The sequence below is a fragment of the Sphaerobacter sp. genome (genome assembly GCF_019683595.1).
In the GTDB taxonomy this organism is placed as follows: domain Bacteria; phylum Chloroflexota; class Chloroflexia; order Thermomicrobiales; family Thermomicrobiaceae; genus Sphaerobacter.
On the sequence record NZ_JADGHZ010000010.1, the window covers coordinates 1 to 45,024 of the forward strand.

Consider the following 45,024-nt stretch of genomic DNA (forward strand, 5'->3'; position numbering starts at 1 on the left):
CCGGTGCAGCACCGCCGCCGCCACGATGGCCGCCACCGGCACCCCGATCACCCCCGCGACGCCCGCCATCGCCCCCTCGCGCAGGCCGAGGCCGCCCGGCAGCGGGGAAGCCAGCCCGACCAGGAGCGGCAAATTGGCCAGGAGCAACAGCTCGACCGGGCCAAGCGTTAACCCGACCGCCCGAGCGCCGAGCCACACCGCGGCGACGTTCATTCCCCAGTAGGTCGCGGTCAGTACCAGCACCGGCGCCCAGCGGCCGCGGTCGGCGGCCAGCATCCGCCCGCTCGCCACCACGCGCTCAACGAAGCGCCCGGCGTAGCGCCGCGCGATCAGGACGGCCACCCCAACGCCGCCCAGCGCGACCGCCCCGCCCGCAAGCACCGCCGGCCACGACGGGCCGTCCAACGCACCGATCCAGGCGAGTGCGGACGGACCCGCCAGCGCCAGCCCCACCACCGCGCCGAGTGCCAGCGCCGCCGCGTCCAGCACCTGCTCCGCGGCCAGCGTCGGCAGCGAGCGGCCGAACCCGACGTCGTGGAGCTGGCGCGCCAGCACCCCTTTGACCGGCGAGCCGGCGTACCCGGGAACCGCGTAGTTCACCAGCGAAGCGGTCACGGTCATCTCCACCGCGTGCGGTAGCGGCACGTCGGCCGCGACGGCGCGCAGCATCGTCTGCCAACGGCGGGCATGAACCACCGGGAGCGCCACCCCGACTCCCAACAGCACCAGCAGCGGCCCCGGCCGGGCATCGCCGATGGCCCGCGCGACGGCCCTCGCCTGGCCGCTAGCCAGCAACGCCACGACCGCCACGGCGAACGGGCCCCACACCAGCAGGAGCGATCGCCAGCGTGGGCGCGGCCCTCCGGCTGCCCGCGTCGCCTCACCGCTCATGCCTCCCGCTCCCGCACCACCGAGCGCCCTGCCCGTCGCGCCAGCACCGGGCTCAGCATGTCGCTCAGCCGCGCCGCCAGTGCGTCGATGCTCCCCGTTGCCAGGAACGCGGCGCGCGCACCCGCGCCGAGCGTCCGCCGCCGCTCCGGGTCGCGCAGCGCACGGATCGCGTCCGCCAGCGCCGACGGGTCGCCGGCCGGCACGAGCAGCGCGGACACGTCGTGCTGCAGCACCTCGCGGATCGCCGGGCCATCCCGTGTCACGATCGCGGCACCCATCGCCATCGCCTGGAACACCTTATTCGGCACCACCCGTGCAGCCTTGTCGGTGTCGCCGAAGATTCCCAGGACAACGTCCGCGGCCGCTATGCGCTCGGGCAGCTCGGTGAACGGCACCCAGTCGCGGAATTCGATCGAATCCAGCCCCAGACGCTCGGCCATCGCCCGCGTCTCGGCCACAAGCTGCCCCACACCGATCATCTCGAACCGCACGTCTTCACCGCGCAGGAGCGCCGCGGCTTCGACGATCGTCGAGACGCCGTGCAGCGGCGTGTACTTGCCGTAGAACAGCACGCGGAGCGGACCACTAGGTGGCGTGACGATCTCGCGGGGGTGGAAGAGCCGATCATCGGCGCCCACCGGCACCACCGCGATGCGCGCCGGGGACACACCGAACCGGTCGACCAGATAGTCCCCGTTCTGCGGCGTATCGACGAGGATCAGGTCGGCGAACCTCAGCGCGGCCCAATCCAGCGCCGCGATGGCTCGCGCCGCGAGAGTCCCGGCCCGCACCAGCCCGCGATCCTCGACCAACGTGTCAGTCAACGTCACCAACGGGTTGAAAACCACGGGGCGCCCGCGGAGCCGCGCCAGCGGCCCCAGCGCTAGCATGTCCCCCTGCCCGATGTATCCGAAGATCACCGCGTCGGCGTCTGGCAGCCGCCGGATGAGCCGCAGCGCGAGCCGCGCGTAGGCCCACAAGAGCCTCGCTCCGAGCCGGGCCAGCGAGCCGGGTCGGAGGAACCCGCCGGTCTTGTCGCGTGTCCGCTCGAAGACCGGGACGTGGATCTCCTCCACATCGTACCCCGCCCGGCGCAGCGCCGCGATCGTCAGCGCGTTGCGTGGGTAGTCTCGCTCGTAAGTGCCGACGCAGAGCAGCCGCGCCGCAGGCTGGCTCATCGCGCCCCTTCCCCTCCAGCGGCCCCCGCGATTATACGGCCCTCGCGGAGCCCGGTCAGGAGCGCCCCGCGGAGGACGCTGAGCCAGCGGCCGGCGTCAGTCCCGCGCGTCGTTGAGCGCGGCGGCGAAGGCGTCCACGAACGCCTCGACCTCCGGCACGCCCATCGGCGTCGAGAGGCAGCCGAAGAGCGCCGGGGTGATGAAGATGCCGCGCCCCATGAGCGCCTCGTGGACGCGCCCGACGAAGGCGCGCTCCTCCGCCGTGAGGATACTGTTCCGGTAGTCCGCCAGCGGTCGTTGGTGCAGGTGGATGTGGAACAGCGAGCCGTGCCCGGTCGTCTGCCCCGGCACGCCCGCCTCCCGCAGCACCTCGTCGATGCCCGCCCGCAACTGCTGCCCCAGACTAGCAAGCCGGTCGAACTCGGCCGGTGTCAGCTTGCGCATCGCCGTCAAGCCAGCGACCATCGTCACGGGGTTGGCGTTGAACGTCCCCCCGTGCGGCGCCCGCGGCGGTCCGCCCGTCGGGTCGAAGACCGCCATCACCTCGGCGGATCCTCCCACCGCGCCAACCGGGAAGCCACCGCCGATGATCTTCCCCATGGCCGTCAGGTCGGGAGTGACCCCGAGCACCGACTGCATCCCGCCGTAGTCCGCACGCAGCGAGATGACCTCGTCGAAGATCAGCACGATGCCGTAGGCGCGGGTGATCTCCCGCAGCCGCTGGAGGAATGCCGGTTCCGCTGGGTGCAGCCCGAGGCTGCGCGGGTTCGGGTCGATCAGCACCGCAGCCAGCTCGTCCCGGTGCCGCTCGATCAGCCGCTCGGTCCCATCGATGTCGTTGAAGGGGAGAATCACCACCGAGTCTAACACCGCCTGCGGCGTACCGGCGGTATAGGGCGTTGCGACCGGCAACCCGTCGTCCCCATGCTCTCCGCTGGACTGCGTGCTCACCTCCGCGAAATCGTACGAACCGTGGTAGCAGCCGTCGAACTTCGCGATCCGCGGCCGTCCGGTATAAGCCCGTGCCGCCTTGATCGCCATCATCACCGCCTCGGTACCCGAGTTGGTGAAGCGCACCTGCTGCAGCGACGGCACGCGCTCCGTGAGCAGCTCGGCGAGGGCGATCTCGTGTTCCGTCGGCATCGCGAAGGCGACACCGTCCGCGAGCTGGCGGATAACCGCCTCGTTGATGTCCGGGTCGGCGTGCCCGTGGATGAGCGCGGTGTAGTTGTTGACGAAGTCGAGCCGTTCCTCACCGTCGGCGTCGACGATCACCGCGCCGCGGCCGCGCGCCGCGTAGGGCGGGTAAGGTGCACTGTAGACGGTCGTGCGGGTGTTGCCTCCAGGGAGTACCCGGCGGGCTCGCTCGAACAGATCCGCCGCAGCCGATCCCGGCTCCCGGTAGACGTTTCCGCCTCGCTGGCTGCCGCTGCTCATGGCGACCTCCCCTGCGACTGATGCCACGCTCACGGTCCTGCGTGCGCGCCATGCTACGCCGGAGCGGCGTCTCGGTCAACGAGCCCATCCCTGACGACCGCATCGTAACGTGTGGGACCAAGGGCTCACGGGTCGCGCACCTGCCCACCCGTCATCGGGGTAGCCCATCGAGGGCCGGCACGGGAACTGCAGGGAGTGCACTGCATGACCGACACCGACGCTTCCCGCTGCGCGATCACCAGCGGAAAGCACGAAGCGGGGGCGCGACGTGCGCGCCCCCGCTCTGGTGTCTGACGTTGCCGTCGGGTCGGCGACTAGTAGTCCATGCCGCCCGGCATGGCCGGCGCCTTCTGCTCCTCCGGCTTGTCCGTGATCAGCGCCTCGGTGGTCAGGATCATCGAGGCGATCGAGGCCGCGTTCTCCACCGCGGAGCGCGTCACCTTGACCGGGTCGATGATGCCCCACTCGAGCATATCGCCGTAGTCGTTGCGGATCACGTCGTAGCCGATGGTCGGAGAGTTCTTCTCCTGCTGCAGCCGGCGGACGTTCTGGACGACGACCGAGCCGTCGAGCCCGGCGTTCGCCACGATGCCGCGCAGCGGCTCCTCCAGCGCCCGCTTGACGATCTTGACGCCGGTGAGGACGTCACCCTCGGCCTGGACATCATCCAGCGCCTCGGCCGCCTTGAGCAGCGCCACACCGCCACCCGGGACGATGCCTTCCTCGACCGCGGCGCGGGTCGCGCTCAGCGCGTCCTCGACCCGGTGCTTCTTCTCCTTCAGCTCGGTCTCGGTCGCAGCACCGACCTTGATGACCGCCACGCCGCCGGCCAGCTTCGCCAGCCGCTCCTGCAGCTTCTCGCGGTCGAAGTCGCTGGTGGTCTGCTCGATCTGAGCCTTGATCTGCTCGATGCGGCCCTTGATGTCCTCTTCCTTGCCGTGGCCCTCGACGATGGTGGTCTCGTCCTTGGTGGCCACGACGCGGCGAGCGCGGCCGAGATCCTGGACCGTGGTGCTATCGAGCCGCCGGCCGACCTCCTCGGAGATCACCTGGCCGCCGGTCAGGATCGCGATGTCGCGCAGCATCTCCTTGCGGCGATCACCGAAGCCCGGCGCCTTCACCGCGAGGCAGTTGATGGTGCCGCGCAGCTTGTTAACGACCAGGGTCGCCAGCGCCTCACCGTCGACGTCCTCGGCGATGATCATGAAGTTCTTGGTGACCTGCAGCGCCTGCTCCAGCACCGGCAGGATGTCGGAGACGGCGGAGATCTTCTTGTCGGTGATGAGGATGTACGGATCCTCGAGGACCGCCTCCATCCGCTCGGTGTTGGTCACGAAGTAGGGGGAGATGTAGCCGCGGTCGATCTGCATACCCTCGGTGTACTCGGTCTCGAAGGCCAGACCGCGGGACTCCTCGACGGTGATGACGCCGTCCTTGCCGACCTTCTCCATCACGTCGGCGATCAGGTTACCGATCTCCTGATCAGCCGCGGAGATCGACGCGACCTGGGCGATGTCCTCCTTGCCGCGGACTTCCTTCGCCATGTCCTTCAGGGTCTCGACGACCTTGTCGGCCGCCAGGTCGATACCCTGCTTGAGCATCATGGCGTTGGCACCGGCGGCGACGTTCCGCAGACCCTCGTGGACGATGGCCTGCGCCAGCACGGTCGCGGTGGTCGTCCCGTCACCGGCCACGTCGTTGGTCTTGGTGGCCGCTTCCTTCAGGAGCTGGGCACCCATGTTGGCGAAGGGATCGTCCAGCTCGATCTCCTTGGCGACGGTGACGCCGTCGTGGGTAACGGTCGGCGCGCCGAACTTCTTATCGAGCGCGACGTTGCGGCCCTTCGGACCAAGCGTGGTCTTGACGGCATTGGCCAGCGTGTCGATCCCCTCTTTCAGGGACTGACGCGCCTGCTCGTTAAACTCGAGAATCTTGGCCACGTCTCATACCCTCCCTCGCGGATTTCCGCGAAAGCTACTCACGCCGATCGGGCAGCCGCTACTCGACGACCGCCAGGATGTCCTTCTCGCTGAGGATCAGCAGCTCCTCGTCGTCGACCTTCAGCTCCGTGCCCGCGTACTTCGCGAACAGCACGTGGTCGCCAACCTTGACGTCCATCGGAATGCGCTTCTCGCCGTCCTCATCGAACCGGCCCGGACCCACCGCCAGCACCTCACCGCGCTGCGGCTTCTCCTTGGCCGTATCCGGAAGGACGATCCCGCTCTTGGTCACTTCCTCACGCTGCACCGGGCGCACCAACACCCGGTCCCCGAGCGGCCGGACCTGCGTTTTCACACTCGCCATCCTCGAGGTACCTCCCTCTGACGAACGCGGCGGGTCACGCCGCCGCCCTTCTCCTGCGTCTCCAGTTTAGCACTCTCGGCTCGTGAGTGCTAACTGAGCGTATCTTAGCCAAGACGTGTGAAACCTGCAAGGGGCACTGTGCCGAGTCTGCCGACCCGCACGTCGCTTCCTCAGCAATGCATCACCCCGCCCGGCCTGTTCGTCCACCTGCACCCCCGAAACCTGGGCGCTGGCATCCCGTCGCCGCTCGGTGATCCCGACCAGGCGGAGGGTACGCGCGGGAACCCGATGCGGCATAATCGACGCGTTCCAGTCCCTGTGCCGGTGCCCGGGCGCAGAGGACGCCGGCTGAGCGTTGAACCTGGAGGAGGATCGAGCGTGACGTACCACTTCGCAGCCCGTGTCACCAGCATGCAGCCCTCACCGACGATCGCCGTCTCGGACCGCGTCCGAGCGCTCCGTCAGGAGGGTCACGATGTCCTCGACCTGGGCGGCGGTGACCCAGACTTTGCCACCCCCGAACACATCTGCCGCGCCGCCGCCGAGGCCATGGCCCGCGGCGAGACGCACTACGTCGCCAGCGCCGGCATCCTCCCGCTGCGCCAGGCCATCGCCCGCAAGCTCCGCGACGAAAACGGGATCGACGTCGACCCCAGCCAGATCATCGTCACGCCGGGCGGGAAGTCCGCACTCTTCTCCGCCATCCTGGCCCTGGTCGGACCCGGCGACGATGTGGTCATGTTCGACCCCGGCTGGGTCTCGTATGAACCGATGACCACCATCGCCGGCGCCGGAATCGCCCGCATTCCGCTCGATCCGGCCGACAACTACCGCATCACCCGCGAGGTTATCGAGCCGCACCTCACGCCCAACGCGCGGGTGCTCATCGTCAACAGCCCCAACAACCCGACCGGGCGCGTCCTCACCCGTGAGGAGCTGGAGGTGGTGGCCGCCATCGCGCAGGAGCGCGACCTGATCGTCATCTCGGACGAGATCTACGAGAAGATCGTCTACGACCACCACCAGCACATCAGCATCGCGACGCTGCCCGGGATGGCCGAGCGCACCATCACCGTCAACGGCTTCTCCAAGGCCTACGCGATGACCGGCTGGCGACTCGGCTACCTGGCCGCGCCCGCGCCGATCATCAAGCAGGTGGCCAAGATCCACAGCCACTCGGTCACCTGCGCCACGTCGTTCGCCCAATACGGCGCGGTGGCTGCCCTCGAAGGACCGCAGGGCTTCATCGACACCATGGTCGAGGCCTGGGACCGCCGTCGCCGCCTGATCTCCTCCGGCCTGAGCGCGATCAAGGGCGTGCACTGCCCGCTGCCGGAGGGCGCCTTCTACGCCTTTGCCGACGTGAGCGGCACCGGGATGACCGGCCAGGAGGTGGCGCGCCTGCTCATCGACGAGGCGCGGGTCGGCGTCACCCCCGGCGATGCCTTCGGCGAGGTCAGCGCGAAGCACATCCGCCTCAGCTTCGCCAACTCCGACGACATCATCGAGCGCTCCCTGGAGCGCATCACGCGCGTCCTGGGCGGCTAACCAGGCCACCCACCAGCCGCGCGACCGGGCAACCACGATAGAAGCGGGCGTCGTGTTGACGCCCGCTTCGTCGTCCCCGGGGGTTGCCAAACTAATATCATTAGTTTATGATTGAAGCGTATTAGTTCCAGAGCGCGGACGAGACGTCCCGCCGATCCCCCGGAAGGGAACGCACATGAAGGTCACGACCCACGGCGACTACCTCATCCAGGTGACCCGCTGGCCGGTCCTGTTCCCGGTCAACGTCTATCTGGTCCGCGAGGACGACGGGTTTACGCTGATCGACACCGGCGCCAACGGCAGTGGGCCGGGCATCCTGGCCGCCGCAGCCGCGCATGGTGAAACCATTCGCCGCATCGTGCTCACGCACGCCCACTCCGACCACGTGGGCGCGCTCGACCAGCTCCGCGGCGCGCTGCCCGCTGCCGAGGTGCTCATGACCGATCGCAGCGCCCGGCTGCTCCAGGGTGAAAGGACGCTCGAAATCGACGGTGAAGTCGTAGCCATCCCCGGCCGGTGGCCGCGCCGCGTAACCCGGCCGACGCGCACCATCGCGCCAGGAGACCGGATCGGCTCGCTCCAGGTCATCGCCGCGCCCGGCCACGCACCAGATCAGGTTGCATTCCTTGACACACGGGACCGCACGCTCATCGCCGGGGACGCTTTCCAAACGCGGGGCGATGTCGCCGTCTCGGGTACGATCGTCCCCACGTTCCCGTTCCCCTCGATCTTTACCTGGGACAAGGATGCGGCCCTCGACTCTGCGCGGCTGCTGCGGTCGCTCGAGCCGTCGCGGCTGGCGACCGGTCACGGTCCCGTGTTGGAGGATCCGCTCCCCGCGATGGACCGCGCCATCGCCGTAGCCCAGCGCAAGCTGGCGGATAGGGTTGCGCATGGCGCCTAGACCGGGACTGAGCCGCGACCTCATCGTGAAGACCGCCGCCGATCTCCTGGACGAGGCGGATGGGCGGGAGGTGACGCTCGGCCAGATCGCCGCGGCGCTGGGGGTGCGCACGCCGTCCCTCTACAACCACATCGACGGCCAGGACGATCTGCTACGTGGGCTGGCCGTGTTCGCCGTGCGGGAGCTCGGCGCCCGCATCTCGCGCGCGGCGATCGGCCGCACCGGGGAGGACGCCATCCTCGCCATCGGACACGCCTACCGGCAGTTCGCGCACGAGCGTCCCCGGCTCTACCAAGCCTCGCTGCGTGCGCCGGACCCGGATCATCAGGCGCTCATTGATGCCAGCGAGGAGATCCTGGATGTCCTGAGGCTGGTGCTCAAGCCGTACCAGCTCTCCCCCGAGGATCAGATCCACGCCATCCGCGGTCTGAGGAGCCTGATGCACGGCTTCGTCTCACTGGAGTTGGCTGGTGGCTTCGGCCTTCCCGTCGACATCGACGAAAGCTACCGCCGCCTCCTCACGGGGTTCATCCGCGGACTCCAACGCGAAGGGGGCGCCTAGTGCGTGGTGCGTGTTCCGTGTTCCGTCGTCCGTGCGCAGTGGCGGGGACACGCTCGACCGGTCCGCCGTCAGACCGACAACCCGCCTCCACGCAAAACCCAAGACGCATCACGCAACCCGGATCACGGATCACGCATCACGCAACACGCACCACGACTCACAGCCCGCTCATGCGCACCACTTCGACACCGCGCTCTTCCAGCGCCTGGACGTAGCGGTTGATGCCGACGAGGTCGCTGGCGATGTGGCCGGAAACGATGAGGTTCCCACCACCCTCGCGGCGCAGGCGCTCCGCCTCCTCGGGAGCGATGTGGATGTAGAGGACCGTCCGCACGCCGTGGTCGAAGTAGGCGCGGGCAACGGCGTACCCGCCGTTCGTCCCCGCCCCGTGCACCACCGCGATCTTGCCCAGGGGCTGATCCACCGCGCCGACCGGGACCATGATCCGCGTCGCCGCGCCGGCAAACTCCGGCAGCGTCATGAGCGCGTCGATCGCGTCCTGCACCCGCGCCTCGTCCCCCAACGGCTCGACCGCCTCCTGGATGGTCTTGACCATGATCCGTCGTCCGACCTCGTCCAGCGGCAGGTGGATATTGAGGAACGGCATCTGGAGGAGACGCGCGACCGACGGCGTGTGGTCGTGGTTGGCGCTCTGCGCGCGGAGCAGTGAGCGGGTGAGCAGCCCCTGGATGGCGTCGCGGGCCGCGGTGGCCGGGACGCCATACTCCACCATCAGCTCAACATGGCGTGTGAGAACCTCGGGAAAATTGAGCGTTGCGCTGCCACCGGCCGGGTGGTGGGCGATCACCCCGTCGCAGCCCAACTCCCGCGCCAGGAGCAGCTCCGCCGGGCCGATATCGATGCCCATCATCACGCGCTTGAGGCCCGATCCCTCGACGTAGACCGCGCTGTCGGCGGGCAACGTCCGCATCTCCGCCATCTCGAGCGCGATATCGACCAGTTCTGCGGTGCTCAACCCGGCCATGCACGCCTCCGCTCACTTCACCCCAATGGACACGCCGCGCCGAAGCCTCAGCTGCGCGCGCCATTCTACGCAGGTGCAGCGACAGGGGCAATTGATCGAGCCGGATCGAGCAGGAGAGCGTCTGAGCCGGGCGACGCGCTCAGGCCTGCATCGCCTCGCGTGCCTGAACCTTGTGCCACTCGGGCCTGCCATCGTCCATGGACGACCGGTTCAAGGGCTCGCGCGTCTGCCGGAAGGGCGGCGTTTCATGCCAGCGCTCCCAGTCGTCGCGGGAGCGCCAGGTGCCGACCACAACCCGCTTGTTCGGCTCGTCCTCGGGGATGAGCAACTGGGTATCAACCCATCCCGGCTGTTGCTTCGCGGCACGCAACCGCTCCTCGAACGCTCGGTCCCACTCCTGCTCCTGGCCGGGCTTGAGGGTTGTCTCGGTGATGACGGTCATCATGGTCCACCTACCTCCATCGCCAGACCGTTCGGACCGTTCCCGGCCGCTGCCGGGTGTCTCGGTGACGCCAGCACGATCGGTACCACTCCGAGCACGCCGTGCGACACCGGCCGACGGGAAGGTTGAGCCGGGCACGCGTGTTGGCTATGATCGGGCCATGTGGTTCGGCGCGGTGCCGAACAAGCGGCGATGACCCGCGTTGTCAGGGTCCTGGAAGGAAAGCCACCGTGCAGTCTCGCGACGAGATTCGCCTTACGACACTGGCGAGCTGCGCTGGTTGAGCGTCCAAGATGGGCCCAGAGGCCCTGGCGCAGGTGCTGCGTCCGCTCACTCAGCTCAGTGACCCCAACCTGATCGTCGGGCTCCAGACCAGCGATGACGCGGCTGTCTATCGCCTGAGCGACGACCTTGCCTTGATCCAGACGGTCGATTTCTTCACGCCTGTGGTCGACGACCCGTACATCTACGGCGCTATCGCCGCGGCCAACTCCATGAGCGACGTGTACGCTATGGGGGGTACGCCGCTGTTTGCCCTGAACATCGCCGGCTTCCCCGACAACGTGCCGCTCGACGTGCTGCAGCGCATCTTCCAGGGGGGCGCCGACAAGGCTGCCGAGGCCGGGATAGTCATCGCCGGAGGACACACCGTCACCGACAACGAGCCGAAGTACGGCCTGGTCGTCACCGGCACGATCCGTCCCGATCGGGTTGTGACCAAGGCCGGCGCCCGACCAGGCGACGTGCTCTATCTCACCAAGCCGCTCGGCACCGGCGTCATCACCACCGCGCTCAAGGCCCAGGCGGCGGACCCGGCCGACGTGGACGAGGCCGTGGCGTCGATGCTCAAGCTCAACCGCGCCGCCGCGGCCCTGATGCAGCAGGTCGGGGTCAACGCCTGCACCGACATCACCGGCTTCGGAATGCTCGGCCACGCCACCGAGGTTGCGCAGAAGAGCGGCGTGCGCCTCGTCCTGTCGGCGGGGCAAATGCCGTGGCTCCCCGGCGCCGAGCGCTACGCCGCGGAGGGACGCCTCCCCGGCGGGGCGCGGCGCAACCGCGCCTTCTACGGCGAGGGACCGGAGAGCATCCTCGAGATTGCCCCTGGCATCCCGGAGACGACGCTGGACCTCCTGTTCGACCCCGAGACCTCGGGAGGCCTGCTCATCGCGGTCCCGGGCGACCGGGCGCAGGCGCTGGAGCAGGCGTTCGCCGCGGCTGGTGAACCGCTCTGGCGGGTGGGCTCGGTCGAGGAGGGGCACGGGCTCCTCCTGCTGCCCTGAGTGGGATGGAGGGGCGTGTGCGGCGGCGGGAACGGCCCCGGCATCGCGGAGAGCGCGAGCGCACCGAGCCGACATTCCGCGACCTGCTGGACGAGATCGGCGTCCGGCCGAGCAAGGCGCTCGGCCAGAACTTCCTGCACGACACTCGGATCGTCCAGCGCATCGCGGACGTCGCCGAGCTCGGTCCCGACGACCTCGTCGTCGAGGTCGGTCCCGGCCTCGGCATCCTCACCCGCGAGCTGGCGCGCCGCGCGGGCACGGTGATCGCCGTCGAGCTCGACACGCGCCTCGCCGCCCACCTGCGTGCGTCGCTTGAGGCGGAAAACGTGCGCATCGTCGAGGGCGACATCCTCGACCTGAATCTCGGAGACCTCGTCGGAGGGCGACCCTACCACGTGGTCGCCAACCTCCCATACTCCGTCGCAGCGGCCGTCATCGAGCACGTGCTGGAGAGCGATCACCGCCCCGGCCGCATGGTCGTCATGGTGCAGCGCGAGGTGGCCGAGCGGATCGTTGCTCGCCCGCCGGAGATAAGCGTCCTCGCCGTTGCCGTGCAGTTCTATGCGGAGCCCCGCATCGCCTTCCGCGTCGGTCCGGGAGCCTTCGTGCCACGCCCGCGCGTCGACTCTGCCGTGCTGCGCCTGGATCTGAAGCCGGACCCGCCGCTCTCCGGCGCCGACCGGGCAGCCTTCTTCACCCTCGTCCGCGCCGGGTTCTCTCAGCGACGAAAGCGGCTCGCGAACGCCCTGGCCGATGCGCTGGGCGTACCGAAGAGCGTGGTCGAGGAGCGACTGGCGGCCGCGGGCATCGACCCCGATCGCCGTGCCGAAACGCTCTCGGTGGAGGAGTGGCTTGCCGTGCAGCGCAGCTTCGGAGCGCAGCCGAGTGACGTCGATTGAGCTGGCCGCCCCTGTCCGCCTGCGCGCACCGGCCAAGGTGAACCTCGGGCTGGAGGTCCTCACCCGGCGCCCTGACGGCTACCACGACGTCGTCACGATCCTGCAGAGCGTGAGCCTCTTCGACACCATCGACCTGCTCCCCGCCCCGGCGCTCCGCTACACGCCGCTGGAGGGGCTGGAGCGAGAGTCGGACCTGCTCTGGCGCGCAGTCCGGCTGGCCGAGACAACATTCGGCGTACGCCTTCTGGCCGAGATCCGGCTGCAGAAGCACATCCCGCTCGCGGCGGGCCTAGGTGGCGGCAGCAGCGACGCCGGCACCCTCCTCGGCGCCCTCGCCTTCCTCGCCGGCATCCCGATCGACGAGATGGAACGCGCCGCCGCGGCGCTGGGCAGCGACGTCCCCTTCTTCGTCCGCGGCGGGACGGCCCTGGCCACCGGGACCGGCACCGACCTGACCCCCCTCGACGCGACGCCCAATGCCTGGTTCGTCATCGTCGTCCCAGACCTCGTCATCCCGGCGAAGACGGCCGCCCTCTACCGCGCGCTGACGCCGGACCAATTCACCGACGGCACCGCCACGCGGCGCCTGGCCGCCGCGCTGGCACGTGGCGAGACCCTCGACACCAGACTCATGCGCAACGCCTTCACCCCCGTCCTCCGTCAATGGGACGCGGTCAGCCGAGCAATCGACGCCCTCCATGCGGCGGGCGCGCCGGTCGTTCTGCCGAGCGGCGCCGGGCCGTCGGTCTTCACCGTTGTTCCGACCCAGGCCGCCGCGATCGCCATGGCCGACCGCCTTCCGACCGGGACCGGGCGAGTCCACATTTGCACCACGGTCGCCAGAGACCCCAACGAGGAAATCCTGCGCGCAGTTCGGGGGTGAATCGGTGTCTCCGCGCAGGATCCGGCGCTACTCTCCTCGAGTACGAGATTGACGATCACCACGTCAGCGCATATGCTACGTGGACCGACTGTGGGTCAAGTGGAGCGGTAGACATCAGTGCAACACCACGCGCTTGACTTCGCCACCCTTGTGGTGGGGCAGGTCGTCGAGGGTATTGCGCTCGCCTTTCGCGTAGAACGGCGACACAAGAGAGGCGGCGAGCCTTTCCTGGAGTTCCGGCTGCGCGACAAACAGCTCCGTGAGGTACGGGCCGTCAAGTGGGACGTGGTGGACGGCGAGGAATACACCTGTCCGACGTTGCTCTACGTGGCCGCAACCGTCAAGGAATATCAGGGCAAGCGCGAACTGCACGTCACCGAGTGCGAAGTGTGCAACGGCGACATCGCCCCCTACCTCCCCGGCCCCTACCGGAACGATAATCTGGCGGAGTTCTGGGATCTCGTGGATACCCTCCGCGACCGTAGTCTGACCGCGCTGCTCGAGCGCGCGGTTGAAACGTTTTCCGATTTCCTGACGTCACCCGCCAGCGCCAAGTACCACGGCGCCTACCGCGAGGGGCTGCTGGAGCACAGCGTCAACGTCGCGCGCATCTGCGACGCGGCCGCCTCGCTGTATGCCGGCGCCGTCGATCGCGACCTGCTCATCGCCGGGGCATTGCTCCACGACATCGGCAAGGCCGGTCTGCACCCGGTCCACGCGCCGGACCAGGTGCACCCGGATGAACGGCTTTTCGGTCACGTACTCCGCGGGGTTCGCATGGTCGAGGACCTCCTCGCGATGGCGGATGACATCGACGACGAGCGGCAGGCAGGTCTCCTGCACCTCATCGCGAGCCACCACGGTCAACCGGAGTGGGGCGCCGCCGTGCGCCCGGCCACGATTGAAGCCTGGATCCTACACCACGCCGATCAATTGGATGCCTGCGTTACCGGCGCCCGTGATCTGCTCCGCGCCGCGAACCCGGACGACGGATGGGTCTGGTTCCCGATGCGGGAGTCTCTGCTGCGGGTGCCAGCCACGAATGCATCATCCCACCCGGACGGGCCCGAGAGATGGGATCCGTTTCTCAACTCTCGGGACGACCCTGAGGACGTTCCGTTCTGAAATACACCGATTCCCACGCCGCCTGCTGCTCGTCGGAGACGCGGACGAACGTGCCCGTGGCGCTGACGAGCACCGCGCCCTCACGGTCCCTGATCTCGCCGCGAGTCTCGACCATGCGGCCCCGGTCGCGGACCACTTCCGCGATGACCTCCACCGGCTGCTCGACCGGCACGGGCCGACGGAATCGCATCTCCATCCGCGCCGTCACCGCCAACCGGCCGTCGGCCAGCACGGCCCAGCTCATCGCCTCGTCCAGGACAGTCGACAGGATGCCGCCGTGGGTCATGCCGAGGTAGCCCTCGTGCTCGCGCGCCGGGGTGAACGTGCCCCGCACACCCGCCTCTCCATGCCGGTAGAAGGCAAGCCGCAGACCGATGGGGTTCTTCTCCCCGCAACCGAAGCATCCATGATCGACCACCGTATTGACCCGCTCGGACTGCACCACTCCTCCTCTGCTGCGCTCACTTGCTGCGCTCACTGGATCGCCGCCGGCCCGTTGATCCCGTCTCCTTGCGGGGAAGCGAACCGGCCCAGAGCGGGCGATGCCCAACGCCCGCGCTGCGGCGATTCTACCCAGGCATCCCGAATCGGCGCTCCGATCCCGGTTCGAGCCGGGAAGAACTCATGACGGCCCTGTAATCCCCGGGCCACCGGTAGTACGATTGCCGCGCCGGCGGCACGCACCCACGTGCCGCTCATGCTGATCCGACGAATTGACAGGTGTGCGACATGCTTCTTAGAATTGGCCGCCGGGGAGGTTCCATCTGGTGCAAGCACGGGCCTTGAATGGGCGCTACCGCCTCGACGAACGCATCGGCGAGGGCGGGATGGCGGTCGTCTACCGCGGCTACGACCTGGTCCTCAACCGGGTGGTGGCCGTCAAGGTGCTGCGCGACCAGTACATCTCCGACAGCAACTTCCTGCGGCGGTTCGAGCGCGAAGCGCAATCGGCAGCGCGTCTCTCTCATCCCCACATCGCCAACGTGTACGACGTCGGGCAGGACGGTCATACCCGCTACATCGTCATGGAGTACGTCGACGGCCCCAACCTCAAGGAACTCATCCGCCGCCAGGGGCCTTTCTCCGTCGACGGCGCCGCCTTCATCATTCGCCAGGTGGCCGAAGCGCTCGACTATGCCCATGCCCACGGCCTCGTCCACCGCGACATCAAACCCCAAAACATCCTCGTCGACCAGGACGGCCACGTGAAGGTGGTCGATTTCGGCATCGCCAAGGGCTTGAGCGACGCCAACTTGACCGAGGACGGCACCGGCATGGGCACCGTCCACTACGTGTCGCCCGAACAGGCGCGCGGCGCGCAGGCGACGCCGGCTTCCGATGTCTACGCCACCGGCGTCGTCCTCTACGAGATGCTCACCAAGCGCCTCCCGTTCGAAGCCGACACCCCGGTCGGCGTCGCGATGCAACACGTGAGCGCCAGCCCGCCACCACCGCGCCAGTTCAACCCGGCGATCCCGCCGGAAGTCGAAGCGATTGTCCTCCGCGCGCTCGCCAAGAACCCCGCCGACCGCTACCCGAGCGCCGGGGCGCTGGCCGACGCGCTCGACCACTGGGAACGGGCAGGCACGGCTGACAGTGAGGCGACCCGCGTGATCGCCACGGCACCCGCCGCGGTCGACAGGCCGCCCCGCCGGGCCGCAACGGCTGTCCCTCCAGGCCGGACGGGTCGCGGCGCGCCGCCCCCGCCGCCTGCGCGGAATCAGGCATTCCGCGACGATGTGGGATGCGTGACCTGGCTGATCGGCTCGGCCATCCTGATCGGCCTCGTCGGGCTCGTGGTCCTGGTCTTCAACGTCGGCGATTTCGGTTTCTTCGAACCATCCAACCAGCCGACCCCGACCGCGACCATGCCCGCCGCTGTCGCCAGCCCGACGACCGGATCAACGCCGACCAGCACTGCCACGGCGACCACCCCGGCCACGCCGAGTCCGACAGGAACGCCGGGCACGCCCACACCGACCCCCTCACCGACGCCGGAGATGGCCACCGTGCCATGGTTGATCGGCTCCACCGTCGACCAGGTGGAGGAGACGGTCAACGGCTTGGGATTCACGCTGGTCGAGGAGCGGGTCTACGACAACGTCGAGCCGCCCGGCACGATCATCGACCAGGAGCCACGAGCTGGGGAGTCGGTCCCGAAGGGGACTCAGATCCAGGTCAAGGTCAGCCGCGGCCCCGAGTACATTTCGCTCCAGAGCGTGGTCGGTCTACCGCGGGCTCAGGCACGCCAGCAACTCGAGCAGCTCGGGCTGACGGTCAACGAGGTCGAGGAGGGCAGCGCGACCGTGCCGCGCGGGAACGTCATCCGCACGGATCCGCCGTCCCAGGTCGCGAACGGCGGCACGGTCACGCTCTACATCAGCGTCGGCGACCAGATCCAGGTGCCCGATGCCTTCGGGCAGCCCTACCCGCAGGTCGTCGCTGCCCTGGAGAACGCGGGATTCGTCGTCGAATCGGTGGTCCCGCAAACGTGCGAGCAGATCCAGCAGTCGGCACCTGACTTCGACTGCCAGAACCTCGCGGATGGCGCTGTGGTCAGCGCGACCCTGGCCTGGGGCTCATGGGTGCCGCGCGGGTCAAGCATCGCCATCGCTTACTACGACGCCGGCGACGACTAGCCATGGCCGCGTCGCCGCCCGCCACGCCGCCAGCCACACGGGTGCCACATACCGGATGGCTGAGCGCGCCCGTGTCGTGGCGGTCCGCAGCCCTCGTCCTCGTGCTCGCGATCCTAGCCGGCCTCGGCATCGGTTGGGCCGGAGCGGGGTGGGATAGTAGCGACCGGCTCAGCGTCGGCAACACTGGGAATCGTCTCAGCACCCTCATCCGCGTTGACGGCCGGACCGTCGTGATTGGCGGCAGCGAGTGGCAGGACGAGTTGGCCGAATTCGTCGACCGCTCAACCCTGCCGTGGCAGCGGCACGTGCACCTGCTCGTCGTTCCGGCTGCGGATGACGACCCGGCCCTCGGTGCCCTCGCGCTGGTCGAACGTGGAACGGTCGGGGCGGTCGCCGTCCTGGGAACACCAGGCGCGGAGCCGGTCTGGACCCGGCTGGAGCGTGCCGCCCGCGACCAGGGGATCGAAATCCGCTACCTCACCGGCACCCAGCGCATCAGTCTCGGCGGAAACCGGGAGCTTCTGCTCGCCGCTGCGTCCGGGCCGGACGCCAACCTGGGTGCCTACGCGGTGCTGTTGCGCTACGGGGACGTCCGGGTGCTCATCGCCCACGGTGGGAAGGAAGTAACCGACGCCACCCGGGCGTGGCTCCCGGTGGAGGGGGAGATCGCCGCGTTCGTCCAGCTCGGAGCCGGTGACCAGCGCCCGGACCAGCGGGCTGCGGTCCTGCTGCGTCCCCGCCCGCAGCGCTCCGGGGATGTGGCCGGCGAGCCACCCCAGGCGCGATTCGTCGCGGAGCTCGATCGCGGCGAACGCCTCACGATCAACCTGGAGTCCAAACGCCTGCGCCTGCCGCTCGACTCGCTCACCCCGGTGGCTCAGTCGACACCGCCCGCGGGCAGGTAGCGCACGAACCAATCACGCGCAAGGCGCGCGACCGCTTCCAGCGCGCCCGGCTCCTCAAAGAGGTGGGTGGCGCCCGGCACGATCTCGAGCCGCTTCTCACCCGGCAACGCGGCCAGCGCCGCCTCATTCAGCGGGATGACGGGTGTGTCCAGCTCGCCGACGATCAGCAGCGTCGGCGCCCGCACGCGCCGCAGGGCATCTCGGGCGAGGTCCGGCCTGCCGCCACGCGAGACGACCGCCCGGACCGTGCTCGGCAACTGCGCCGCAGCGACCAGCGCCGCCGCGGCTCCGGTACTGGCACCGAAGTAGCCGATGCGAAGGTGGCGCGTCTCCGGCTGCTCCCGGAGCCACCCTGTAGCGCCGACAAGCCGTTCCGCCAGCAAGCCGACATCGAAGCGCAGCGCGCCGGTGCGGCGGTCGATCGCCTCCTCCTCCGGAGTCAGGAGGTCGATGAGGAGCGTGCCCAGCCGTGCCACGTGTAGTTCTCCGGCGACGAAGCGGTTGCGCGGGCTAAACCGGCTACTGCCGCTGCCGTGGGCGAAGAGCACCAGGCCCCGCGCCCGCTCGGGAAGCGTGAGGGTCCCGGCCAGGGAGACGGCTCCACTTGGAACGGTGACCTCGCGGCTCCACGCCGCGGGCTCAGCCAGACGTGCCTCACCGTCCGGTTCCTCAGCGCGTTGATCGCCCTGCTGCTCCTGGTCATCGAATCGTTCGTCGCTCACGCTTCGTCCATCCCGGTGGTAGCTCACCTCGCCCAGGATGGAGCATGCAAAGGGTGTACCGGCAAGAACGGTGTAGGCCCCGGCGGTGGACCACCGGGGCCAGCGGTGCGTCGAGTAGTGGGACTAACCGCGTGCGGCGCGCTCGCGCTCGAAGGCGAGCCCGATCTCAGCGCGCAGTGCCGCGTCGGTCAGCACGTCGAGCCCGGTCAGCGCCAGCGCCTTGGCCACCGTCAGCGTGTTGGCGTAGCCCATCTCGCTGTCGGCCGCCTCAACCACTTCCTGCGAGTGCCAGGTGATCACCCGGTCGACGATCGGATAGCTCGTCTCCACCGAGGGCACCTCGTAGCTCACATTCCCCCAGTCGGTCGAGCCCTTGCCCGGCTCCACCTTCGGGTCGGGGAGCTGGAGACCCAGGTCGTCGAGGTGCTTCTTGATGCGCCGCGCCAGGGGGTAGTTGGTGATCATGTCGTAGTACGGCTCTTCCGAGTACTCGAAGCTGAGCCGCGCGCCGGTCATCGAGGCCGCGCCCTCGGCGATGGCCCGGACCTTCTCCACCAACTCCTTCATGTAGGCGCGGGTCGAGGCGCGCACCAGGAACGACCCCTCCGCGTAGTCGGGCACGACGTTCGGCGCCTGCCCGCCCTGGGTGATGATCCCGTGGATGCGAGCGTCGTCCAGGATGTGCTGCCGCAGCGCGTTGATCCCGTTGAAGGTCTCGATCAGGGCATTGAGGGCGTTGATGCCGTTGTGCGGATCGGCCGCCGCGTGCGCCGCCTTCCCGTGGAAGGCGATCTTCACACCCTGGCAGGCCAGCGCCTGACCGCTGCCCTCCAGGTACGGCACCGCGGCCTCACTGGTGCCCGGGTGCGCCCCCATGGCCGCGTCAAGCCCGGAGAAGACACCGGCGCGGGCCATGATGACCTTGCCGCCGATGGCCTCTTCGGCCGGCGTGCCGAAGACCGACACCCGCCCGCCGACGTGTGGCAGCGCGGCCGCCAGCCCGATCCCGGCCCCAATCCCGGCGATCGCGATCAGGTTGTGCCCGCAGCCGTGCCCGACACCCGGCAGGGCGTCGTACTCCGACAGGTAGCCCACATGGGGGCGCCCCTCGCCCGTGCTGGCGTGGAAGGCGGTCGGCAGGTCAGCCACACCGCGCTCCACCGAGAATCCGCGCTCGGCCAGGAAATCGGCGCAGGCCGCGCTCGCCTTCACTTCTTGCAGCGCGATCTCCGGGTTGGCGTGGATGAACTTCGACAGCGCGATCAGGTTGTCCCGCTCGGCGTCGATCTTCGCCAGGATCGCCTCGCGAGCGGCCTCCAGATTACCGGTCGTGCTCACGCACTCCCCTCCCATCCATCAGAGATTCGAACCGCTGATCCTCCCGGAACTATACGCGGTATGGCGCACTTGTGCACTATCCCGTCCCCTTGTTCCGACAGGCACGACGGATACGGCAGTGTCCGCGGTGCGGTCCCCCGGATGCCTCCTCACGGCGGGCAGTGCCCGAACGTCGCGCAGGCCGGTAGAATGGGCCGCACCGCCGGGTGCGCCGGGCGCCGGCGTGGCAATGGAGAGGGAGTGTGGAGACGGATGACGACGCCAACCGTAACGGTGCGGCCGGGCAGGTTCGAAGACGCCGCGACCGAGGCAGCGCTTAACCGGGAAGCCGGATGGTGCTGGGACGAGGAGAACCTGATCGTCGAGTACCACGACGACGCTTACGAGCCCAGCTCCGTCCTGGTGGCTGAGGTCGATGGCCGCGTGGTGGGCAAGCTGGAACTGTTCATCGGGGCCAAGGCCAAGCACGGGCGCTTCGGCGTGATCCGTCGCTTCGTGGTGCACCCCGACTTCCGCGGCCAGGGGATCGGGCGAACCCTGCTCAATGCCGCCACGGAGCACGCGCGCGCTCAGGGCTGCTCCTTCATCGAGTTGAGCGTCGACGTCACCAACCCGATCGCGCACGCCTTCTACGCCCGCGAGGGGTTCGTCGAGGATCGCGTCGAGGTGCTGATGCGGAAGTCGCTCGACGGCAAGCCCCACGCGTCGCTCTACGCGGCGCAGCGGACCGAGTGGGAGCAGCGCTAGCGCGGGGGGATCGTCCTACAGGATCCGCCCACAACGCGGGCAGTAGACCTCCGCCTCGCTGACATCGGCGTGGCAGTAGGGACACGTGCCGTCCGACACCGGCACGTGCGATTCTTCCCGCGGCGTGGTCTGGATCTGGATCGTCTCATGCGCGTCCCGCAGCAACGCGGTCGCCTCCGCATCGAGCCGGGCGCCGCCTGAGCGGGACGCGTCGCCATCCGCCTCCGAGATCCGTACCGGCCGGGTCTCCTCCGCGGCACGCACCGGGACGGTCGGCGGCTCGGTCTTGTACACGGCCGTCGCCTCGTCGTTGAGCGACGACGGCACACGCGGCGGGAAGGCCCGCGTCGTCGGCGGTTCGATCTCTGGATAGGGCTCGGGCGCCTCCTCTTCCTCGACCTCAACGTAGCCGCCCCGGCCGAACAAGGCCAGGACGATCACGATCGGCAGGAAGACCACCGCTGCCACCAGCAGCACCCAGCCGATGCCGGTCGCGAGGAACTGCGCCACCACCGCGCGCTCCAGGAACGCCGGATTCTCAGCCGAGAGCAGGTAGAAGCGGATGTCACGCAGCGCGTAGCTCAGCAGCAGCGTGCCGTTCGCCCCCGCCACAAGCGCCCCGAAGACGCGGGCGACCCATCCCGGCCGCGGCATGGGCAGCGCCGCGCCGGCACCGTAGCCAAGCAGGAACGTGCTGCCGATCAGGAACAAGACGGCGACCATGAAGGCGCCACCGGACTCGCGCAGGCCGGTCATATTCGCCAGGTCGGCGCCCCATGGGCCGGCCCACGACTCGGCCAGTGCGGCCCCGAAGAGGATGCCGAGGGTGACCAGCACCTCGCGCTGCACCCCACGCCAGAACCCGATCGGCACGAACAACGCGATGAGAATCAGCAGCAGAATGTCGAGCAACAGGTAGACGTTCACGGTTGTGGCTCCCTGGTTCGCGGCGGAGAGTTCAGTCGTTGAGCAGCGCTCGGGGAACGAGAGCGGACCGGATTTCTCCTCAAAACGAGACCGCGAGCACCTGCGCTCGGCGGTCATAGCGGCCCTGCGTCGCCCTACCGGTACCGGATACCGCCGCTAGATTGTAGCACGCGGACTTTCGGGCGGTGCGAGGCATCCGCCCCTATGATATGCTTTCGGTGCGGGGTCAGGCCGTGGGACGAGCGATTCCACCACGGCCTGTCGTGTATCAACACATTGTCAGGAAGGGGGTGCCAGTATCACCCTTGGCTAGAAGCAGACGTCCTCGCCAGCGTCCCGCGGAACCTCAGGAACGCCAGGATCTCGCCTGGCGGACGATGGATCTCCACATCCATACCCCCGCCTCTGCCGACTATCAGGAGCAGGGTGTCAGTTTCGTCCACCTCTTGCAGCGGGCCGAGGCTCGCGGCATCGATATCCTCGCGTTCACCGATCACAACACGGTCCGCGGCTGGGCGCGCATGTGGCGAGAGATTGAGGACCTGGAACTCCTCGAAGCCCTCGGACGACTTGAACCGGAGGAAGAAGCGCTCCTCGCGGAATACCGCCGGCTCCTGAACAAGATGCTCGTCCTCCCTGGCTTCGAGTTCACCGCGACCTTCGGGTTCCACATCCTGGCCATCTTCCCGCCCGACACCTCGATTCGGAAGATGGAGCACATCCTGCTGACCCTCGGCATCCCGGAAGAAAAGCTCGACCAGGGGAGCAGCGAGGTCGGCGCGACGACCGAGGTCCTCCAAGCCTACGAGATCCTGCACGAGGCCGGCGCGCTGGTGATCGGCGCGCACGTCAATTCGACACACGGCATCGCCATGCAGGGCTTCCCCTTCGGAGGCCAGACGAAGATCGCCTATACCCAAAGCCCGTACCTGCACGCGCTCGAGGCTACCGACCTCGACAACACCTCGCGGCGGAGCACCGCGCGCTTCTTCAACGGCACCAAGCCGGAGTACCCGCGCCGGATGCACGTCATCCAGGGGTCCGACGCGCATCGACTCACGCGCGACCCGGAGCGCGAGACGAACCTGGGCATCGGCGATCGCATGACTGAGGTCCTGTTGGGAGAACTCAGCTTCGAGGCCCTCAAGGCCGTCTTCGAAGGCGACGACTTCTCCCTGTTCCGTCCCCACCGCCCGTCGGAGGCCCCGTACGACTTCGTGCTGGCCGCCCGGGAGGAGGGGAACAACATCGTTCAGGCGTTCCACCCGCGCCTGCCCAGCCGGCGGTCGAAGTCGAACGCTGTGCTGAAGGATGTGGTGGCCTTCGCCAACACCAACGGCGGCACGATCTTTATCGGGCTGGACGCCAAGCCCGACGGTGAGATCAACGGCGTGGCCAACGCCAAGCAAGCCGCCGAGACCCTCCGCAACGACATCGCCCGCTTCATCACTCCGCCCCCGGCTGCCACGGTTGATGTCCATACGATTGAGGACAAGGATGTCCTGGTGGTCACGGTGCCGCAGGGCCAGGACAAGCCCTACGCGCTCCTCACCGGCGAGATCCTGCTCCGGCAAGAGTCGGAGACAAGCGTGGCCATGCGCGACGAGATCATTCAGATGGTGCGCGCCGCACTGGAGGCACGACGGGAAGCCGCGGCCGGGGCCGCTGCTGCGGGCGAGACAGTGGCGTCCGACGATTCGCCCGCACTGCCGTCTGAGTTGAGCGACGACGAGGCGGAGGCGCGACTCCCACGGACGGGGGTCGAGATCGTGGCGTCCGAGACCCGCGACGGCGTCATCTACCACTCGATGCGCGACCTGCGCAACCGCAAGGTCGTGCAGAACGTGACGCGAGACTCGGCGCGGCGACTCTGGCGCTATGCTATTACACAGAAAGAGTCGAACCCGATCGATCCCGAGAAGATCCGCTGGCACGGCCCGCTCGGCTTCATCAAGGCCCACAAGCAGCGGGACGGCAGCGTGCGCTACGACCTGGCCTACCGGCAGAACGGCCACGTGCGCGTCTTCTACGGCGTGACCGAAGAGGGTATCGACGACGACTGGCGCGTGGCGATTCAAACAGCCACCGGGAAACCGGTGGAAGCCGCGACGGCCTGACCCGCACTCCCCGGTGACGGGGAGACCACGTGGAATCGACGGCGAGGCCGGCCCTGGTGGGCCGGCCTCGTTGTCTGCTTCGAAAGCGCCGGCATTTCGGCGAAGCGGCCGTACCTCCAGGCCCGGAGCCGACCGGATGCAGGTGATTCCGCCCCTACCGCAGGAGGCGCAGCGCGCCGACCGCGTCGCCGAGCGTCCGCCCCACCGGGAACCCATCGCGCAGGATGCGCAGGATCTTCCCCTGCTTCACCCGCTTCGGGTCGTCGTCCACGGTCAGGTACTCGCGCATCGCCCGCGACAGCACCTCCGGCACCTCGTTCAGCAGCCAGGGCCGGGCGTGGGCGAACGGCGTGACATTGCGGATGGTGTAAAGATCCTGGAGCACGAAGCTCTCTTCGAGCAGCTCCTGATACCGGCTCAACCCCACCGCCGAGAAATCCCCGGCCGCCTTCGCTTCGATGATCGCCTCAGCGGCGAGCTTGCCGGAGATCATGGCGAAGTTCGAGCCCTCGCGGTTGATCGGGTTGAGCAGCCCGGCAGCGTCCCCGACCACCACCGCGCCGTCGGTGAAGAGGCGCGGCATCGCGTGCCAGCCGCCTTCCGGGATCAGGTGCGCCGAGTACTCGACCAGTTCCCCGCCTTCGAGCATCGGCGCGATGCACGGGTGGGCCTTGAAGTCGTTCAGCATGTCGCTGACGTTCCGCCCGGTCTCGATGAGATCGGAAAGCAGCGCGCCGGTGCCAATCGAGATCGTGTCCTTGTTGGTGTAGATGAACCCGTAGCCGAGGAGACCCTTCGTCGACCGGCCGAAGATCTCCATCGCGACGCCCAGCCCGCTCGGAACGTTGAACCGGCGCTCGATCTCCTCTTCGGACAGCCGGATCAACTCCTTGGCGACCAGCGCCTGCTGGTCCGGCTTCCACTCGCGGTGCAATCCGGCTTTCTGTGCCAGGAGCGAGTTGGCGCCGTCGGCCAGCACCACCACATCGGCACGGAGGTCGCCCTCCTCCTCCCCGGTGCGGACGCCGTCGATCTTGCCGTCTTCCCAGATGAGGTCTTCCACCACCATCTGAGTGATGATGAACGCGCCCTCCTCTTCGGCCTTGGAGGCGAACCACTGGTCGAATTCGCCGCGCATGACGCTGAACGAGTTGTACGGCTCCTTGGCGAATTCCTGCGTGCGGTAGGTGACGCCGAGGGCGCTGTCGTCGGTCAGAAGCATGTAGCGCTGCTCAATGATCGCGCGCTCCAGCGGCGCCTCGCGCCAGAACTCGGGCACCAGCTCCTCGGTCGGCTGGCGGTAGAGGATGCCGCCCATGACGTTCTTCGCGCCGGGGTACGCGCCGCGCTCGATCACCACGACCTCCAGCCCGGCACGCGCCAGCGTCAACGCGGCCGCCGTGCCGGCCGGCCCGGCCCCGACGACGATGACGTCAACTCGCTCGTCCTGCATCGCTCCTCCGCCCTACGTTCCCTTCTGGGTGGGGCGGGTTGGGAACCCGCCCTATCCCGGTCTCCTCTAGCCGCCGCGAACCGCGCGCAGCTTCTCCGTCAGCTTCGGTGCGATCTCCTGCACGTCGCCCACAATGCCGAAGTCGGCCATCTTGAAGATCGGCGCGTCGGGGTCGCGGTTGATCGCGACGATCGTCTCCGACCCGCGGATCCCGACCGTGTGCTGGACCGCGCCAGAGACGCCCAGGCCGATGTACAGCTTCGGCGCGATCGTCTTGCCGGTCTGGCCGACCTGCTCATAGTGCGGGCGCCACCCGAGGTCGGTCACCGCGCGCGTCGCGCCGACCGCCCCGCCGAGCACCGCGGCCAAATCCTCGGCCAGCTTGAAGTTGGCAGCCTCACCCAGGCCACGGCCGCCGACGACGACCACCTCGGCCTGCTCCAGGTTGCTCGGCCCGGCCTCCGCCTGCACCAGATCCTTGACCGTCACCCGGATCTCGCCGGGCGCGAAGCTCAGCTCCAGCGGCGTCGTCTCCGCCGTCCGGCCGGGTTCCAGCTCGGGCGCCTCGAAGGCCCCGGCATGGATCGTGGCGAAGGTCAGCCCGTCCCCGGCGGCCCGCACCTCGGTCAGCACCTTGCCCTGGTAGACCGGGCGCGTGCCAACCCAGGCGCCGTCCTGCCGCCCAATCCGGATGCAGTCCACCAGGTACGCCGCGTCGCGCCGTGTCGCCAGGAACGGCGCCAGATCCCGCCCGCCGGTCGTCCCGGCCAGCAGTACGAGCGCCGGCCCCGTGGCGTCAATCGCCGCGTCGACAGCCTTGGCGTAGGCATCGACGGTGAAGGCCGCCAGCTCCGGCGCATCGGCGACCAGCACCCGATCCGCGCCCAGGGCCGCTGCCTCGCTGGCGGCTGCATCGAGCCCGCTGCCCAGCACCACCGCCGCGAGCGACCCGCCGGTCTCACTCGCCAGCGTCCGGCCGATCCCGAACAACTCCCGAGACGTGTCCCGAATGGCGCCATCCCGCGTCTCGACGACCAGGAGGACGCCGCTCGCTCCGTTCGTCACCGCTGTTCCTCTCTCCGCTCCGTGAGCCGGGCATCAGACCAGCTTGCGCTCCTGCAGGAAGGCCACCAATTGATCCACGGCGCTGTCAGCGTCGACATCCTTGAGGATGATGCCCTCGGCCGTCTCCTCCTCAACGAAGAGCTGCCCCCAGCTCACCCGGGACTGCGCCGCGTCGTCCGCGAGGCCGAGATCAGCCGCGCTCTTCGCCTCTGTCGGCTTGCGCCGGGCGGCCATGATGCCCTTGAGCGAGGGATAACGCGGCTCGTTCAGCCCGCTGAGAGCGCAGAGGATGGCCGGCGGCGCCAGGTCGATCACCTGCCGCCCGTCTTCGATCTCGCGCTGCACCGTGAGCCGCCCGTCCTGCTTCTCGAGCGCCACCACGTTGCTCACCACCGGCACGTCGAGCAAGGCCGCCAGCGCCGGACCGACGGACCCGGTGCCGCCGTCACTCGTCTCCTGGCCGACCAGGATCAGGTCGAACCCTTCGGCGCGCAGCACCGCCGCCAGCGCCTTCGCGGTGACGGCGCTGTCCCCGGAGGCCAGCGCCGCGTCTTCGACCACGATGGCCCGGTCCGCACCCATCGCCAGACAGCGGTTCAGCGTCTCCCGCGCTTGCCCCAGGCTCACCGCGACGATCTCAACGTCGCCCTGCTGCTCCTTGATCTGGATGGCCGCCTCCATCGCGTGCAGGTCGTACTCGTTGGCGACCTGCGGCGTGCCGGACTGGATATCGCCCGCGCGCGGGTCGAAGCGGACCGCGTTCGGGTCCGGCACCTGCTTCACCAGGACCACGATCTTCAAGCAACTACCTCCACCTAGTCATCAGGCCACCGCCGTTCGTCGTACCCGAAACGGCCACCGGCCGCGGGTGTTTACTGTCCCGTGAAGTCGGGTTTGCGCCGCTCCAGGAAGGCGCCCATGCCCTCCTTCTGGTCGCGCGTGTCGAAGGCAAGGGCGAACAGGTGCGCCTCGTAGGCCAGCGCGGTTTCGAGGTCCGTCTCCACGCCCCGGTTGATCGCTTCTTTGGCGTAGTACACCGCGACCGGCGCGTTGGCGGCGATCCGCTCAGCCAGTTCGCGCGCCCGGGGCATTAGCTCCTCGGCCGGGTAGACCGCGCTCACGAGGCCCAGCCGCAGCGCCTCTTCAGCGCCGATCCGCCGGCCGGTCAAGATCAATTCCTTGGCCGCTGCGCGGCCGATCACCCGCGCCAGCCGCTGCGTCCCACCCCAGCCGGGCGGGATGCCGAGCGTGACCTCGGGCTGACCGAGCTGCGCATTCTCCGAGCAGATGCGGATGTCGCAGGCCAGCGCCAGCTCGCAGCCGCCGCCCAGTGCGAACCCATTGATGGCGGCGATGGTCGGCTGCGGCGCGTTCTCCAGCATCGAACAGACCGACTGGCCCAGCCGGGCAAAGATGAGCGCCTGGCTCGGCCCCTTGTCCCGCATCTCGGCGATGTCGGCACCGGCGGCGAAGGCCCGATCCCCGGCGCCGGTGATGATGATCGCCCGCACCTCGGGGTCGCGGGTCACCCCCGCCAGCGCATCCCGCAGGGCTTCCAACTGCTCCGTGTTGAACGCATTGAGGACGTCCGGGCGATTCAGCGTGAGCGTCGCCACATGCCCATCGCGCGCCACATCAACCGCCATCGTCGCTCGCCTCCCGTCCCGCGACGACTTGCGCCGCCGCCACAAGGTCACGGTCGATCGCACCCCGCGCGGCGTCCGTGGCCGCGCGCTCGAGCACGTCCCGCGCCGCCTCCACAGGCAAAGAGGGGCGCGGCATCGCGCCAGCGCCCCTCCCCGTTCGCCTTACGATCGCGATGCGACTTCGCTCTCCCAGGCCTGGGCCGGCGGCTGTGGGCAGCGCAGCGGCCGGTCGGTCCGGTAGCCGAGCGCATAGCCCGCCTGAATGAGCTGGTGGATCTCCCGCGTGCCCTCGTAGATGACGGCGCCGCGCGCGTTGCGCATGTAGCGCTCGACCGGGTACTCGTTCGAATAGCCGTAGGCGCCGTGGATCTGGATGGCGTCGTTGGCGGCTTCAAAAGCCCGGTCGCAGGCGAACCACTTGGCCAGCGACGTCTCGCGGGTGTTCCGGATGCCGCGGTTCTTCAGCTCTGCCGCCCGCATCACCAGCAGCCGCGAGGCTTCCTCGCCCGCCACCATGTTGGCGATCATCTGCTGCACGAGCTCGAACTTCCCGATCTCCTGGCCGAACGCCTCCCGCTCGTGGCAGTACTTGATGCTGGCCTCCTTGGCGGCGCGGATGAGCCCGACCGCACCGGCGGCGACGGTGAAGCGGCCCTGGTCGATCGCGCTCATGGCGATCTTGAAGCCTTCACCCTCTTCGCCGATCCGGTTCTCGACCGGCACTCGCACGTTCTGGAAGTTGATCCACCCGGTATCGCCGGCGCGCACGCCGAGCTTGCCCTTGATCGATCCGGTGGTCAGCCCCTCCATACCGCGCTCGACCACCAGCGCGATCAAACCGTGATGCTTCTTGCTCGGATCGAGTGTGGCGAAGACGAGGAAGTGGTCGGCGGTGTTGGCCAGCGAGATCCACATCTTCTCGCCGTTGAGGATGTAATAGTCGCCGTCGCGCACCGCACGGGTCTGGATATTCCCGGCGTCCGAGCCCGCGCCCGGTTCAGTCAGGCCGAACGTGGCGAGCTTCTCACCCTTCGCCTGCGGCACGAGCCAGCGCTGCTTCTGCTCCTCGGTGGCCCACTGGTGCAGCGTCAGGCTGTTGAGCCCGACATGCACGCTCATCACCACCCGGAGGAACGTGTCGACGGCCTCGAGCTCCTCACACGCCAGGGCGAAGCTCACGTAGTCGAACCCGCCACCGCCGTACCGCTCGGGGATCGGCAGCCCTAGGATGCCGAGGCTTCCCATCTTATAGAGGACTTCCGGGTGGTACTCGCCCTTGGCGTCCCACTCCTGGATGTAGGGCGCGACCTCGCGCTGCGCGAACTCGCGCACCATGTCGCGGACCTGGATCTGTTCGCTGGTATATTCAAAGTCCATCAACGCCTCCCGGCACTGCCTACGCGCATCGCATACGCGCGCGCCTGCGCGCGTCCCTTCCCCCCACAACCGGCCGCAGTATAGGGAACCCTATGCGAACGGGTCAAGCACAGCATCCGTGAGGACGCGCGCACCTCACCTGTGCAAACGGCCGCGCCATCTGTATCATTGCCGCCGCCCTCCGACGGACGTTGCGAGGGTTTTCGCTTGTTAGGAGGCACGGTGACCTGCACGCGGCGGGACAGCCGTGCATCGCATCTCAGTGCACGAGTGTTAGGGGATCATGGGTCAACCGGAATCACGCAACACGCTCACTCGCTACTGCAAGTCCTGCGGCGAACTAGTCCAGGTAGACGGTTTCGTGGACGACCGCTACGTCCTCTGCGCCCGCTGCGAGATCTGGGCAGCCGGGCGCGGTTTGAATCAGTTCCACGCACGCGCGACGCAGGCCGTCGATGACCACTACGAGCCCACCGAGCGCGAGCGGCAGTGGTGGCAGTTCCTCTCGTGGCTGATCGCCACCGGGCGACTGAGCGTCGGCCCCAACGAAGGGGCGCGCTAACCTCGCTGAACACCCCCACCCGCAGTACCGAGCCAACGGAAACGCGACATCGAGGAGCCGGGCCTGATGCACGGCCCGGCTCCGCACTCCCGACGCTTCGGCACGCTCGCGAGCCCCGGTGTTCCGGACGCGGCGGCGGTCGGCGTCGAGGCTTCCGTCACGCTGCTATGGCGCTGCGTCGTTTGGAACCGACGTCTCCCGCATTCCTCTCTCGTCGTCCTTCGCGGAAGCGGAGCGCTCTCCCGCATTGCCGCACAGGCGGCAACGGTTACGGGACCTTCTGCAGGATCCGCTGCATCTCCTCGGCAGAGAAGGCGCGCAGCGTCTCCGTGCGCACATGCCCCTGCGATGCAATCGCCACCGCGAGCGCCGTCGCGGTCTCGTCGTCAGGCATCTCGGCAACACCTACGACATCGTGACTGCCGAGCGTCCAGTAGATCGTGCTCAGATCGCCGCCCATGCTCTGGGCGAGTTGTTGCGCATGGCGTGCACGGTCGACCGTGGACTTGGCGCTCTTGACGCCCTGCTCGGTCCAGCTTATCAGCAGCACGTAGGTCGGCATGGGACCACCCTTCTGACGTTGCAAGCCTGGGATGCGGGTGATCGGTGAGGTGCGAGAGTCGTCGGTTATGTTTAGTGTAACACGGGCACCCGCACGGTGGAACGCGCGGGGTCGGCCGGAGCAGCCCGGTCCGGGCAGGTCGCCCGACACGCCACATCAGCGCCAGCCGAACTGGCGCTCCAGCAGCGTGTCGCTGACGTGCACCAGGAGTGGCGATCCATGGGGACAGACGGCGGGCGTTCGCGTGTGCCCCAGGGCCTCGACGAGCGCGCGCATGGCGGGGCGTTCGAGTCGCCTTCCGCGCCGGACGGCGCTGCGGCAGGCCAGCCGCACCAGTAATTCCTGCCGCCAGCCCTCGCCCTCCCCCGGTTCGCTGTCCGCCAGCGCCACCAACTCCGCCACGAGCCCATCAGCCTCACCGACCCCGGCCAGTGCCGTGCCGCCTGACGTGGGGAACACCCCAGGCAGCGCCGGTGCCGCCCGCAGGAGGAACATCCGCCCGCCGAAGGTCTCGCACTGGAACCCCAACGCCGCCAGATCGTCCAGCCGCCGAGCGAACCGAGCCACCTGCGCCGGGCGCAATTCCAGCAGCAGGGGCTCCGGAAGCAGCACCGGCTCCGGTCCGCCTTGGCCATGGCGCGCAACCAGATGCTCGAAGATCACCCGCTCGTGGGCGCGGTGCTGATCGACGAGGTACAACCCGTCGTCACCCTCCAGGAGGAGGAGCCGCCCCTGCACCTGATCGATCAGACGAAGCGGCGGCAGGCCCGGCGTCACGATCGGCCCGTCGTCGTCCCAGGCAGGCCGTGCCTCGGCAAGGTGCACCAGCGTCGGAGCCAACGCGGCCGCCCCGACCGCCGGTTCCACCCGCAACGGCAGCGGATGCCGCCCGAGCGCACCGCGGACCAGTTCGCCGATCGCTGCACCGATCTCGCGCTCGGCGCGCAGCCGGACCTCCAGCTTGGCCGGGTGGATGTTGATATCCACCAGCTCCGGCGGCACGTCGATCGACACCGCCAGCACCGGATGCCGTCCGCGCGGGAGCACCGGGCGGTACGTGGTTTCGACCTGCGCCAGCAGTCCCCGCGGCTCGACCGGTCGGCCGTTGACGATGAGGGTGACCTGACCACGCCCCGGTCGCGTGAGCTCGGGCCCGGCTACAAACCCGGAGATCCGCGCGCTGGCCACGTCGATCGGCCCGAGCGGGATCAGGCGCCCGGCCAGCGCGGCGCCGTAGACCGCAACCATCGCGTCGCCCAGGTCACCGCTACCGTCGGTGTGCAGCGTCAGCCGACCGTCGATGTAGAGGCTCATCCGGACGTGCGGCGCCGCCAGCGCAAGCCGGCGGACGGTCTGGGTGATGTGGCTAATCTCGGTCTGCGGTCGACCGCTGGCCGACAGCCGAGCCGGCACGTTCTGGAACAGATGGCGCACGGCGACGGTCGTGCCGCGGGAGCGGGGCGAGGGCTCGGACACGACCACCGAACCACCGCGGAGGACGAGCCGATGCCCCACGCCGCTGTCGTCGGTGGCGCTGACGAGCGTCAACTCCGCCACGGCCGCGATGCTGGGCAGCGCCTCGCCGCGGAAGCCGAGGGTGCGGACCTGCTCCAGGTCGTCGTCGGGGAGCTTGCTCGTCGCGTGGCGCATGCAGGCCAGCGGCATCTCCGCCCCCGGGATGCCGCAGCCGTCGTCGCTCACCCGAATCAGTCCGAGTCCGCCGCCCTGGACATCGATCCGGATCTGCCGCGCGCCGGCGTCGAGCGCGTTCTCGACCAGCTCCTTGACCACCGACGCCGGCCGCTCGATGACCTCCCCGGCGGCGATGCGAGCCACGACCGGAGCCGGCAGCACCCTGATCGGCCGGAGAACCGTCGCCGCGTGGTCCGGCATGCTCCCCTCCCGCCCTGCGGTGTCAGCGACTCGGGTTGGCGCCTCGCAGCCGCGCCTGCTGCTCGAAGAGCCAGTCGAGCGCCTCCCGCGGCGTGAGCGTCGTCAGGTCCAGGGAATCAAGCGCGCGAGCCAGGCGCTCGGCTTCCGACAACGCCGGCGTGAAGCCGTCGAGCCTGAGCTGGTACGGCAATCCATCCTCGGCGACCCGGGGAGCCGTCGTATCTCGCTCAGCCGGGCCAGCAGACGGTGCAGGTCGCATTTCTGTCAACCCCGCCAGCACGGACTCGGCCCGCTCCGCCACCCAGGGCGGGAGCCCAGCCAGCCGCGCCACCTGGATGCCGTACGCTCGGTCGGCCGGCCCCGGCCGCACGGCGTAGAGGAAGATCACGCGCTCGTCCGTCTCCAACGCCGCCAGGTGGACGTTCGCCACATCCGCGAGACGCTCCGCCAGCGCGGTCAGTTCCAGATAGTGGGTTGCGAAGAGCGTGCGCGCCCGCACCCGGTCGTGGAGATCCTCCAGCACCGCCTGCGCGATCGCCAGCCCGTCCTGCCTGCCGGTCCCGCGCCCGACCTCATCCAAAATGACCAGGCTGCGCTCGGTCGCCTGGCGCAGGATGGTAGCCGTCTCCAGCATCTCGACCATGAACGTACTTGACCCGCCCGCCAGGTCGTCCTGTGCACCGACGCGGGTGAAGATCCGGTCGACCAGCCCGATCCGCGCTCGCTCGGCGGGGACGAACGAACCGATCTGCGCCAGGAGGACGATCAGCGCGACCTGCCGCAGGTAGGTGCTCTTCCCGCCCATGTTCGGCCCGGTAACGACCAGCACGCGCGGCGCCTCGCCACCGAGACGGCAGTCGTTCGCGATGAACGCCTCGCCCTCAAGGCTCGCTTCCACCACCGGGTGACGCCCGCCCACGATCTCCAGCGTGGCGCTGTCCTCCAGCGCCGGCCGCGTCCACCCGCCCCGGTCGGCGACCACCGCCAGGGACAGGAGCGCGTCGAGTAGCGCCAGCCGGTTCGCCGTGGCCAGCAGCCGCCCGGTGGCCGCGGTCACGTCGCGCGTCAGCCTCGCCAGCGCCGCGCGCTCGAGGGCGGCGATCTCCTCATCCGCGGCCAGGATGCGCGCCTCCGCCTCCTTCAACGCCGCGGTCACGTAACGCTCGCCTGTCGCCACCGTCTGCTTGCGCACGTAGTCGCCGGGCACCCGCGCCAGGTTGGGTCGCGTCACCTCGATGTAGTAGCCGAAGACCTTGTTATAGCCGACCTTCAGCGACTTGATCCCGGTTCGCTCCCGCTCCCGCCGCTCCAGTCCGGCCAGCCAGCGGCGGGTCGCCATGGCGCCGTCCCGAGCGGCGTCCAGCTCGGCCGAGAACCCGGCGCGGATCCGGGCCCCATCCTCCGGGTCGTCTTCCACGGCCGCTTCGACCAGCGCCAGTACGTCGGCGCACGGGTCGATCTCGTCCGCGAAGGCAGCCAGCGCGGGGTCACCGCTGACGCGGAGCGACGCCAGGATCGGCGAGACGGCGCGCAGCGCCCCGCCCAAGGTGAGGAAGTCCCGGGCGGTGCCCAGCCCTTGCGTCACCCGCCCGACCAGTCGCTCCAGGTCGCCCACACCCCCCAGCGACGAGATGATGGCCGCTCGCAGCGTCGGACGCGCGACCAGGCCGGCGACAACCGCCTGCCGCCGCTGCAGCTCGGAGAGATCCCGCAGCGGCTGGCCCACCAGCCGGCGCAAGGTCCGGGCGCCCATCGCGGTTCGGGTCTCGTCGAGCACACCGAGCAGGCTCCCGCGTGTGCCGCCGGTCCGCAGGCTGCGGGTCAACTCGAGATTGCGGCGCGTCGCCGCGTCGAGCCCCACCCAGCCATCGGTGGACTCCGTCCGCAATCCGGTCAGCAGCGGCAAGAGCGCCGGGTTGGTCCGCTCCAGGTACGCCAGAATCGCCCCAGCGGCCGCGATCGCCGCGGGCCGATCTTCACAGCCGAACGGCACCAGCGAGCGCACGCCGAGGTGTCGGATGAGTTCCGCCCGCGCCCGCGCCGGCTCGAAGCGCCAGTGCTCCATCCGCGTGCGGTGTGCGACCTCGACGTCATCGGCGCGCCCGTCGTCCGGCACCAGGCACTCGGCCGGGTTGAGCCGCGCCAGTTCCTCGGCGAGCTGATCGCGCGCACGCGGCCCGGACAGCTCCGTCACCGCGAACTCGCCGGTGCTTACGTCCGTCCAGGCCAGTCCAATCCGGTCGCCGAGCGGGCAGATCGACGCCAGATACCGGTTCTCACCCTCCGGGAGGAGCGCCGCCTCGCCGACCGTTCCCGGGCTCAGCACGCGCGTGACGGCGCGCTCGACCAATCCCCGGCCCGGCTCGCTGACCTGTTCGGCGATCGCGATGGTGTGCCCGTGTGCCAGGAGACGTGCCAGGTAGTGGTTCAGCGCATGGTACGGGATGCCGGCCATCGGCACCCGACCGTTCCGCCCGAAGCTGCGCGAGGTCAGCGTGATGCGTGCGTCGCGGGCCACAACGCGGGCGTCGTCGTCGAACGCCTCGTAGAAGTCGCCCATGCGGTAAAGGAGGATGGCGTGGGGGTGCTGTGCCTTCAGGTCGAGGTACTGCCGGCGCGACGGCACGAGATCGGACGCGCCGGACCGTCCCCTGCCCGCCGCCCGGCTGCGAACCGTCTTCCCCTGCCGCGCCGAACCCTGTGCCATGCAGGCATTATACGCAAGGTCCCCGGCGAGTCATCGGGAGGTGGTGCGTGTTCCGTGTTCCGCGTTCCGTCCGTCTCCCCTCTCCCCTGGTGGGAGAGGGGCCGGGGGTGAGGGGGACGCACCACGGAACACGCATTAGCCAGCGCGCCTCACCCTGCCAACCCGGGCACGCGTTCCAGGTGCCGCAGGATCGCGCGCAGCAGCGCCTCGCGGTCATGCTCGCGGCCTGTGGCGATGAGGAGGCTGGTGGCGGTCGGGACCGGAAGGAGATCCTCGGGGAGGTTCACATTCAATCCGATGCCGATCAGCAGGTAGTCGAGGTGATCGCCGCGGATACTGGTCTGGACCAGAATCCCGGCGACTTTCTTGCCATCGATGAGCAGGTCGTTCGGCTCTTTGATGGTGGGCTGGACGCCGGTTGCCTCCGCGACGGCCGCAGCCACGCGCTCGCCAATGTCCCGCAGCAGCGTGGGTGACTGGGCCACGGCGAGCGGCGGGCGGAAGAGGGCGGTGAACAGCAGGCAGGTGCCGGGCGGCGCCAGCCACACCCGGCCCATGCGGCCACGGCCGGCCGTCTGCTCCTCGGCGACGACGACCGTCCCGACCGGGGCGCCTCGTCCAGCCAGGTCCGCGGCCACGTCCATCGTCGAGGTGACCGTGGTGCGCCGCTCGATGCGCCACTCCACGTCAGGCCGCTCCGGCTTCTTCGCCCAGCGCGGTGCCGTCCTCGCGCACGCGTACCACCCGGAGCTTGCGGATCCGGTGGTGTTCGACGGCCTGTACCTCGATCAGCAGGCCATCAGCCTGAAGCGACTCCCCGGCTTTCGGGATCCGTCCGAGCCGTTTTTGCACGAACCCGCCGATCGTGCCGGTCTCCCCTTCGGCAAACTCGGTCTCGAAGATGTCGGCGATCTCGTCCACCGCGATCCGGCCGTCAACGATCACCTCTTCGGCCCCCAGTCGCTCGATCAGCGGCGTCTCGCGGTCGTACTCGTCCTGGATCTCGCCGACGATCTCCTCCAGGATGTCCTCGATCGTGACCAGGCCGGCCGTTCCACCGTACTCGTCGACGACGATGGCGATGTGCACCTTCGCCTGGCGCATGTCGCGCAGCAGCTCGTCCACATGCTTCGACTCCGGCACGAAGTAGGCCGGGCGCAGAAGGTCGAGCAGCTTGACCCCAGTCGCCTCCTCGTTCACGAACCGGAGCAGGTCTTTGGCGTAGATCACGCCGACGATCGAGTCGATCGAGTCGCGGTAGACCGGAATACGGGAGTGACCGGCCGAGCGGGCCAGATCCACGACCTCCGCAATCGACATGTCCTGCGGCGCCGCCACGATGTCGAGCCGGGGAACCATGATCTCGCGGACCGTCGCCTCTTCCAGGCCGAGCACCCCGCTGATCATCTCCTGCTCGTCCTCTTCGATGTCCAGGTCGCCGTTCCCGCCGTCATGCGCCTCGCCGATATCCTCGCCGTTCCCGGCCTCGGCCTGCGGGCCGCGCCGGAGCAGGCGAATGATGAGGTCGGCCACCGCCGTCAGGGGCCAGACCGCACCCGCGAGCACCATACTGAGCCGGTTCAGGCGGCGCGACTCCTCCCGTTGCTCGCTGGCAGTCAGCGCGCCCGGCAGCACCCGACCGGCAACCACCAACGCGATCGTCCCGACGACGAGCGCCAGCAACAGGCCGTAGCCGGGGAACTCGCGGGTGAAGACGCGCGTGAGCATTGCCCCGGCGACGAGCGCCGCGAGCAACTGGACAAGGGTCATCGTCGAGCGGATCAACTGGGGATGCTCGATGAAGGACTGGACGCGGTGGGGACTGGTTCGCTCCTCGATCATCTCGCGGAGCGTGACGCGATTCACCGCCGCGAGGCTCGCTTCAACGAACGCAGCCAGTGTCAGCACCAGAAGCGCCACACACGCAACGGCTAACTCTATCCAACTACTATCGGTACTCAAACCCCCTCAACTCCTGGGATCCCCTCCGGCCGGAGCCCCCATAGCTCTCCTGGCTCCGGACGCCGATCGGTCGTCCCGATCGGTGGCGGGGTTGCCCCGCAGGGTGTCGCCCGGCGCGCACTACGTAAACAGCGCGCTGATGCTGAGGTCCTTATGGATTCGCATGATCGCCTCGGCGATCAGCGGCGCTACGGTCAGGACCTCAACCTTGTCGGACGACACCCCTTCCGGTAACGGTAGCGTGTCGGTCACAAAAACCTTCTCGATCGGTGACTCCTGGATCAGCCGCATTGCCTCCCCGGCGAAAACCCCATGCACGGCCGCCGCACGCACGCTCCGCGCGCCGCGCGCCAGAAGTGCATCAGCAGCCTTCACGAGCGTCACGCCGGAGGAGATCATGTCGTCCACGATGACCGCGTGGCGGCCTTCCACGTCGCCGACCATCTCCAGCACCTCGGCCCGCTCCGGCCCTGGCCGCTGCTTGGAGATGATGGCCAACGATCCACCGGTGCGCCGCCGGAACTCCTCGGCACGGGCCACGCTGCCCGCGTCCGGGCTCACCACGACCAGATCGTCCAGCCCGAGCCGCCGGAAGTGCGCCGCGAGGATCGGCGTCGCGCGGAGGTGGTCCACCTGGATGTCAAAAAAGCCCTCAATTGCGGGGGAGTGCAGGTCCATGGTCAGGATCCGGTCCGCGCCGGCCGTCACCAGCAGGTTGGCGACCAGCTTGGCGCTGATCGGCTCGCGGCCGGACGTCTTCTTCTCCTGCCGCGCGTAGGCGTAGTACGGGATCACGGCCGTGATCCGCGCCGCCGAGGCGCGCCGCAGCGCGTCCAGGATGACCAGCAACTCCATCAGGTTCTGGTTCACCGGCCGGCTCATCGTCTGGATGACGAAGACATCCGAGCCGCGGACGTTCTCCTCCAGCTTGACCCGCGTCTCGCCGTCTCTCCACGACCCAACGATCGCCCGCCCCAGCGGTGCCTCAAGCTCGCTCGCGATCCGGTTCGCGAGCGCTGGGCTGGAATTCCCGGCGAAGACCTGCAGCCGGCCGTCCATCCCTGTCTACCTCTCCCCCGCGTCCTGCGTCCGGCGCGATAGCGTCCGCGCCGGCACTCCTGCCACCGTCTCCCCGGGCGCCACGTCCCGGAGCACCACGGCCCCGGCTCCGGTACGCGCCCCGGACCCCACCGTCACCGGCGCCCGCAGCATCGTATCCACCCCGATGAAGGCGCCGTCCCCGATCACCGTTCGGTGCTTGTCTCGCCCGTCGTAGTTCGCCGTGATCGTCCCGGCACCGATGTTCACGTCTCGCCCAAGCTCGGCGTCGCCCAGGTAGCTGACATGCCCGACGTGCGTCCCGGAACCGACCACGGTGTTCTTCATCTCCACGTAGTTGCCAATGTGGACGTCATCCGCCACCCGCGTGCCAGGCCGAAGGTGGGTATACGGCCCGACATGGACCCGCGCCCCGATCTCCGACTCCTCGATCACTGAGGCCAGCACTTCGCTCTCCGGCCCCACCCGCGCGTCGCGGAGAATCGCCTGCGGCCCGATGCGCGCGCCCTCCCCGATCACCGAGGCTCCACTGATGGTCGTGAACGGCTCAATCCGGGCGTCAGGTGCGATCTCCACCGTGTCGTCGATGAAGGTGGTCGCCGGATCGACGATGGCCACCCCGGCTCGCATCAACCGCTCGTTGATCCGCCGCCGGATGATCGCCTCGGCCGCCGCCAGCTCTACCCGGTCGTTCACACCGTGCGCGACGTCCGGCGACGCGACGACCGAGACAACCGGTGGGTCCGGCTCCCGTGCCGTTGCCGCCATCGCCACCAGCGATGTCAGGTAGTACTCCCCGACCGCGCTCCGCGGCACCTTGGGCAGCGCCTCCTCGAGCCAGTCGCGCCGGTAGCAGGAGATCCCACTGTTGATCTCGACCGGGCCGTCGTAGCGGCTGTCGTCTTCCTTGGCCTCGATCACCCCGACGATGCGCCCGCCCTCGCGCCGGAGCCGACCATACCCGGCGGGATCATCGACCCGCGCGGTGAGCAGCGTCACGAGCGCACCGGTCTGGATAGCGGTGTCGACCAGCTCGCTCACGGCGTCCGGCGAGAGGAGGGGATGGTCGCCGAAGAGGACCACCACGTGGCGGACTTCCGGCCGCAGCAGGGGCAGCGCCTGCGCCGCGGCGTGGCCGGTGCCCAGCGGCTCATGCTGCCAGGCCACCTCGCAGCCAGACGGCAAGCGCTCGGCCAACCCCGCCTTCGCGGGACTCAACACGACGATCGTCTGCAATGGGGTAAGGGGTTGGATCGCGCGGAGGACGTAGTCGATGACGGGGCGCCCGGCGAGGGGCTGCAGCTCCTTCGGGATACGCGACTTCATGCGCGTACCCAAGCCCGCGGCGAGGATAACCGCGGCGACTTGTGACTGCGCTCTGCCTGTTTCGTCCGAGTTCACTGCCGCCCGACGCCTGACGATGCAGGGCGGTACGGTTCCGCCCCGGCGCCTAAATCCGGTTGGCGGGCCAGGATTCGAACCTGGAACAAAGGCTCCAAAGGCCCTTGTGATACCATTTCACCACCCGCCAACAGCCGCTAGCGCACGTCTAATGGTACCGGCCTGCAACGCGCCGTGTCAAGGAACGCCGCACCCGGACAGGCCGCGTGGCCGGTCGATCCGTGACTGGCGTACTGGACGAGAGGGTGCCTCGACGCCGCGCTCAGCGGCAAAGCGACCACCGACCCAGGCAACCACCACCTACCGCTGTCCATAAGCACTGTCCGATCGGACACGCGCTGCCCGTCCCATTGACCTGGCCCAGTGCCGTCGTGGCAGCCTATGATGTACACGGAACCTTTCACGGTTCCGCGCACCGGCTCCAAGGACAAGGGGGTCCATATGCGCACCACTGCCCGAGCCATCCGGCGCCTCACCTGGGCCGCCATGATCGTTTCCCTGTTGCTGCTCCTTGCCAGCCCGACCATCGCGGCGACCGAGTACGGCGAACCAGTGCCCGGGCAACACATCTACGACACCACGGGCCTGCTCACCCCTGACGAGATCGCCGACCTGGAGAGCCGCGCTGCCGCGGTCGAGGCCGCCGGCGCGCCCGTCGTCGTCTACCTCCAGGCCCGCGACGCCTCCCGCAGTGAGACCGAGGCCGATGCCCGCAATCTCATGGACGCCTGGGATGTGCAGTCGGCCCCCGGCGCCCACGACGGCGTCGTCCTGTTCTTCAACCTCAAACCCGACAATCTCCGCCGCGGCGAGGTGTTCATCTACGCCGGGGAGAAGCATTTCGATGGTGGCAACCTGCCGCAGGCGGAGCTGCAGCGCATCATTGACGAGGAGATGCTGCCCCTGCTCCGGGACAACCAGACGGCGGCCGGGATCGGGGCCGGGCTGGACGCCATCGCCCACTCCCTCACCTACGGCCCACCGCCGCCGCCACCCCCATCCCGGTTCGAACGCATCGCGCAGGATCTGACCGAGGGAGTATTCAGCCTTGCCAACATCGTCTCGGCAGCGTTCGCTGCGCTGATCTTTGCCATCGGCCTTGGCCGCTACCGGGAACGGCCGGTTGCGCGCGGCGCCGCTATTCCCACGACGATGCCACCTTCCACCCACCCGCCTGCTGTGGCCGGTGCCCTTGTTGACGGGCACATCATGGACTGGCACCTCGAGGCAACCCTCATCGACCTGGCGAATCGCGGGGCACTTGCCATCGAGCCGGCCGGCGAGAAGAAGGTGCAGGTCCGGCTGCTCGACCGGAGCCTGCTCCGCACGCCGTACGAAGTCGCCCTCTGGGAAGCGCTCGAAGTCAGCAGCGCTGGGGAAGGCCTCGTCACCGCCGAGGAGCTTCGCTCCTCGCGCTCAAAATGGGGACGAGCGAGAGACGAGCTCCGCAAGCAACTGGAGAATGAGGGATTCTACGCGCCGAACCCCGGCGCGCGACGACGCCCTCTGTACCTTGCCGCCGCAGTCGGGTTCCTCCTGACCGTCATCGCCGCGGTGCTTGCGGGCGGAGCCCAACAGCCGCTGGCCGGGATCGGCGCCGGGCTCCTCGGCGTCGCGTCGCTCGTCACCCTCATCCTCGGCGCGAATATCCGCGACACCACCGAGTACGGCGAGGCCGAGGCCGCCGCCTGGCGCGGCTACAAGGAAGGCATCACCTCCGCTCGGAAAGACCGCGCCGCCGTCCTCGACCTTGACGAGGTACTCCCCTACGCAGTCGCCTTCGGCGTGGTCGACTCGCTCGACGACCGCCTGAAGGAGGCCAGCGACGCCGGCTACCAGCCTGCCTGGTTCAACGCCACCCTGCACACGGGCTCGACCGGGGGCTTCTACCCCTACTGGGTCGGGTTCCACACTGCCGTCTCACCGCCGTCCTCATCCTCCGGCGGCGGAGTCGGCGGCGCTTCGGCTGGTGGCGGCGGCGCGGGAGGGAGCTTCTAGCTGACGTGTCACGGCGGAAATCCTCTCCTGCCACGTTCCTCCAGTAACATCGAGCAAGAACCACCCGGGACGCTTGTCCCGGGTGGTTCGGTCTCGACGTGAACACACCACCGGGGAGTCGGTCGGTGCTCCAGCCATTCAGCACATGGCGGGCATCGGTCTCAAGCGCACCCCATACCCGCCCGTACCATACTTCAGGACCTGCGTACCATTCTCCCTGCGGACGGCTGGCCGTACGCTCCAGACACGACGTGCCTGCTAGGCGCGTGCGTCGAGCGCTCGCGTCGTCAATTTCGGGAGTTGTGCCATGCCGTTGCCGCCACCCCAGACCAAAGAGTTCGCACTTCGACTGGAGACGTTGGCCGCTGATTGCCGCGCGGAATTGGAGGAAGGCTCCAAGGCGCTGCAGGAGATCGCCCTCCTCGTCAACCAGACGGCCAGCGAGGTGGATCGCCTGAGCCAGCGGGAGCTGCAACTCGCCAATCGCGTCCGCGAGATGGACGCCAACCTGGAGTCCTATGCTCGCTCCGACATCCGCGACATGCTCCGCGCCGCTCACGACGTCGAGCTCCGGCTGCTCATGATGCGCAGCCAGCTCGAACAACTCCAGGAGCGGGAGCGGACCATCCGCGACCATCAGGACCGGCTGCGCACCCTGGTCGAACTGGCCGAAACCTACCTGACCATGCAGGGCAGCCGGCCGGGTGCGGGTGACATGCGAACCCGCGGCCTCCGCAACGGCACCACGGTTGCACTCCCGACCGTGCCATTCGCTGACATCATCCAGGCCCAGGAGGACGAGCGGCTGCGCCTGGCCCAGCGCGTCGTCGACGGCCCGGCCCAGGCGCTCGCCAACGTGCTGTTGCAGGCCGAGGTCTGCGAGCGTCTGATGGAGCGGGACCTGGAGCAGGCCCGCACCGAGCTTGCAGAACTGCGCCGCATCGCCGCGGAAGCCCTGGCCCACTCTCGCCGCATGCTGCTGGAACTGCGCCCGGTGGTGCTGCGCGAACTCGGTGTCGTGCCGACCCTGCGTCGCTACCTGACCCAGGTCAGCCGCAATCGGCCGATCGAGGGCCACATCGACGGTCCAGACCACGACGGGGACCTGGCAGAACCGGTGCGCCTCGCCCTCTACCGCCTCCTGCAGGAGGCGATCGCCGCGGCGGTGGCCGACGACGGTGTCCAGGCAATCGACATCGACGTCCGCTACGAGGACGCCCAGGTGACCGCCCGCATCGAGGTCCGCGGACAGGGGCTCGAGCGTAACCAAACCCTGCCGCGCTTGCGCACTGACGAGACGGTGCAGCGCCGTCTCGACCACCTCGGTGCTGAACTGCACTTCGAGCCGGTGGACGACACGGCAACCCGTCTAGCCTTGGTCATCCCCCTCGCGTAACCGCGGGGATGGTACCAACGATCGCGCTGATGAGGACCAACGGTTCATTGTACTACGTCTCCCCAACCCTTAATGTTGCACCTAGATAGTCCGGATCCATTCTCGATGGTACCGAGCATGGAGGCAGGAATTCCGGATCGGGAACTGCCGCACACGAAGGGAGGGAGACAATAGGGTTCCGGTTAGGGTTCCGGATCTAGATCTCGTGTCCCTGAGTGCATTAGTTCGAGTCGTTTCATCCGGTATTCATTCATCATAGGAGGGATGAAATGGTCGAGTACGTCAAGTCCCTGTACGGCCTCTACGTCGACGAGGACCAGTTCGAGGGCCAGGGCCTGGTCGAGTACGCCCTGATCCTGGTGCTCATCTCCGTCGTCGCGATCGCCGTTATGGCTACGCTCGGCGGCAAGGTCAAGGGCGTCTTCAAAACCGTCAGCGACACCATGAACACGGCGCCGGGCGGCGGCAGCTAGAATCCCCGAGTCGTCGGAACGGAACGGCCCCGTGCCTGCTGGCCGGGGCCGTTCCCCTGTAAGGCACCGGAAGGACGGACGCCGATGGACAACAACCCAGAACGGCAAGCCGGTGCGCACGACGGCCAGGGCTTGGTCGAGTACTCACTGATCCTCGTCTTCATCGCGGTCGTCGCGGTGGCGGCCCTGATCGCGCTCGGTCCGATAGTCCAGGCCGCGTACCAGCAGGGGATCGACGCCCTCAACTATACGCAGTAGGGCACAGGCCCTTGCCCAAGCATCCTTACGCAACACAAGCGCGGCGGCTGTGGCCGCCGCGTCTCATTCTCGGCCCCTCACCTAGGTCAGCACCCCGCCGCGTCGCCCGCGACCAACTGGATCGTCCCGCGCGACAGATCGACAACGTTCGCACCCGGCGGTACGTCACGTAGCAGTAGCGGGGCTCCGCCCTGCAGCGCGACCGATTTCCACTCAGCACGATCCGGCACCCACCCGACCAGCAGCTCGTCCAGCACCGCTACCCGCCGCGCACCGTCCAGCGGCACAAGCCGGCAGGCGATCGCCTCCTTGTCGACCCGGTACGACCAGTCCCCGCCCCGGGCTTCGTAGAGCGCCCCGCGCGCCGCGGACTCGCTTCCGGTCAACCCCACCACCCGGTACTCGCGCAGAACCCAGACGGCCGTCTGGAACGATCCGCCCTCCGACACCCGCGCCAGCACAACCGTCTCCGCGGGCGGTCGCGTCGCTAGCTCAGCCCGGACCATTCGCCACGCCGCCTCGTTGTCGTGCAGTCTCGCCAGGCCGGCCCAGGAGAGCACCAGGCTCACAATGACGCACGTCACCAGCACCGGCGCTGGCCGACGGCTCGCCACCACATCCGGCCACGCACCAGCGACCGCGAACAGCGACAGCAGCAGCAACGGCGGTACAACCAACAGGATGTAGCCGATTTGGCCGAAGTGGACCAGCGCGAAGGTGAGCGCCGCCGGGGCGACCCACAGCCACAGCATCACGGCCCGGGCCGAGATGCGCCGCGGCCGCCGCCGAACCAGCGCGACCAGGGCGACCAGGAGCACCAAGTGTATTGCTGCCAGCAACGTGGTGAGGAAGAGCCCGAAGTTCTCCACCCACCCATCCACCGCCCCGCTGAGGAGCGCCGTTTTCCCGCCAGCGATCTCACCTTGTCGCCGGGCGAGCTCGAGGTAGGTTCCGACCCCGCCGCTCAGCACCACCAGCGGGACCAGCCAGGTCAACACGACGAGCCCGGCGACGCCGAGCGCCAGCGCGCGGTTGCGCCAGCCGAGCCGGAGGAGGCCAAAGAGGAAGACCGGGGCCAGTAGCGTGAGCATCGTCGGACGGAATCCGCCCGCCACCGCGACGGTGAGCGCCAGCCAGACCGCACCGCGAGTGCACGGTCGCGTGTAGCTCTCCCAGGCGGCCAGCGCGACAAGCACCGCCCCGGCCGCTTCGATCGCATACGGCAGCGCCAACTCGCCGTGAAGCCAGAACATCGGGTTCACGGCCAGCAGGACGCCTGCCCAGAGCCCGACCGCCGGGCCCCCCATGACCGTGCCCAGCCGGACGACACCCCACACCGCCACCACGCTCGCCAGCACGCTCAGCAGCACCAGCGC

40 protein-coding genes and 1 tRNA gene are annotated in these 45,024 nt (G+C 68.8%); 16 read left to right on the forward strand and 25 right to left on the reverse strand.

Annotated features, from left to right (window positions below; translation table 11 throughout):
- The 5 genes from IRZ30_RS02060 to groES form a co-directional block, all read right to left on the reverse strand.
- On the reverse strand, nt 1–891 hold an 891-nt coding region (locus IRZ30_RS02060), incomplete at its 3' end, for a lysylphosphatidylglycerol synthase transmembrane domain-containing protein (protein ID WP_294082410.1).
- Nucleotides 888–2,069, reverse strand: coding sequence for a glycosyltransferase family 4 protein (locus IRZ30_RS02065; protein ID WP_294082412.1), 1,182 nt, complete (start codon nt 2,067–2,069; stop codon nt 888–890). The genes IRZ30_RS02060 and IRZ30_RS02065, both read right to left, overlap by 4 nt.
- A gap of 96 nt (nt 2,070–2,165) precedes the next feature.
- Nucleotides 2,166–3,506 (reverse strand): aspartate aminotransferase family protein, encoded by a 1,341-nt coding sequence (locus IRZ30_RS02070; protein ID WP_294082414.1) that lies wholly within the window; start codon nt 3,504–3,506, stop codon nt 2,166–2,168.
- Between the two features lie 314 nt (nt 3,507–3,820).
- A complete protein-coding gene (gene groL / locus IRZ30_RS02075) occupies nt 3,821–5,446 on the reverse strand; it encodes a chaperonin GroEL (RefSeq protein ID WP_294082416.1) in 1,626 nt (541 codons plus the stop codon).
- Between the two features lie 58 nt (nt 5,447–5,504).
- Nucleotides 5,505–5,810 carry a co-chaperone GroES gene (gene groES / locus IRZ30_RS02080; RefSeq protein ID WP_294082418.1) on the reverse strand — a complete coding sequence of 102 codons (306 nt, stop codon included), beginning with the start codon at nt 5,808–5,810 and terminating at the stop codon, nt 5,505–5,507.
- 378 nt (nt 5,811–6,188) lie between these two features.
- On the opposite strand from groES, the gene IRZ30_RS02085 reads away from it, so the two are divergent.
- From IRZ30_RS02085 to IRZ30_RS02095, 3 genes are all read left to right on the forward strand, one after another.
- On the forward strand, nt 6,189–7,358 hold the full coding sequence (locus IRZ30_RS02085; protein WP_294082420.1) for a pyridoxal phosphate-dependent aminotransferase: 1,170 nt from the start codon (nt 6,189–6,191) through the stop codon (nt 7,356–7,358).
- 175 nt (nt 7,359–7,533) lie between these two features.
- The gene (locus IRZ30_RS02090; RefSeq protein WP_294082422.1) at nt 7,534–8,262 is read left to right on the forward strand and encodes an MBL fold metallo-hydrolase; all 729 of its coding nucleotides are present in this window, start codon (nt 7,534–7,536) and stop codon (nt 8,260–8,262) included.
- Nucleotides 8,252–8,824: a TetR-like C-terminal domain-containing protein gene (locus IRZ30_RS02095; RefSeq protein WP_294082424.1), complete on the forward strand. Its 573-nt coding sequence runs from the start codon at nt 8,252–8,254 to the stop codon at nt 8,822–8,824. The genes IRZ30_RS02090 and IRZ30_RS02095 overlap by 11 nt, the downstream gene beginning before the upstream one ends.
- A gap of 157 nt (nt 8,825–8,981) precedes the next feature.
- On the opposite strand, the gene IRZ30_RS02100 is transcribed toward IRZ30_RS02095, so the two are convergent.
- Complete coding sequence (locus IRZ30_RS02100) at nt 8,982–9,809, reverse strand: hypothetical protein (protein ID WP_294082426.1); 828 nt, start codon at nt 9,807–9,809, stop codon at nt 8,982–8,984.
- 139 nt (nt 9,810–9,948) lie between these two features.
- On the reverse strand, nt 9,949–10,254 hold the full coding sequence (locus IRZ30_RS02105; RefSeq protein ID WP_294082427.1) for an antibiotic biosynthesis monooxygenase family protein: 306 nt from the start codon (nt 10,252–10,254) through the stop codon (nt 9,949–9,951).
- A gap of 227 nt (nt 10,255–10,481) precedes the next feature.
- Between IRZ30_RS02105 and selD the strand changes: the two genes are divergently transcribed.
- The 4 genes from selD (at nt 10,482) to IRZ30_RS02125 (ending at nt 14,441) form a co-directional block, all read left to right on the forward strand.
- Nucleotides 10,482–11,534 (forward strand): selenide, water dikinase SelD, encoded by a 1,053-nt coding sequence (gene selD, locus IRZ30_RS02110; RefSeq protein ID WP_294082429.1) that lies wholly within the window; start codon nt 10,482–10,484, stop codon nt 11,532–11,534.
- Between the two features lie 17 nt (nt 11,535–11,551).
- Nucleotides 11,552–12,433, forward strand: coding sequence for a 16S rRNA (adenine(1518)-N(6)/adenine(1519)-N(6))-dimethyltransferase RsmA (gene rsmA / locus IRZ30_RS02115; RefSeq protein WP_294082431.1), 882 nt, complete (start codon nt 11,552–11,554; stop codon nt 12,431–12,433).
- A complete protein-coding gene (gene ispE, locus IRZ30_RS02120) occupies nt 12,420–13,316 on the forward strand; it encodes a 4-(cytidine 5'-diphospho)-2-C-methyl-D-erythritol kinase (protein ID WP_294082433.1) in 897 nt (298 codons plus the stop codon). The genes rsmA and ispE overlap by 14 nt, the downstream gene beginning before the upstream one ends.
- A 117-nt stretch (nt 13,317–13,433) precedes the next feature.
- The gene (locus tag IRZ30_RS02125; RefSeq protein WP_294082435.1) at nt 13,434–14,441 is read left to right on the forward strand and encodes an HD domain-containing protein; all 1,008 of its coding nucleotides are present in this window, start codon (nt 13,434–13,436) and stop codon (nt 14,439–14,441) included.
- Here IRZ30_RS02125 and IRZ30_RS02130 read toward each other — a convergent pair.
- Nucleotides 14,404–14,883: a PaaI family thioesterase gene (locus IRZ30_RS02130; RefSeq protein ID WP_294082437.1), complete on the reverse strand. Its 480-nt coding sequence runs from the start codon at nt 14,881–14,883 to the stop codon at nt 14,404–14,406. The two genes, IRZ30_RS02125 and IRZ30_RS02130, sit on opposite strands and share 38 nt — an antisense overlap.
- Nucleotides 14,884–15,208: 325 nt before the next feature.
- Between IRZ30_RS02130 and IRZ30_RS02135 the strand changes: the two genes are divergently transcribed.
- Both IRZ30_RS02135 and IRZ30_RS02140 read left to right on the forward strand, forming a co-directional pair.
- On the forward strand, nt 15,209–17,080 hold the full coding sequence (locus tag IRZ30_RS02135) for a protein kinase (RefSeq protein ID WP_294082439.1): 1,872 nt from the start codon (nt 15,209–15,211) through the stop codon (nt 17,078–17,080).
- Between the two features lie 71 nt (nt 17,081–17,151).
- Complete coding sequence (locus IRZ30_RS02140) at nt 17,152–17,985, forward strand: hypothetical protein (protein ID WP_294082441.1); 834 nt, start codon at nt 17,152–17,154, stop codon at nt 17,983–17,985.
- On the opposite strand, the gene IRZ30_RS02145 is transcribed toward IRZ30_RS02140, so the two are convergent.
- Together IRZ30_RS02145 and IRZ30_RS02150 are read right to left on the reverse strand one after the other, a co-directional pair.
- Nucleotides 17,958–18,632 carry a dienelactone hydrolase family protein gene (locus IRZ30_RS02145; protein WP_366945311.1) on the reverse strand — a complete coding sequence of 225 codons (675 nt, stop codon included), beginning with the start codon at nt 18,630–18,632 and terminating at the stop codon, nt 17,958–17,960. The two genes, IRZ30_RS02140 and IRZ30_RS02145, sit on opposite strands and share 28 nt — an antisense overlap.
- A gap of 198 nt (nt 18,633–18,830) precedes the next feature.
- The gene (locus tag IRZ30_RS02150; RefSeq protein WP_294082445.1) at nt 18,831–20,045 is read right to left on the reverse strand and encodes a M20 family metallopeptidase; all 1,215 of its coding nucleotides are present in this window, start codon (nt 20,043–20,045) and stop codon (nt 18,831–18,833) included.
- Nucleotides 20,046–20,297: 252 nt separating this feature from the next.
- Here IRZ30_RS02150 and IRZ30_RS02155 point away from each other — a divergent pair, with 252 nt between their 5' ends.
- The gene (locus IRZ30_RS02155) at nt 20,298–20,792 is read left to right on the forward strand and encodes a GNAT family N-acetyltransferase (RefSeq protein WP_294082447.1); all 495 of its coding nucleotides are present in this window, start codon (nt 20,298–20,300) and stop codon (nt 20,790–20,792) included.
- A gap of 15 nt (nt 20,793–20,807) precedes the next feature.
- Here the strand turns inward: IRZ30_RS02155 and IRZ30_RS02160 are convergent, their stop codons facing one another.
- Nucleotides 20,808–21,719 (reverse strand): CvpA family protein, encoded by a 912-nt coding sequence (locus IRZ30_RS02160; RefSeq protein WP_294082448.1) that lies wholly within the window; start codon nt 21,717–21,719, stop codon nt 20,808–20,810.
- Between the two features lie 377 nt (nt 21,720–22,096).
- Between IRZ30_RS02160 and IRZ30_RS02165 the strand changes: the two genes are divergently transcribed.
- A complete protein-coding gene (locus IRZ30_RS02165) occupies nt 22,097–23,836 on the forward strand; it encodes an RNA-binding domain-containing protein (protein ID WP_294082450.1) in 1,740 nt (579 codons plus the stop codon).
- Between the two features lie 154 nt (nt 23,837–23,990).
- On the opposite strand, the gene IRZ30_RS02170 is transcribed toward IRZ30_RS02165, so the two are convergent.
- The 5 genes from IRZ30_RS02170 to IRZ30_RS02190 all read right to left on the reverse strand — a co-directional run bounded on the left by IRZ30_RS02170 (nt 23,991) and on the right by IRZ30_RS02190 (nt 29,377).
- On the reverse strand, nt 23,991–25,289 hold the full coding sequence (locus IRZ30_RS02170) for an FAD-dependent oxidoreductase (RefSeq protein WP_294082453.1): 1,299 nt from the start codon (nt 25,287–25,289) through the stop codon (nt 23,991–23,993).
- Nucleotides 25,290–25,355: 66 nt separating this feature from the next.
- Complete coding sequence (locus tag IRZ30_RS02175) at nt 25,356–26,354, reverse strand: electron transfer flavoprotein subunit alpha/FixB family protein (RefSeq protein ID WP_294082455.1); 999 nt, start codon at nt 26,352–26,354, stop codon at nt 25,356–25,358.
- Nucleotides 26,355–26,387: 33 nt separating this feature from the next.
- Nucleotides 26,388–27,146 carry an electron transfer flavoprotein subunit beta/FixA family protein gene (locus tag IRZ30_RS02180; protein WP_294082485.1) on the reverse strand — a complete coding sequence of 253 codons (759 nt, stop codon included), beginning with the start codon at nt 27,144–27,146 and terminating at the stop codon, nt 26,388–26,390.
- An 80-nt stretch (nt 27,147–27,226) separates the two neighbouring features.
- Nucleotides 27,227–28,000, reverse strand: a complete 774-nt coding sequence (locus IRZ30_RS02185; protein WP_294082457.1) for an enoyl-CoA hydratase-related protein — start codon at nt 27,998–28,000, stop codon at nt 27,227–27,229.
- 162 nt (nt 28,001–28,162) lie between these two features.
- Nucleotides 28,163–29,377 carry an acyl-CoA dehydrogenase family protein gene (locus IRZ30_RS02190; RefSeq protein ID WP_294082459.1) on the reverse strand — a complete coding sequence of 405 codons (1,215 nt, stop codon included), beginning with the start codon at nt 29,375–29,377 and terminating at the stop codon, nt 28,163–28,165.
- A 283-nt stretch (nt 29,378–29,660) separates the two neighbouring features.
- Here IRZ30_RS02190 and IRZ30_RS02195 point away from each other — a divergent pair, with 283 nt between their 5' ends.
- Nucleotides 29,661–29,939 carry a hypothetical protein gene (locus IRZ30_RS02195; protein WP_294082462.1) on the forward strand — a complete coding sequence of 93 codons (279 nt, stop codon included), beginning with the start codon at nt 29,661–29,663 and terminating at the stop codon, nt 29,937–29,939.
- A gap of 268 nt (nt 29,940–30,207) precedes the next feature.
- Here IRZ30_RS02195 and IRZ30_RS02200 read toward each other — a convergent pair whose 3' ends face one another.
- From IRZ30_RS02200 to IRZ30_RS02235, 8 genes are all read right to left on the reverse strand, one after another.
- A complete protein-coding gene (locus IRZ30_RS02200) occupies nt 30,208–30,501 on the reverse strand; it encodes a GYD domain-containing protein (RefSeq protein ID WP_294082465.1) in 294 nt (97 codons plus the stop codon).
- A 156-nt stretch (nt 30,502–30,657) separates the two neighbouring features.
- Nucleotides 30,658–32,394: a DNA mismatch repair endonuclease MutL gene (gene mutL / locus IRZ30_RS02205; protein ID WP_294082466.1), complete on the reverse strand. Its 1,737-nt coding sequence runs from the start codon at nt 32,392–32,394 to the stop codon at nt 30,658–30,660.
- A gap of 22 nt (nt 32,395–32,416) precedes the next feature.
- Nucleotides 32,417–35,101: a DNA mismatch repair protein MutS gene (gene mutS, locus IRZ30_RS02210; protein ID WP_294082468.1), complete on the reverse strand. Its 2,685-nt coding sequence runs from the start codon at nt 35,099–35,101 to the stop codon at nt 32,417–32,419.
- Nucleotides 35,102–35,250: 149 nt separating this feature from the next.
- Nucleotides 35,251–35,787 (reverse strand): biotin--[acetyl-CoA-carboxylase] ligase, encoded by a 537-nt coding sequence (locus IRZ30_RS02215; protein WP_294082470.1) that lies wholly within the window; start codon nt 35,785–35,787, stop codon nt 35,251–35,253.
- A gap of 1 nt (nt 35,788) precedes the next feature.
- Nucleotides 35,789–37,021 carry a hemolysin family protein gene (locus IRZ30_RS02220; RefSeq protein WP_294082472.1) on the reverse strand — a complete coding sequence of 411 codons (1,233 nt, stop codon included), beginning with the start codon at nt 37,019–37,021 and terminating at the stop codon, nt 35,789–35,791.
- A 162-nt stretch (nt 37,022–37,183) separates the two neighbouring features.
- The gene (locus tag IRZ30_RS02225; RefSeq protein ID WP_294082474.1) at nt 37,184–38,122 is read right to left on the reverse strand and encodes a ribose-phosphate pyrophosphokinase; all 939 of its coding nucleotides are present in this window, start codon (nt 38,120–38,122) and stop codon (nt 37,184–37,186) included.
- 6 nt (nt 38,123–38,128) lie between these two features.
- Nucleotides 38,129–39,448 carry a bifunctional UDP-N-acetylglucosamine diphosphorylase/glucosamine-1-phosphate N-acetyltransferase GlmU gene (gene glmU, locus IRZ30_RS02230; RefSeq protein WP_366945310.1) on the reverse strand — a complete coding sequence of 440 codons (1,320 nt, stop codon included), beginning with the start codon at nt 39,446–39,448 and terminating at the stop codon, nt 38,129–38,131.
- A gap of 134 nt (nt 39,449–39,582) precedes the next feature.
- A tRNA-Gln gene (locus IRZ30_RS02235) sits at nt 39,583–39,653 on the reverse strand.
- A 311-nt stretch (nt 39,654–39,964) separates the two neighbouring features.
- On the opposite strand from IRZ30_RS02235, the gene IRZ30_RS02240 reads away from it, so the two are divergent.
- The 4 genes from IRZ30_RS02240 (at nt 39,965) to IRZ30_RS02255 (ending at nt 43,648) form a co-directional block, all read left to right on the forward strand.
- Nucleotides 39,965–41,521 carry a TPM domain-containing protein gene (locus tag IRZ30_RS02240; RefSeq protein WP_294082478.1) on the forward strand — a complete coding sequence of 519 codons (1,557 nt, stop codon included), beginning with the start codon at nt 39,965–39,967 and terminating at the stop codon, nt 41,519–41,521.
- Nucleotides 41,522–41,828: 307 nt separating this feature from the next.
- On the forward strand, nt 41,829–42,917 hold the full coding sequence (locus IRZ30_RS02245) for a histidine kinase (protein ID WP_294082479.1): 1,089 nt from the start codon (nt 41,829–41,831) through the stop codon (nt 42,915–42,917).
- Nucleotides 42,918–43,186: 269 nt separating this feature from the next.
- On the forward strand, nt 43,187–43,390 hold the full coding sequence (locus tag IRZ30_RS02250; protein ID WP_294082481.1) for a Flp family type IVb pilin: 204 nt from the start codon (nt 43,187–43,189) through the stop codon (nt 43,388–43,390).
- Between the two features lie 84 nt (nt 43,391–43,474).
- On the forward strand, nt 43,475–43,648 hold the full coding sequence (locus IRZ30_RS02255; protein ID WP_294082482.1) for a hypothetical protein: 174 nt from the start codon (nt 43,475–43,477) through the stop codon (nt 43,646–43,648).
- 86 nt (nt 43,649–43,734) lie between these two features.
- On the opposite strand, the gene IRZ30_RS02260 is transcribed toward IRZ30_RS02255, so the two are convergent.
- A partial coding sequence (locus IRZ30_RS02260; protein ID WP_294082483.1) for a hypothetical protein occupies nt 43,735–45,024 on the reverse strand: 1,290 nt, incomplete at its 5' end.

Bases quoted from the DNA above. Each gene is read 5' to 3' on its own strand.
- IRZ30_RS02065 (WP_294082412.1), bottom strand. From the start codon at position 2,069: ATGAGCCAGCCTGCGGCGCGGCTGCTCTGCGTCGGCACTTACGAGCGA.
- IRZ30_RS02070 (WP_294082414.1), bottom strand. From the start codon at position 3,506: ATGAGCAGCGGCAGCCAGCGAGGCGGAAACGTCTACCGGGAGCCGGGA.
- groES (WP_294082418.1), bottom strand. From the start codon at position 5,810: ATGGCGAGTGTGAAAACGCAGGTCCGGCCGCTCGGGGACCGGGTGTTG.
- IRZ30_RS02090 (WP_294082422.1), top strand. From the start codon at position 7,534: ATGAAGGTCACGACCCACGGCGACTACCTCATCCAGGTGACCCGCTGG.
- IRZ30_RS02095 (WP_294082424.1), top strand. From the start codon at position 8,252: ATGGCGCCTAGACCGGGACTGAGCCGCGACCTCATCGTGAAGACCGCC.
- IRZ30_RS02100 (WP_294082426.1), bottom strand. From the start codon at position 9,809: ATGGCCGGGTTGAGCACCGCAGAACTGGTCGATATCGCGCTCGAGATG.
- IRZ30_RS02105 (WP_294082427.1), bottom strand. From the start codon at position 10,254: ATGATGACCGTCATCACCGAGACAACCCTCAAGCCCGGCCAGGAGCAG.
- IRZ30_RS02155 (WP_294082447.1), top strand. From the start codon at position 20,298: ATGACGACGCCAACCGTAACGGTGCGGCCGGGCAGGTTCGAAGACGCC.
- IRZ30_RS02165 (WP_294082450.1), top strand. From the start codon at position 22,097: ATGGATCTCCACATCCATACCCCCGCCTCTGCCGACTATCAGGAGCAG.
- IRZ30_RS02170 (WP_294082453.1), bottom strand. From the start codon at position 25,289: ATGCAGGACGAGCGAGTTGACGTCATCGTCGTCGGGGCCGGGCCGGCC.
- IRZ30_RS02185 (WP_294082457.1), bottom strand. From the start codon at position 28,000: ATGGCGGTTGATGTGGCGCGCGATGGGCATGTGGCGACGCTCACGCTG.
- IRZ30_RS02190 (WP_294082459.1), bottom strand. From the start codon at position 29,377: ATGGACTTTGAATATACCAGCGAACAGATCCAGGTCCGCGACATGGTG.
- IRZ30_RS02195 (WP_294082462.1), top strand. From the start codon at position 29,661: ATGGGTCAACCGGAATCACGCAACACGCTCACTCGCTACTGCAAGTCC.
- IRZ30_RS02200 (WP_294082465.1), bottom strand. From the start codon at position 30,501: ATGCCGACCTACGTGCTGCTGATAAGCTGGACCGAGCAGGGCGTCAAG.
- mutL (WP_294082466.1), bottom strand. From the start codon at position 32,394: ATGCCGGACCACGCGGCGACGGTTCTCCGGCCGATCAGGGTGCTGCCG.
- mutS (WP_294082468.1), bottom strand. From the start codon at position 35,101: ATGGCACAGGGTTCGGCGCGGCAGGGGAAGACGGTTCGCAGCCGGGCG.
- IRZ30_RS02225 (WP_294082474.1), bottom strand. From the start codon at position 38,122: ATGGACGGCCGGCTGCAGGTCTTCGCCGGGAATTCCAGCCCAGCGCTC.
- glmU (WP_366945310.1), bottom strand. From the start codon at position 39,448: ATGAAGTCGCGTATCCCGAAGGAGCTGCAGCCCCTCGCCGGGCGCCCC.
- IRZ30_RS02240 (WP_294082478.1), top strand. From the start codon at position 39,965: ATGCGCACCACTGCCCGAGCCATCCGGCGCCTCACCTGGGCCGCCATG.
- IRZ30_RS02245 (WP_294082479.1), top strand. From the start codon at position 41,829: ATGCCGTTGCCGCCACCCCAGACCAAAGAGTTCGCACTTCGACTGGAG.
- IRZ30_RS02250 (WP_294082481.1), top strand. From the start codon at position 43,187: ATGGTCGAGTACGTCAAGTCCCTGTACGGCCTCTACGTCGACGAGGAC.
- IRZ30_RS02255 (WP_294082482.1), top strand. From the start codon at position 43,475: ATGGACAACAACCCAGAACGGCAAGCCGGTGCGCACGACGGCCAGGGC.